Below are 54,686 nucleotides of genomic sequence, written 5' to 3'. Positions count from 1 at the left end.
CAAGTGGTCGAAGATGGAAAGATCCCGCTGATCGACATTGGCGCACTGTCAGAGATCAAGGCTGGTCGCATTTCCGTTCATCCGGGGATCGTGTCATTCGACAAGGAAAACATCCGCTTTGACGACGGGACGTCCGAAACCTTTGACAACGTGATCCTTTCTACCGGCTATGGCGTCGATCTGCGCTCCATGTTGCCGGACTCTGCCGACGTTCTGGATGCCACCGGGCGGCCGCGAATCAGCGGCGGGGCAACCGCGGCGCGGGGGCTCTATTTCTGCTCATATCATCCGTCGCCCAATGGTCAGTTACGGCAGGCCAGCGCCGAGGCAATGTTGATTGCAAAGGATGCCGCACAACTGTCGAGCGTCTGATTTGACGGGGCACGACAAACTGGGCTTCCTCGCGCGAAACAGGCAGGAACAATTGCAAAAAAACCAGTTTGAACGATGTCGGGTCGGCTGTCAGGCAGCACCCGAACGCGCATCACCGTGTTGGTCGCGCTTTGGTGGATCAGAAGTGCCGAGTCCTCGCAGGTTAACGCACGCCGCGCCGGACCAGATCCAAGCGCCTTCTGCCGAAAGTAAACGGCGAGCTCCTTGCAGGACTCGCCGCTCATCATCAGTCGATCTCTACAGCTTGCAGCCTCAGGCCGCCTTTTGGGTCACCGAGTGGACCGTCTGAGCGACGCCTTCGGCAGCGGTGGTCACCTTGTCGCTGATCTCTTCGCCGGACTTGGAAGCAAGCTCCGCGGCCTTAGTGCCGACCCTCTGGGTTTCGTTCGAATAGTTCTGAGCGGCGCGCGTGAACAGTTCTGCCTGCTTCTTCACGAAGTCCTTGTAGGCATTGCCGTATTCGGAAACTGCGTCGCGGACTTTGGTCAAGTCGCGCATGTTCGAGAGCGCTTCTTTCGTGGTCTCGCTTGCGATATCGTTCGCCCGGGTACCGGCGTGGATGGCGATTGACGCCATGCGCTCATTCATGCTCGCCCAGGTTTTGAAGACGCTCTGATAGCCTTGCGGGCCGAACAGGTTCTGAATGTCGTTCGCTGCGGATTTTGCGTTCTGCTTGGCCATGATGAATCTCCTTTCGGGAGTGTTTCGTTTGTCGCTTAGTGTTATCCCCGATGTAATGCCGCACTGCAGCAATTCAACCCCGAAATACTGCAGTGAAGCAGGGATTTTGATCCGGTCTCGAGGGATACCGCTCGGGTGAAAAACTGGGCGCGTTGCGTTACGGGTCGGCGCCTCTACGACTTAGCTGTCACATCGCGGAAGGTTGTATGGCTGCGTCCTGAACAGCTCCGGCTTGATTTTGTGCCAGCCCGTCATCTCAAAAGACCGTCACAACACCCATTTGCGCCGCAAGGCGTATACCTCAATCGCTGCCAAGATGGCCCGCACAGTCGACGCGGCTGTCAAAGGCAGTGAACGATATCGTCCCTTCTTTGAGGGTGCGATCGACAGCAGAAAGATCATTCTCTGACTGTGCCTTGGAGGCAGTCATCTGCCTCCTAAATGCTGGTCATGCCTTCTTCGGTGGTGACGACAACTTGAAATGCCATGTGTGGCGCTCGTTCGTGGTGCCGCCCGGTTCGGTCTTTGCCGAAAATCGGGGCGGGGTTTCTGGCGAGGAAGCGCGAAGCGCGCCCCTCTCCTGAAAGCCTGTCACCCGGCGAGGGCAGGGGGGGAACCGCTGCAACTCTGAAGTGAACGACACACCGGCTGACGCCGGTGGCATCATTTTGCGGAATGTAATTCCAGGTACTGCATAATGATGTCGTCTGTCACATTTCCCGAGGTGGTCGAGAAGTATACGCTGGCCCAGAACCGTCTGCCCCAGTAACGCTTGCGCAAGTCGGGAAACTCCATCTGGATGCGACGCGATGACCGGCCCTTGATCCGCTGCATCACGTCCGACAGCAACAGCTTGGGCGGGATTGACAGGAACATGTGGACATGGTCCCGCGCGAGCACCCCGCGTACGATATGGACGCCCAGTTCCTCGCAGGTCTGGCGGATGATCTCGCGGAGCCGTTCCCGCATCGCGCCCTGAAGAACCTTGTAGCGGTATTTCGTGACCCAGACGACGTGGAACCTGTGGTAAAATCGCGTGTGCGCGGTTGACGAACATCAGAACAAGATACGCTGAAGCGGACCGGCTGAAAGCCGGTGGTTTATCTCCAATAGGTGGAAAATCAAAACCAAAGGGGAGGGGGATCACCCGGCCTGCACGAAGCCGCAGGCGCAGGAAGGTCGGGGAAACCCCTTTGGGTGCAGGTTTACAGGGTTGCGGTGGGGGACCGGCGGTCCCCAGACGCACGGGCTATTGCCCGTGCCACAAAGGATCGGGGCGTTCGGAGCTTGCGACGAAACCCCCGCGCCCCATGCGACCGTCACCCGAATGGGCCGCAAACCAGGGCGCGGCGACATGATCGAGGATCATGGCAAGGGCCAAAGGCGGCACAGCGAACCTTTGCTGACTTTCGCCCCCTTCCGCGAAGGTCTATTTCTTCTCTCCGGCTTTCGGTTCCTCAATCGCATCATGATCGACGAGGTTCCAGGGCAAGCCCGCATGGCGGTAAATACGTTTACCCAAATGCGGGTAGTCGCCCACATCGTGCGCCAGTCTCTCTCCGACCACGATGCAGCGTAGCGTTGTCTTGCCTGTGTTGCGGATCGAATGGGCAAGGCCACCCTTCCGGTAGCCGATGAAGTCGCCCGGTCCGATTGGATATGCTTCATCGCCGATCACAGCCGTTGCCTCGCCCTCCAGCACATAAACGCACTCGTCCTCGTGATGATGGACATGGTGTTCGGTGGTCTCGCAGCTTGGCTCGACCTCAATGATGTGGAAGCCGAACCCTGTCAGCCCCGTCAAATCGCCCAGGCTCTTATTGTTGCGGCGTGCGTTCTGGTTGAGGAAATGCGTCTTGACGAGCCCTTCCATCCCGGCGATTTCCGCCGCCCTGACAATGTAGGGTATTTGCGAACCGCGGTCGTCTGGCGTCTCGTTAGGCATGTTTTTCTCCGCTCTTGTAAAATGCGCGACAACCGAAAAGTTGCATAAGCACTATTGTAGTCCTTGCAAGGCAAAGCCGTAATTCGTTCATTGCGCAGCATCGAACAATAGGGCTCTCCCTCCTCCTTCGCCGCGCGGTTCAGGAATGGCAACTTCGGGAAGCGCAACCGTTCGCTGCGCAGTGCTCGAACTGGTACGGCGCGGACAAAGTTACCACTCAACTTCCGCCGAGTTTTTCGAGCCTAGAGGTGGTCGCGGCAACTCAGGCCAGCGGTTAAGGTGGATCGCATGATGAGAGTGACGATCCTAAATGAAGAAACGAAAGAACCATTCGCCCGAGTTCAAGGCCAAGGTTGCGCTTGAAGCGATCCGCGAGGAGATGACGCTTGCTGAGCTTTTCAAGAAGTATGGCGTCCATCCGACCCAGATCGGAACTTGGAAGCGGGCAGCGATAGATAGCATGGCGACGGCGTTTACGCGCCGTGGCGGGGCTCCGGAACAGGTAAGCGCCGCGGACGTCGACAAGCTGCACTCGAAGATCGGCCAGTTGGTTGTGGAACGGGATTTTTTGGCCGAAGCCTCGCATCAGTTGCTCGGGACGCGAGGCAAAAAAAGGTGAACCGGGATCACAAGTTAAGCCTTCGCAAACAGTGCGATCTGTTGCAGCTGTCGCGATCGCGGCTTTACTATCAGCCCGTCGGCGAAAGCGTTGAGAACCTGCGGTTCATGAAAATAATCGACAAACAGTTTCTTGAAACACCTTGGTATAGTTCACGGCAACCTCTCGGGATATTCACTTCGTGAATACCCTGCCGGTCAGTGAATGGCCCGATATATGAGGCGGAAGGATCACCAATGTGGCCACCATCGTGTGCGCAGGTTAATGCGTCTGATGCGGTTGGTCCCGATCTACCAGCAACCGAATACCAGCAAGAAGCACCCGCAGCACAAGATCTGGCCATAGGTGGCGTCGATCATAACGGTCTTCTCTTCCACCTGTTCTGCGGCCAAACCAACCATCATTTGCACGAAGATGCCCTTGTCGCTCCAGCGCTTCCAACGATTGTAGAGCGTCTTGTGAGGGCCATATTCCTTCGGAGCATCCCGCCAACGCAACCCATTGCGGTTGATGAAGATAATCCCGCTCAGAACACGACAATCATCGACGCGTGGCTTGCCGTGGGACTTCGGGAAGTAAGGCTCCAGGCGCGCCATCTGCGCGTCGCTCAACCAGAAAAGATCAGACATGTCACCGCTCTGTTTTCGGACGGTGAATCATGACGCCTCAATGAAATCAATGGGTCCTGACCATACGAATACATCTGCAAAATCTGGACATCAGAGCCAGATCGATTCACTCTCGATCCGATCCACCAAATGCCGGGACTAAACACCTTATGTGTCTCATCCCTGCTATAGATCCGCCGTCACCGCTCCCGGCCAGGACCGGCGACGGGGTGGGATACAGCGCTAAACACCTTGTGGCGTGACCACGTTTTCTAGCAGGCTGATCCCGCCTCTCTTCACCGTCTCGAACAGTTGACGGCGGCCCATTTTGCGGGACCGCGAAGCATAAGGAAGAGAGAGTGACATGATAGCTGAGACAACCATCATTGGAATAGACGTATCGCGCGACTGGCTGGACGGGTTCTGCCTTCCGGGCCAGATGCGGTTCCGGCATACTAACACAGCGGACGGCCATATTGCGTTGGTCGCGATGATCCAGCATTTATCGGGCCCTTTTAAAGTGGGATTTGAGGCTACGGGTGGCCATGAATGGGTGGTCTGGACGAAACTTGCCGCCGCAGGAATTGTCGCTGTCCAGTTGCCTCCGGCACAGATCAAGGCTTTCGCACTTTCCCGGGGCACGCGGGCAAAAACTGACCGGATCGACGCGGAACTCATCGCACGGTTCATGGCATTCAGACCTGAGGTCGGGCGAGAACTGCCAGATGAGAATCTACGTATTCTCAGAACCTTGACGACGCGAAGGGGGCAAATCGTCGATATGCGCAAGCGGCTCAGAGCCCAAGTGGGAGCTCGCAAGAAGCAGGGTGTTTCTGCCGACGTCGAGACCTTGGACGACGATCTGGAAGACGTGCTCCAAACCCAGATCGAGACTCTCGAACGGCGGATCGAAACCATCATCGCGCAGGTGGAGCCTTTTTCCACAAAGGCGAACCTACTGCGATCAATCCCGGGAATTGGTCCCGTCTCTGCGGCGATGTTGATCGCCGAATTGCCTGAACTCGGCCGGATGACGTTAGGCGAAGCCGCTGCCATGACTGGCCTGGCGCCGGTCCCACATGACAGCGGGGCAATGCGAGGCAGAAGAACGATTGCTGGCGGAAGACGATCGCTGCGACATGTGCTGTTTCAGGCTGCGCTCGCCGCAGCTTGTCATAATCCAGTTCTCAAACCGGTCGCAAAACGTCTCAAAGAGCGCGGAAAACCACATAAACTCGTCATTATCGCAATCGCACGAAGGCTGGTCACAATCGCCAACGCGATCATCAAAACCGGCACACCGTGGCAGCTTCAGCCCAACCGATAGACACAGTTGCTAAGCTGAGGCGGCGAGCAATTGAGGTTGGTCGTTTGCACGCCGAATATCAGCGTTTACTTCCGTTTATTCCCGATATTGAGCGGCGTCTTTTCCTTGGCAAAATCAGCCGTCGCCGGGACCTGCTCCTTTACTTTTTTCGGTTTCTTCACTTCACGATTTCCACGCTTCTTGTTGCCTTTGGACATCTGATTTCCTCCAATGTCATTTTCGTCGTATTTTCAAATGGTCGAACGGATACCGACGTTCCTCGCCAGCAGAAACTCTGTGGTGAGTCGTTGGATAGCAGCATTGAGCCGGTTTTCATCATGTCGCCCATGGCATCGATTTCGGACATTCCAGCAGGCCTGTTCGGCTTCTTCTGCGAGATTGCGGATCGCGACCGCCGCTGAATTGCATCACGGGCGTCGAACAGAGTTCCCGCCAGCGATGATCGCGTTGATCATTTCGGCGACGGCCCGGTGTTTTTCCATTTCGAGTTTGGTGCCAAGGGCGTTCACATGTGTCGCCGCGGCGTCATGTAGTATCCCCACAATCTCGTGCTCGGGCAGCAACCCGCGATCGTTCATGGCAAGCAGGAGCGCCTCACAGATCGATAGGGCGGCCTGGCCTGCATGTTCGCCTGCGGTGGACATCTGAGTTTCCTTCCTTGGCATCGTGAACCTGAGAGACGGTGAGGCTCAAATACACGCGTACTTGTCGCAGAAAGTGCACTATGGTGGACTGATCCAGAGCAGTGTCCGGGTCGATTTCCGCTCTTGGGTCGCGACACCGGGAGGCTTCATGACATCTGCTGAACACAGCGCCCTGACCCGTAAGCTTTCTGCCTTCGTCGCCCTGTCGGAGGTCGAGCTAGCCGTGCTTGAACGGCTTCATCAGCGTCGCCGCTCCTTCGTTTCGGGGCGTGATATGGTGCATCAGGGCCAGTCGGCTCAGGCCGCTTATATTCTGTCCGCAGGTTGGGTCTGTTCCTACAAACTGCAAGCCGACGGGACCCGGCAGATCGTGGATTTCCAGGTGCCGGGGGATTTTCTGGGGTTGCGGAGCGTCCTTTTGCGCACGTCGGACCACAGCTTCGAACCCATCGTCGACATCGAGGCTGCGGAAGTGCTGAAGAGCGACCTTCTTGATGCATTCGCTCAGACGCCGCGCCTTGCAACCGCCATACTCTGGGCGGCGTCACGGGACGAGGCGATGGTCGTGGAACATCTCGTCGGAATCGGTCGGCGTGATGCGGACGCCCGCATGGCGCATTTTCTGCTGGAGTTGGGATCGCGGCTTGCGCTGGTGGGCATGGGGACCAAGGATGGGTACGACTGCCCGCTGACCCAGTACCACCTCGCGGATGCGCTGGGGCTGAGTGCCATCCACGTGAACCGCGTTTTGCGCCAGCTTCGCGAGACTGGACTGGTGACCTTTCGGGACGGCCATGTGAAGTTCCACGACTACGACGGGCTGGTGGACCTGGCGGAATTTGATTCGGCGTATCTGGATCAGAGCGGACCACTCCTGAAGTGAGAGGGTCGCCCTCCCTTTCCCGCAGGCGGCCCCGGTGATCACGTCAGACGCTGGTTGTCACGCAAGCGCATGCTTCGCGGCGTCGAGTTCCTTGTTGGTCTCGGCGTCATTCTTCGCCGTGTGCGCCTTCTCGGCAGCCTGGTAGTGCTTCAGCGCCGTATCCTTCTTCGGACCAGCGGGGCCTTGTCCCAGATGTCCTTCACGGAGGTCATCTTCTCGGCAGTCTTGTTCTGTTCGGGAGTCATTGGAATTGTCCTTTCCTCGCCGTTCCGAGAATAAGAAGCGCGCCGACATGCCGACCCTTTTAGGATCGGCAAGCCCACACGCTTCTCGGGTACTCGGAAATCTTCTCTGCCACCAAATATTCGGCGAACAAGTCTGACCTAGCCTTGTCAGAGGTCTTCCACACTGCCGTAGGTTAATCCCGGTGCCTGCGGCAGATCGATTGCTTCTGCGCTTCTTAAGTTACCGCAGTTTGCTGATGGGAAATCCTCAGCCATTTGTCGTCGTCGTCAAGATAGGTCGAGGCGCAGAGGGCTTTGTAGATTGGCGCGTCGACCTTCTCCGCCGAGACCTGATAGGTGAGAATGACGATGTCACGACACCGCATTACGCGCCGTTCGGCAATGACAACGGAGCGCCAGCCGGTCCTTTCACGAAAATGGGTCCAGATCTGGTCGCCCTGAAGGATGCCGGGCGGATAAGGGAAGACCATGACGGCGTTGGTCGCTGTCGTCGCCCGCGCACTGTCGTTGCCACTGGTCCAGAACTGTTCCTCCATGTCCCACAGAATGCCATGTTCGTGTGGAGAAAGCGTACCGGACTTTTCTGCCGCATGGGCCGGTCTCCTCGCGGTCGCGGTTGATACTGTCATTCGCCTGACCCCGACCCACCAACCATGAACATCTGAAACAGTAAAACAATGATCGCGAGCACCGCCCAGATCGCCCCGCTGGTTCCCGGGCGGCCGTCGGCGGCGCTCAAGGCAGTTCGCTTTTGGCTACCTGACGCCCGGCCTTCGGGAAGCAGTTGGCTCAGGTCTCGTGCGATCCTGCCGTGATCGCTGGCGAGCGCCGGAACGTCTCCAAACCGGGCAAGCAGCGTTCCCAACCGCGCTTGCGCGCCGTCGCGCCCCAGCTTGACCAGTTCAGCGGTTTCTTTCCATGGATCGAGGCCAAGCCGCGCGAGCGTAGAGAGCACAGTCACGGCAAAGCCGTTCCGGTCCTCGCCGACGGATGCATAGAGAAACCGATCGAACCCGGGCGGGTGCGGGTTGAGTACATTGGGGGCGGCCATCGCCACTCCTTTCAAGGGTTGCAGGAATGCAGATCATCCCTGATTCCTAAAGGATACGCGCAGGTCGGTCTCACCGCCCTTACACAGGTCAGTGCGGGTTACTGTCCCCAGGAAGGTCACAGCCGGTTCGGTGTCCGGGACTAACATGCGTCAGCGCCAGTCGGGTGATCCCGGGGTACAAGAGAGTAATTCGTTCGGCTGTTCCGTCCCGCATTCCAAGGGGCGGTAAACAGTGGTGAGCGACGGATCTGCCAACATCGCGGAGACCAGAGATGAACATGCGGTCGACCAGATCGATGGTAACGTTTTCGAACCCGTTCACCTTGCCGGGATACCCGGGCGATCTGCCCGCGGGCGACTATGAGGTTCTCGTCGAAGAGGAGCTTCTCCAAGGGCTGAGCTTTGAGGCCTATCGACGGACGGCGACCTACATGACGGTGCGCGGCAAGGGTGCTCACGCGGGGCGAAGTGAGCTCCGATTGACGACCGAGATCGACCTTACGCAGGCGCTGCGCCGAGACGCGGACACGTCCGAAACGAACAATCAGAGCGAAGCGGCGCTTTCTCCGCAGGAGGATAGAACATGAACACTCCCGAATGGCTCAAACCCAGCGTCTATGGCGCGCTAATCGGCGCCGCCTTTATCGGCATCGTCGGATTTTCCTGGGGTGGCTGGGTGACCGATGGCACCTCGAACGACAGGGCGGTAGCGATGTCTCGCGACAACGTTGTTGCGTCCATGGTTCCGGTCTGCATCGAGATGGCGCGCTCCGACCCGTCACGGGCAGACAAGTTAGAAACGATCCGAGCGGCCTCGACCTACCAGCGGCGCGACGCTCTTATGACAGCCGGCTGGGCGACGATGCCGGGCACCGATGCACCCGACCGGGACATTGCGCAAGGTTGTCTGGCAGCTCTTGATGTCGACCGTTCGCCGGAGCGCCGGGAAAACGCGGTCGATGAAGGATGAACCGCGCCATGACGATAGCTTCCCCCGAGACCACCGACCTCGAACGGCGTGTGCTGGCTCATGAACGGATCCTGCAAGCTCTGATCGCTTTCATGGCGCGCACTGAACCGCGATTTGTCGATCATTTGAGAGAACGGTTCGTCGAGCCGATGAGTATGGCCCGGCACGAACATGACCACCGCGAAACTGACGACTACGCGGAAGAATTCATTCGCGCGGTGATGCTCCTCGGAGTGGTAAGCGCGCCCAAAGTGAAGGAGCGGGAAGTCACTGACAAGCAACCCATTCCGCCGAATAGTAGAGGGGGACAAGGTTCTTCCATAAACCGGCCGACGCAGCGCGTTTGGGTTCAGGTACGCGAAAGAAACGGCATCTGGGAGGTGCATGTCGATGGCAAGTTCCGCGGCGACTACCACCAGAAGGAACATGCTCTTGCCGCTGCGGCCTTGCACAAACTGTCGCCCCGATGACCGGTAACACTCATCCGACAGTCCCGCAGGACTTCTCGATTGAGGTGGCCGAGAACGAAGGCATGCCATCGAGATCGATTTTTAGGGACTCCCCGCTACCGGCCGCGCCCACTCCACGGTTGACCGGAACGCTCACGCTTGGCCTATCGAGGACTCGCGCGGCAACCGGCGGACTCTGGTCCGCCAAGGAGCAAGCGGCGATAAGGCATCCCTTCGCGAGGCTGATCGCGAAAACAGCAGTCTAGCCGGTGTGATAGCGTCTTTCGCCTTCCCGGTCCTGGCGCAGGATGGCACCGGCCCGATGCCTTTGAACGCTCAGGCGCCCAGCTATGGTGGCGTTTGCATCGCCATCGATTTGCCGGAGAACGCCTATCTCGACCGATCCGGAACCCGGTGGGGCCGCAATCGAGGCTTACGGCTCTCCGATGGGATGTGCATCCTTGCACGGTAATGCGAATTTTTCTGGTGGTGGCGGGTCGAGCATGCGCGTCAGCATCGGGTGCCGTCTGCGCTACAGCTTCCCGCCGCCGACGCCGCTGATTGCGATGCTGAACGTCCACTACTCGCGCTTTGGCGATCTGGAGCGTGCCGACTACCTCGTGACGTCGCCGAGCGTTCCACTCGAAAGCTACCGGGACGGTATTGCCAAGTTGTTGTTGGCCGGTTGTGAAGCATTGGCATCGGTTGGATCATGCCGCCATCTCGGCGGTGTAATCGGACCGGAGGCTGAATGCATCAGTGCGGGCGTGGCGGTATGAGGTTGCAGTAAGTCGATAGCGGCGCGGTCGGAAGATCAGGTTGATCTGGTCATGTGCTGACAGAAAGCTTTGAGCCTGCCGGTGGGATTTGAATCGGCCAAATATTTTCTCTCGTTTACGCGTCGGCCTGTGCGACACTTCGATCGCATTGTTCAAATCCTTGTGGGCGCGATGATCCGCGCCCGCTGCCAGTTTACTGATGGGCTGGATGTAGCTGCGCAACTTGTCGGTGATCACGATCCGTGGTTCGCCGAACAGGGTGAACAACCTTTGGAAGAACCGCTTTGCGACCTTTGCGTTTCGGCGTGTTTGCACGAGAATATCGAGCACGTCGCCATTTGCGTCGATCGCGCGCCACAACCAATGTTTCTTGCCACGGATTGTAATAACGACCCGGTCAAGATGCCACTTGTCGTTCGGTTGAGGTCGATCCCGGCGGATGCAGTTTGCGAAATGTTGCCCAAAGCGATTGACCCATAGCCGGATCGCCTCACGGCTGACAACCACGCCCCGCTCTGCCAACAGGTCTGCGACATCCGCCGCGCTCAGAGCAAAGCGATGGTACGCCCAAACCGCGTAAGCAATGATCTCGCGGGGGTAGCGGAAGCCTTTCAAGCGCACATATGGGTCGCAATGTTCATGGGGCTGACATAGCTTGAACAAACCCTGCCAACAACTTGGCAATTCCGTCGAAACCGTTGTCGAAGGGGCGGAGCCGATAGGCGCCGGGCGTCTACATTTGTTGCGCAGGCCACCGAAATATTTCTGCTCAATGCTGCGTCCGTGTGGCCGTCGCAGGCGATGCCAACGAAGTGGGAGCATTTTACGGGTATTTCCCAGCTTCAGATCCGGCCCGAGAGTGTTTATCTTCGTGTATGTGCCGCTCCGCGGGGACGTATTCCGGCGGCGGAATGCAGTAAAATGCGCCGAACACAAAAAATTTGATTGGGTCGCAATGACCAAGAAAGACAGTGCGCTTCGCGCCATCGGTAAGGCCTGCGACGCCATCGAAGCGGAGCTGGCCCTGTCAGCCTGTGACCAGGTTTTTCGGTCGCGCGCACAGGCGGATATGATGCTGGGGCAGCTTAGGGAAATGCGGACGGCGCTGGAGCAACCTATGCCTGTGTCCGGTAGCACAGGGGGTTTGGGCCGCATCATCGCTGACAGTTTTCCTTTTGACAGTGAAACTGCGTTGGCCATTCTTGCGGCGGTGGAAGCGTACAATCGCGCGAGACACCGTCGCCACTATTGATGAGCTATGCCTCATAAAGCCCTACACCAAGAAATGACCTTGAAAGCGCTCGGTAAGGTGCCGCCCCTCAATGTACTTGACCGAGCGTTTCATCCTACATCCTCCTGCTGAATGATCTTGCCCGTCGCTCCGATGAACCGCCCGCCGGATTTGCTGGTCCAGCCCATCAGCAAAATGGTGCTGGGCGTCATCAGGTGGGGAAAGAGCGTTGCTTCGCCTTTGTCGTCGCAAACGAAGATCCAGCCTCCGGTTCCGTGATCGTCGCGGTAGCGGATCGCCTCTTCCTGATTGTCAAAAAAGTGGATGCTGCTGCGGCTGCTATAGGGCGCATCTTCCGTGATGGTCGGTGCTTCTGCTGCCCCAAGCTGGCGGTCCAATTCCGCTGCGCGCCATTTGAGAAAAGCGCGGGCCATATCGCCAAGGGTTTTGCAGGAATCAAAGATTGCCTGCTCTGCGGCGGCATTCCAGTTGTCTGCAAGGCTGACAGGCCAAGCGTCGAAACTGTCGGGCAGGCTGCCCCCGATTGCCAGTTCAAGCGCCACGACGCCTTGAACATTATCGAGGTGAAGCGGTGCGTGCTGTGTGTTCAGTGCAAAGCAATTCATGCCTGAGCCTCCTTCTGTCCATCGGCCTGGGCGTGGGCGGCCAGCTTGTCAGCGCCGGTTTCCGCCCGGTGTGGTGCATCTCTGGCGGCGCATACCCAACGGAATTGAAAGCGGGCGGCGTCTTCGCCGGTTTCCATGTCTTGCGCCTAGGCGCGGGCACAACGCGAGTTTTGAAATGGCTGTATCATGGTGGGTGATCCTTGCGAGAAAATGAGGGGGACACCCCGCCGGGCTAGCGGGGCGATGTGGTCAGGGATCAAGTGGAAAGGTCCGCGTAGTCTTGTGCGTCTTCGTAGCGGATGATCGGATCGCCGGTTTCCGTCTCGCCGCCCCAGCAAGGGCCGATATAGCCGCGCATCGTGGGGTGGCCTTGCAATTCGGCGCGGGTGCGAGGGTTGGAATGGGTGCCGGTGATTTCGGCAAAATGATCTTCGGCAAATGCCTCGATGCCGTCGGGGTAAATGCTGGTCATGCCTTCTTCGGTGGTGACGACAACTTGAAATGCCATGTGTGGCGCTCCTTCGTGGCGATGCCCGCGTTCGGTCTTTGCCGAAAATCGGGGCGGGGTTTCTGGCGAGGACGTGCTGCGCACGCCCCTCTCCTGAAAGCCTGCCACCCGGCGAGGGCAGGGGGGGAACCGCTGCAACTCTGAAATCAAAGCCAAAGGGGAGGGGGATCACCCGGCCTGCACGAAGCCACAGGCGCAGGAAGGTCGGGGAAACCCCTTTGGGTGCAGTATTTCAGGGTTGCGGTGGGGGACCGGCGGTCCCCAGACGCACGGGCTTTTGCCCGTGCCACAAAGGATCGGGGCGTTCGGAGCGTGCGACGAAACCCCCGCGCCCCATGCGACCGTCACCCGAATGGGCCGCTCACAAGGCCGCAGCCGACCATGAGACAAAGTGCGCGCCCTGGCTCGGATGAGACAGGGCGCGGGCTATTGGATCAGGGAGGATGGGGGCGAAGGGTGCGGGTCGAAGGCCAGCCATGCTGGCCGCAGACCAGGGCGCGGTGACATGATCGAGGATCATGGCAGGGGCCAGAGCAAGTCTCCAAGACATTCGTGAATGAGGGCAGCTTCCCATCCCGCAATCATCACTCAAACCACGACCAAATTTGCATCATTGTCACTGACACGAGCACACAGAGGATTGCTGTCTTCCAGTTTCCTATGAGAAAAGCGTAAAACCCGAAGGCGAATATCCCAAAAGCAGTCCACCCGAGAAGCAGTTTAGTCATTTTTGGGTTTTTGAAGGGTCCGCCTGACGAGGATGCCTCTTTGAACGAATCGAACATTACGTAGAGAATAAAAGCAACCAAAGCGATCGTTCCTATGCCAACGGCAAGTAGCAAAATATTAAAACGAACGTCTAATATCCATCCGATAATCTGCGGTGCTTGGTCTTCGATATAATCCATATTTAAATTCGACATATTTTTTCGTGGTGTGTCTAGAAAAATTTAGAGGGCGTCCACTAGCGAGAAGCTCTGCGCGTATGGGTTCGCCGGGCCGTAGGCCATGCCGTTCTGCTCAAAGAATCCGAGAAAGCCGACCAACCAGGCGCGGTGCAGCTCGGAACCGGCGATAGCCTTGCGCAAGCGGCGGGGCATGATGTGCCCGGTGTGGCCTGCCAGATAGGCGCGCAAGTAGATCGAGGTCATGGCGCGACGGTAAAGACGGATCATGGCGGGTCTCCTTCTCGATCACTTGCGGCGCGACACCATTCCGTCTGGTGTGAAGCCGTCGAGACTGTCTTCGGTTTCGCGCGACAGGCGGCTGCCATCGGCGGAGACGTTGATCTTCATGTCGGGCGTGAACCGGTAGATCTCGCCGCTGCCTTCGAGATGAGTCTTTTCCGCGTCCCTCTCGACCACAATGCCGCCATCCGGATCGACGCGGATCAGAACATTGTCGACCACGATGCGAATCTGATCGTCGTCCAGAATGACGCCGGACCAGCCAAGGGCGCGGTCGCGGCGGATCACGATCTTGTCCGAGTGCATCTTGATCTGCACATCGTCATTGTCACCCTCGCCGCGCATGACGACAACGGCCTCCTGGTCTTCGGGCTTCGCCTGTAGGCGCGCAAAGGCATCCTTTGGGCGCCAGAAATAGGGCGTGTCCCGGCGCTTTTTGTTCTTGTTCTTGTGGAAGGCAATCAGCAGCTCGGCCGACTTCCAGACCGCGCGGACAGATGTTGGAACAAGGGACATTTCAGCGGCCTTTCTGGTGGCATAACCTATGGCTGATTCTAACATGGCGGGCGTGTTTTACCCAAGCAATTTAGGGGTTTAAGGCTGTTCTTCGCCTTAAACCGGTGCGCTTGTCGCCGCCTGTTTCGGCTTCCAGTAGAGGCAATAACCGGTGGGAACATTCGTGCCGCTTTCCGCGAAACTTCCAACGGGAAGATCCCGCCATGTTCCGATTGTGGTTTCGTGATCGTAATGGGCGCTGGCGGGCAGGATGCAGGCCAGACGGCCACCGGGCTTCAGAAACTTAACGGCATGACCCAGATGCTTCTTGTAGTGCCGCCCATAGAAAGGCGGGTTCATCACGATCACATCAAACGATGGCTCCGGCGCGACCTGGAGAAAGTTTGCCACCATCACGTGATGCCCTTTGGCGCGGGCCTGTTCGGCGCGGGCGGCGTCATACTCAACGCCCGTCACGACAAGGGGTTTGCGGAACCGGTGATCTTCGGGATCATTATGCCAGTCGGCCAGCACGTCCATGATCCGGCCATCGCCGCAGGACGGTTCAAGAATGCTTTCGCCACCGGACAGGTGCAGGGCGTCGATCACGGTTTGCGCGACCTTGCGCGGGGTGGGGTAGAACTGAAGGTCGCGGGCAACCTCGGTGCTTGGACGTTTTGCCTCGGCCTCTGTCGGGGCGTCGGGCAGAACCTCGCCATAGAACTCGGCCAGCCCCCGGTTGATGTCCAAAAGCCCCGCCTTGTCGAAGATCAGATGCGCGTTGCCGTTCTTGAAGACGCGGATGATCCCGCCGCAAAAATCAGCTTCGCCATACTTCTCGGCCTCGTCCATCACGTCTTCAAACTCGCGGTAGCTGTAGCGGGCTTCGCCGCGATAGACGCGCAAGGCGTTCAACGTGTCTTTGACACGCTCGCGGCCCCAGCTGTTCCAGCCCGTCGCATATTGAATGATGATGCGCTTGGGCAGGCCAGCCACGCCGATTTTCACCCTGGAATGGTTTTTATAGGCCGGGTCCAGATCGCAGAAACATTCGGCCAGACCTTTGAGAACGTGAAACCTGGGGTCGAGCAGATAGTCCCCGAACACTTCCGCGATGTTTTCCAGCGTGAAGGGCAGGGGCGTTGTCAGCTTCAAGTCTAGCTGCCTGCGGTCTTTGGCCGATGCGACCGCCTCGATGTTCAGCCCCTCATAGACGTGTTTCCATGCCGACCGCAGAAGGGCAATCCGCACATCCCGCTCGTAAAGGCTCGGGGCAGTGGAAAACACGGCGCTGCCATAGGTGCCGCCGATGCAGCCGGCGGCATTGATCGCCGTTTCAGCGGCGTTGAAGGTCTGGATCGCGGCCGGGATGGCTTCGGACTTCGCGTCATATTCCGCCACGATCTCGGACAGGCTGCGGCGCAGGGCAGGGGCGCAATGCGCCTCCTTCTCGGGAGTGTTGCCGCTCTGGGCAAAGGTACTGTCGTGTTTCATGCCGCGACCCCGCCGGTTTTGCTGTCGCGTTCGGCGCGATAAAGCTGGTGGGCTGCCTTGTCGTTCAGACCAAAGGAAAGCCCGTTCTGGTCGGCAAAATGGCGCAGATCGCACAGGGCATAAATCAGCAGAGAACGCGCGTCTTCGGTGTCGTCATAGACGGCCTGCAAGGCGTCCTTGATCCGGTCACTCTGGCGTTCGGCCAGCTGGCGGGCTTCGGTCGTGCCGTAGGTCTCGGCCTCGGGCGCGATATGCTGGATCGAGACGCCGCAACAGGCGACGCCGGTGGTGCTGTCTGCATCCAGCAGGCGCGTCAGATCGGCGTGGATCATGTCGCTTTGCTCGGTCAAAGCCGCGTCCATCGGGCAATCGTAGATCAGTTGAGCGGTGACGGTGATTTCTTCTCGCATGGTGTCGGTCCTGCAAAACATGGGGGGTAATCGGCGCGGCGTCAGATCAGGCCAGCCAGAATAAGGGCGGATTTCATGCTGTTTTCGGAGCAGATTTCGCACCAGCCGCGATCTTGGTCAGGCTCAAGATTGCTCGTGTAGCCACAGCCTGGGTTGGTGCAGATGGCAGGGCACAGGCTGTCGAAAACGCTGTCTTCAAGCAGGGCGTCGGTGGTGGTGTAGCCTTCGGTCTCGGCCAGTGTTTCGAGCAAATGCGCGTCGCTCATACGGATCTCCTTCGTGGCGATGCCCGCGTTCGGTCTTTGCCGAAAATCGGGGCGGGGTTTCTGGCGAGGAAGTGCTGCGCACGCCCCTCTCCTGAAAGCCTGCCGCCCGGCGAGGGCAGGGGGGGAACCGCTGCAACGCTGAAATCAAAGCCAAAGGGGAGGGGGATCACCCGGCCTGCACGAAGCCGCAGGCGCAGGAAGGTCGGGGAAACCCCTTTGGATGCAGGTTTCAGGGTTGCGGTGGGGGACCGGCGGTCCCCAGACGCACGGGCTTTTGCCTGTGCCACAAAGGATCGGGGCGTTCGGAGTTTGCGACGAAACCCCCGCGCCCCATGCGACCGTCACCCGGATGGGGGCGAAGGGTGCTGGCCGCAGACCAGGGCGCGGTGACATGATCGAGGATCATGGCAGGCGCCCAAAGGCGGCACAGCGGGACGGACCTGCCGTTCGCTGCGACTGCGGCATCGCTGCCGCAATCGCAAAGGTACTGCAAGTTTCTTCAGGTCAGCCGACCTTCGCTGCGGTCGCGAACCGGTAGGACAGGTGCAGAGAAGCAGACATTCAGTCTCCGTCGAACACTCGCTACGTTTTGCACGGCCGCCAGCCGACGGAGAGCCATTTTTTCGATTTCTGCGGTTGGAGTGATCCGCATTGCGCATTCCGGGGTCATCCGCCCGGTGACTCCGTTTTGATTCGCCCACCCATTCCAATCTGATCCGCCCAGGGATTCCGGGCTATCCGCCCACCCCGCCTGTGCGCCGCTGCGAGGCGATCTGTAGCGCGCTACTCTGCCGGTCTTTTTGACCGGGAGAGAGCCAGTTGCCGCTTTCCGCCTGGCACGATGTCATCGGGGAACCAACCTTCGCCTACGCCATCCTCGACCGGATCGTCCACAACGCCTACCGGCTGGAGCTCAGCGGCCAATCGCTCCGAAAAACCAAGACCAACAACGGTGACGAATGCGGTCAGAACTGATACCAGAAAAACTACGCCTCAACGCGGCACACCACAGGTGGGCGGATGTCGTCGGAATAGGTGGGCGGATACGTCGGAATGCGCAATCCGCATCTCAATTCCTGGTCAGTAGGAGATTTACAGTGCACTTGTGAGGGTCTGGATCGCCAAAAACCAAGTAAGCGCACTTTGGCGGTAACCTACCCTCGATCCGCGGCACCGAATAAATTACCTCCAACTGGAATGACGGTAACAGTGTCATCCAGCCTTATGCAGCCTGGCTTCGGATGAAACATTGTTGTCTCGGCAGGAATCACCATTCCGCACTGCAGCTTTTCATCTGCGTCAGCAGTTTGCCAAAAAAACTTTGTAGCAGGTGACGCTCTGACGGGTGTGGAAGCAGTTTTCGAACCATATTCAGGTGGGTTTTGTCGCCGATCAGTAGTTCGATGAGCAGCTTTTGGTTCCGACGTTTAGCTATGTTTTTCAAACGATTGACCGTCAAATTTGGTTCGACCCAAACCCAACGCGAGACTTTGGAAACGAAGCCCCTAATATAACTGTTTTTCATATCCCCATGAAAATTTCGACCTTCTTAGAATAGCAAAGGCTGTAATATAGGTGTGATGTAATCGGCGATTCGCAGGTTGGGGAGCCCACCGCTGTAACCGGTCTGCTTGCCGACAGGGGTTAGACCGTTAAACTCGGAGGAGACACGCGAAAGGAACAAGACGCAACCTGTCTTAGGTCTCGGTGTAATTCAGCCAGCACCATCGTTGCGGGGTTGAATAACCCCGAGCGCGATTGTTGCCGTGATTTATTACCATCCGGCCACGCAACGATTTCACTCAGTGTCGAGCATTTCGGCCAAACCGGCTCCTTCGGCGATCATGCTTGTCGTTTTGGTTTGGACCGACATGCGTCACGGATTCGGCGAGCGGGTTAACAGTCGGTCGGGGGCCCCGCGGGATAGGCCAAAACGAATTGGTTGCTCCGAAAAATCGGTTGCCTCAACAAAACCGGTTCCTTTGGGAGCCCTGCGGATACATATCAAATTGAAGGACATTAAATGACATCTTTGGGAATCGACGTTGGCACATCCGGCTTGCGCGGCTTGCTCATTGGCGAAGATGGCGGGGTCGTAGGATCCGCCGAACGCAGCTACAGTGCAACCTCCAGGCAACCGGGTTGGTCTGAACAGGACCCCGCCGATTGGATCGCCGCACTGAACGAAACTGTCGATGAACTGCGTCAGAAATTTCCGAGTTTCAGCCAATTGCGCGGGATTGGTGTGGCGGGCCACATGCACGGAGCGACGCTGCTTGATGCAGCCGGGGAAGTCCTGCGGCCTTGTATTTTGTGGAACGACACGCGGTCACATGTCGAGGCCGCCAGATTGGATAGCACAGACGGTGTTCGCGCGACGTCGGGCAATATTGTCTTTCCCGGTTTTACCGCGCCAAAGCTCGAATGGGTGCGCAAACATGAACCGGAAACCTACGCCAAAGTGCACAAGGTCCTGCTGCCTGCGGCCTATCTGAACTATTATCTGACCGGTGATTTTGTGGCGGATATGTCTGACAGCGCCGGAACATCTTGGTTGGATGCCGGGGAACGGGCTTGGTCGGGTCACCTGCTCAATGCGAGCAACATGCGCCTTGATCAGATGCCAAGGCTTGTTGAAGGCAGCGAAGCCGCAGGCACACTGCGTGCAAAACTTCAAAGCGATTGGGGGCTGGACGGAGCTGTCACCGTCGCGGGTGGCGCGGGCGACAATGCCGCCTCTGCCTGTGGTATCGGCGCGCTCAACGCAGGACAGGGGTTTGTGTCGCTTGGCACCTCTGGCGTGTTGCTTGCGGCGCGCGATGGCTATCGGCCCGCACCGGAAACCGCCTTGCACACGTTTTGCCATGCTGTTCCGGATCGTTGGTACCAGATGGGGGTCATGCTTTCTGCAACCGATAGCCTGAACTGGCTGTCCCGCATGGTTGGCAAGAAGCCCTCGGAATTGACCGCAGCCTTGGGTGAGACCATTCAGCCGCCTCAGGACGTTCGGTTCCTGCCATATCTGTCGGGCGAACGAACACCGCACAACGACCCGGAGATCCGGGGAAGCTTTACAGGGTTGTCCATTGCAACGACGCAAGAAGACCTGACGCGCGCGGTTCTGGAAGGCGTGGCCTTTGGGTTAAGAGACAGCTTTGAGGCCCTGAAGGCGACAGATGCCAAGTTGACGGATGTGTTTGCAATCGGCGGCGGAAGCGCGTCACGCTATTGGCTGCAAGTGATCGCGACCTTGATGGATATGCCGTTGAAATTACCTGGGTCCAGCGAATTTGGCGGTGCCATGGGGGCCGCAAAGCTGGGCCAAATCGCGGCGACGGGCGCGCCGGTTGAAGGGGTAATTTCGGTCCCTGAGGTGCAGGCCGAGATCGAACCAGTGCGCGCATTGAGCGATGCTTTTGAGGAGAAATATCAGGCATATCGCCGGGCGTACGGGGGCATTAAAGCCATACAGTAAACACAGGGCAATCCAAGGGTTGCTAAAATTTGGAGACAGCGAATGAACTCTATTCCCAATCTGACGATGGCTGATGGGCATACGCTGCCGCAAATCGGTTTTGGCCTGTGGCAAGTCGAGTCAGGCGGTGCGGCTGATGTCGTTCGCGGGGCGCTGCAGGCTGGGTACCGCCTGTTGGATGGTGCCTATAAATACATGAACGAAGAAGCGATGGGCGAAGGGCTGCGCGCGTCCGGCATTCCGCGCGACGATGTATTTGTGACAACCAAGGTATGGAACAACGAGCACGGCAAAACCGCTGCCCGGGCGTCTGTTGAACGTAGCCTGCGCCAGATCGGGGTTGAGCAACTTAACTTGTGCCTCATTCACTGGCCTGTCCCGACACAGGACCTGTATGTCGAAACCTGGGAAGCTTTGGTTGCGATGCGCGACGAAGGGCTGATCGCATCCATTGGGGTTTCAAACTTCAATGAGGACCATCTGGACCGCTTGATCGCCGAGACCGGCGAAAATCCAGCCGTCAACCAGATCGAAGTGCATCCGCAGCTGCAACAACCTCAGATGCGGGCAGCAAATGCACAACGGGGGATTGTGACCCAAGCCTGGACGCCGCTTGGCAATGGGGCGTCCTTCGAGGCGCCACCGGTGGCGGATGTGGCCAATCGAACCGGCAAAAGCCCGGCGCAGGTGATCCTGCGCTGGCATTTCCAATTGGGCCACGCGTTTTTGCCACGGTCGTCAAACCCTGAACGGCAGATTCAAAATCTGGATATTTTCGACTTCGAACTGACAGACGCTGAAATGCAGAAAATGAAGACGCTCGATCTTGGGATGCGCACCGGGCCGGACCCCTCTGTGTTCAAGATGATGTAGCTTGGTAATCACGCGTTAGGGCTAAGGATTCGACATCAGATCAACAAGGTGACCAATGGGCCCGTTGTTGTATTCTTCCGGCTTATAGACGACGGCCGAGTCTAGGTCCCACATCTCCAACGAGTTTGACGGAATGCGGAACAAGCCGAACTTTTCGGCTGTCGGACCAAAGTCGTCTGGCAGCACGACAACATTGTCGCTCATGCTGGCGAGGCTGAGGATCGTCGCCATCGAGCCGCTTCTCATTGGGATTCTGGGAAGTGCAACGCCCTCTGCCGCACAGGCTTCCGCAACGCTGGCAGCAAACACTTTGTTGTTAAAGAATCCCATCCACGGAAAGTCAACGAGGTCGGCGAGCGAAACGCTTGGCTTTAGCGTCAAAGGGTGATCCGATCTGACATAGGGCCATTGCCGGACCGGGGCAAATCGGCGATCCTTGAACCCGTTCGGAAGCTGCGTATCCGCGATCTCACCTACCGCAAGGTCGATGCGCCCAGCATCCAGTTCGTCGAGAAGTAGTTTCATCGGCGCGGTCATCAAATCGACGGTGACATTCGGGAAATCGGCAAGCATTTGATGCAGCACGCGGGGCATGCGCAGCCAGCTCCACATGGGGCCGGCCCCTATCCGGATATTCCCGCTGAGACCTTGATCGAAACTGGACATGCGCAACAGGGATTGGCGGGTTTGCGCCTCTATCTTGATGGCACACTCATAGAGCTCGCGGGCCGCAAGAGTTGGCTCCAACCCGCGGTTCTTTCGCTCAAACAGGCGGATACCAATGTCGTCTTCGAGCCGCGACAGGCTTTTAGACATTGCGGGCTGCGTCATGCCCACGGCGTCCGCTGCGTGTTTCAGGTTCTTTGTCTCATAGGTCGCAACAAAATTGGAAAGGCATCGGTCGTCGAGATAGCGTATTGGCATTTCAGCACCTGAACTAAATTTCAGTTATTACTGTATGAAATTTTAGACGTTTTAGGAAGGCCTGAACGCATGTAGGTTTGGAGAAACCGCCTCGATCGCGGAAATTTTTTCAGGGGGAAAACATGACCAAAACCAGCCAACCCAATATTCTGCTCGTCATGGTTGATCAGATGTCGCATTTTGTGCTGCCGATCGCGCAGCCGGAATACAGAACGCCCCATCACCAAGCCATTGCACCCAATATTGCCGCATTGGCCAAAGGTGGCATGACGTTCACGGATTGCTACACCGACTCGCCGCTCTGCGCCCCTGCACGGGCGTCGATTGCCACCGGAATGCACGTTCGCGAACATGGCGTTTGCACCAACGGTGACGAATTTCATGCATCAACGCCCACCTTCATGCACAGCTTGCAGGAACTGGGATATCGCACGACGGTCTCGGGCAAAACACATTCCATCGGCCCCGACCAATTGCACGGTTTCGATGATCGCCAGACAACCGACATCTATCCGTCTGATTTCATCTGGCAGCGCGACTGGTCGCAACCGGTTCAGCATGACCCCGGCACATCGGTCAAAAAGCTCTCTCAATCCGGGATCATCCGCACATCCATGCAGATGAACTATGACACCGAAGCCAAGAACCGCGCGGTTGAATTCATGCAGGAGCACGTGCTGAACACCGACAATCAGCCGTTCATGATGATGGTGTCCTTTACCCAACCTCATGAGCCGTTTCAGGCGCTGAAAAAGCACTGGGATCTTTACGACGGTCAGGAGTTCGACGCACCAGGCCCCGAGTCGCGCGGCGAAGGCGCTGATCATCCCTACAACAAGGGGCTGGAGATCTATCACGGCATCAACCTTGATCCCCCAAGCGATGACCGCATCAAGACTTCGGTGCGGGCGCATCTGGCCATGATCAGCCAAATCGATGATTTCCTTGGCGAAATGATGGACGCATTGGATCGGTTGCAACTGACCGAAGACACGATTGTTGTGTTCACCAGCGACCACGGCGAGATGCTGGGCGCCCACCAGATGTGGTTCAAGCGTTCCTTCATGGAAGAAAGCGCACATGTGCCGCTTGTGATGTCATGGCCGGGCAAGATCAAACCGGGTGTGTGCTCAGAGCCTGTCAGCCACGTCGATATTGGCCCGACACTTGTAGATATGGCGGGTGGCACACCGGCGACCGTCAGCGTGAAATGGAGCGGTGACAGCCTGAAGACCATGTTGCTTGACGGTCAAGACCCCGACTGGCGTGGCACGGCCATGGTGGACTATTGGGGCGACGGGACGAACACGCCGATGATGGTTCTGCGCGAAGGCGATTTGAAACTCGCCTATTTCATCGATTATGAGCCGGTTTTGTTCAATCTGCGCGAAGACCCATACGAGATGACAAATGTCGCGTCGGACCCGAAATATGCGGATCAGATGGCATCAATGATCGCCAGGATGACGGACGGTTTCGATCCGGCTGCCTTCAAGGAAGAACAGATCAGATTGCAAAAGAACCGCATGATGATCCAGCGCGCACGCCTGAAATCTGACAGCGACAGGCTCGGCTGGGACTATCAGCCCAAGCGTGACCCAGGCAAGCAATACGTGCGTGCGGCTGTCAATGTCACTCCTGCTAAATGAGGCATCCGAAATGACTCTGACAGGTAAAATCGCGATCGTAACCGGTGCCGGAAAAGGCATCGGTCGGGCAACAGCAGTACTTCTGGCAGAACGCGGCGCCGAGGTTGTCGCGATCAGCCGAACCCAGGCTGATCTGGACGGGCTGAAGGCCGATATTGGCGGGCGCTCGATTGCCGCAGATCTGGGCAGTGCCAATGGTGCCCACGCAGCAATGATCGAGGCAGGACGCGCGGACTTTCTGGTCAATTGTGCCGGTTTGAATGTTCCGGAAAGGCTGCTGGACCTGACGGATGACGGCTATGATCGGGTGATGGATATCAACCTGCGGGCTGCACTTATCTGCATGCATCACTTTGCCAAACAGGCGGTTGCGGCGAAAACCGGTGGTGCGATAGTGAATGTCACCAGCATTTCTGGGCACCGCGGATATCCCAATCATTTGGCATATGCGGCATCCAAGGCCGGGCTTGAGGGCGCAACACGGGTGGCTGCAAGTGAGCTTGGCGAGCATGGGATTCGCGTGAATGCGGTCGCGCCCACGGTGACAACTACCCGCCTGGCCAAGGCATGGCTGATCCCCGAAAACCGTGATCGGATGATGGAGCGCCATGCAAGCGGGCGCTATGCCGAACCAGAAGAAGTCGCCAGCGTGGTGGCCATGCTACTGACCCCGGATACAGCGATGATCACCGGGGCTGTAGTGCCGGTTGATGGCGGGTTCCTGGCGCTTTGACACTCTCAAATTAAAAGGCAGTACGACGAAATGAAATCTCTGGTCCTTGAAAAAGTAAACGAATTGTCTCTGCGTGATTTCCCGATCGAGAAATCCGAAGAGGCGCTTGGCGCGCATGATGTGCGGATCAAGATGCATACGGTCGGAATTTGCGGCTCGGACGTGCATTATTATACCCACGGCAGCATCGGCCCCTTTGTCGTCAAAGACCCGATGATCCTTGGGCATGAGGCATCCGGTACGGTGATTGAAACCGGTTCGGCTGTTTCGACCCTGTCCGTTGGCGACCGCGTATGCATGGAGCCGGGTATTCCGGACCCAAATTCAAAGGCCACGCGCCTTGGCATGTACAATATTGACCCGGCCGTCAGATTCTGGGCGACACCGCCGGTTCATGGCATCCTGCGTCCGACCTGTGTTCACCCCGAGGCGTTCACATTCAAGTTGCCCGATGCTGTCAGTTATGGCGAAGCAGCGATGGTCGAACCTTTGGCTGTCGGTGTGCATGCCGCCACAAAAGCGCAAGTGAAACCCGGCGATATTGCTGTGGTTTTGGGAGCGGGGCCGATTGGCCTTGTAACTGCTCTCGCCGCAATCGCGGCAGGCTGTGCGCGGGTCTATGTGACGGATATCGTTGATCGCAAACTTGAAATCGCCGCCAGCTTGCATCCGGCCATCACCAGCGTGAACGTGGCGTCGGAAAGCATCGCAGATCGGGTGTCTAGGGATACCGGCGGCTGGGGTGCCAACGTCGTGTTCGAGGCCACGGGTTCGCCCCGCGCGGCCCAGGGCATTTTTGAACCGCTCTGCCCCGGTGGGTGTGTGGTTTTGATCGGCGGACAATCCGAGCCCATCGCATATGACGCCGGCGCCGCCATGGTGCGCGAAGCGCGGGTCGAGAACATTTTTCGCTATGCGCATGTGTTCCCGCGCTGCGTTGACATGCTGGCATCCGGCACCATCGACGTGAAGCCACTGATCACTCGGACGTTTGAATTCGATCAATCGGTTGAAGCGTTCGAAATTGCGGCATCCGCTCCGCCATCTGATGTGAAAATGCAAATCCTGTTGCCGCAATAGGGTTTGGGTCAACCGACTCGAGCCAAAGACGATAGCCGGCCCGTTACAAGAGCGGGTTGGTTGAAACTGGAATAGAAAGTCAGGGAGGAAACCAATGACGTTTTTCAAAACACTTATGGCGGCCGCAGTCGGTTCGCTTGTCACTTTTACCACCGCAGCGGTGGCGCAGGATGACTATCCGAACAAACCGATCACACTTGTGGTCTCGTTCCCGGCTGGCGGCAATGCCGACATCATCGCGCGGCTGAATGCCGAAGGTCTGAGCCGGGAACTCGGTGTGCCGGTCAATGTGATCAACGTGCCCGGGGGCGGCATGATCCCGGCTGTGATGAACGTCCTCGAAAAACCGGCAGATGGCTACACGCTCTTTCGCTGGACCACGCCGTCGGTTGTAATCGGTCCGCTTGTCCGCAAAGCGCCCTATGATCCGATGGCCGACATGACCCCGCTTTTTGCGGATGAAACGGTCGCAAACGCGCTTTATGTCAGCGCCGATTCTGAGATCGAAACGTTTGAACAATTCTTCGAGGTTGCCAAAACCAAAAAGATGAAGATGGGCGTCAACAACATCGGTGCGCCGCCCCATTTGTCGGCAGTGCAATTGGGCCAGGAATTCGATCTGGAATTCAACAATCTGGTCATGAAAACTGTACCGGCAAGCCTTCTGGGTCTGGTCGGTGGTCAGGTTGAGGTGGCCGTAGGACAGGTCGGCTCTTTCAAGACAATGGGCGATGAAATCCGTCCGTTGGTGATCCTTGATAACGACCGCAAGGATTTCTACGAACGCGATCTGCCGGGTGTCCCGACAGTGGGCGAAGTGTTTCCGGGCAAGAACGCAGCGACATGGATCAAGGGCGGAATTGCGGTCAAGGCAGGCACCCCACAAGCCGTCATCGACAAGCTGGTTGCAGCCAGTGAAGCGGCCTTTACCACCGATGAATTCATTGCGCAGGTCAACAACCTGACAGCTTACAGCTGGGTTATCGGTGTCGAGGACACGACCGCGACAATTCAGGAAGGCATCGATCTGTACAAGCCGTTTCTGGACCAGCTTGGTCTTCTTGCCAAATGATCGGCAAGCCGGTCTGACACAGCCGCGGGCAGCGATCTGCCTGCGGTTCTCAAAAAATCGGGAGGGGTTATCATGCTATCGCAACGGGTTGCAAATATTGTATTTTCTGTTCTTTTGTTGGCGGCTTGCGGCTACTTTATCGACGCCGCGATTGGGTTTGATGACCTTAGTCTTCCGGGGTCGACCCAGCTTTCATCCAAGTTCTTCCCGATCACCATTCTGCTGTTCATCGCGGGCTGCTCGGGGATCGTTCTGGTGCAGTACATCCTCGACAAGGGCGATGGTTTGCGGTCCGACGAAACAGTTTTCCTAAGCAAGATGAGCGCTTTGCATGGTTTGTTGACCTTCGCCGTGATCGTTGGCTGCTACCTGATCTGGCGCAATTACGGCTTTGTTCCTGCGGCACTGGTCCTTGGACCGGCGGCGGCGCTGGCCATGGGCGTGCGCAAGCCCGCCATTTACGTCGCCTTGGTGGTGATCAGCATGATCTTCTATTTCGCATTCACCCGGCTCCTGGCCGTTCAACTGTAGGAGACAGTCATGTTTGGTGGTTCTGAAGCAATCCTTGCAGCCCTCGCATCGCTAGGCGATCCTACCACGATCATGTTGATGGTCGGCGGCATCACGCTGGGTATCATCATCGGCATCCTGCCCGGACTGGGCCCGCCCATCGCCATCACCATCGCCCTGCCATTTACGTTCTACATGGACGCGGTGCCGTCGATCATTCTGCTGCTTTCGATCTATTCCGCGGCTGTCTACGGCGGCTCGATTTCGGCCATCGCCGTGGGGATACCCGGCACCGGGGCGGCGATCGCAACCGTAATCGACGGTCACGCGATGTTCAAAAAGGGCCGCGGCGGCGAGGCGTTGGGCCTGTCCCTGACGGGGTCGATCATCGGCGGCATCTTCAGCGTCATATGCCTTGCCTTCATCGCTCCGCTTCTCGCACAGATCGCGATCAAGTTCGGGCCGCGCGAGTTTCTGGCGATCAGCATCTTCGGGCTTGTCGTAGTTGTGCGGGTCGCTGGCGAGAACCTTTGGAAGGGGCTGGCAATCGGGGGTGCGGGCATTTTCCTGACGACATGGGGGTTGGACGAGGTCAACGGGACCGAGCGCTATACCTTCGGCTCCTACCACCTTTACGAAGGCATTCCCTTTGTCGCCTTCCTGGTTGGTGTGTTCGCCCTGTCCGAAGTCATGATGAACGCTGAAACCGCGCTCAGGAAAGTTGATTTCGACAAGTCGAGCCTGTCGGTCAAGCTGCCCGGGCTGAAGACGCTGGCAAAGCTCAAGGGCACGATCATGCGGTCTTCTCTTCTTGGCACGGTCATCGGCATCATTCCGGGAGAAGGGGCCGCTGTCGGCGCGTTCTTTGCCTATTCCGAAGCCAAGCGCAGGTCCAAGAACCCGGAGGCATTTGGTACGGGTGAGCCCGAAGGCGTGATCGCACCGGAAACCGCGAACAATGCCACCGTCGGCGGCGCCCTGGTGCCGACACTGACGCTTGGCGTGCCCGGCAGCCCCGCTGCAGCGGTTCTGCTTGGGGCATTCCTGATCCAGGGCCTTGCGCCCGGACCGCGGCTTTTTGCCGAACGCCCGGATCTGATGTACTCGATCTTCATTGGCTTGCTGATCATCAACGTTCTGATGATTTTCATTGGCCTGATTGCCATTCGATTTGCCGCGCAGCTGATCAAGGTGCCCACGTCGGTGATCGTGCCGAGCGTCGTGCTCCTGTGCTTTGTCGGGGTCTTCAGCGTCAGCAACAGCCTGTTCAGCGTCGGCGTCATGATCGCATCGGGCTTTCTTGGCTACACGATTCGAAAGCTGGGGTATTCCATCGCGCCGCTCAGTATCGGCTTTGTCCTTGGCCCCATTCTGGAGCTGTCGTTGCGCCAGTCGGTGCAGATCAGCGATGGCAGTCTGCTCGAGTTCTTCGCAAGCCCGATAGCGCTTGGCATCTACGGTGTCCTTGCCTTGACGATCCTTTGGGGACCGATCCGCGCCCGGGTGAAAAAGCCGATGGAGGGTGTCGACGACGCCTGAGGCGTCCCGAAAACCACCCGTATGCCTTGGATAAATTCAGGAATGCACAATGACCGATACCGCTAAGAAACACCCCAATATTCTGATCATTTACCCGGATCAGATGCGTTATGACACCATGGCCTGCAGTGGGAATCCGGTGATCAAAACGCCAAACATCGACCGTCTGTCGATGGAAGGCGTGCACTTTTCCGAGGCGTACACCTCTTATCCAATCTGTTGCCCGTTCCGTGCATCTATGCAGACAGGCAAATATGCCCAAGGCCATGGCATGGTTCAAAACCATTTCCCGTTGCGCGGTGATCAGACGTTCTTGGCGGATTGCCTGAAAGGTGCAGGCTACCGCACAGGCTACATCGGGAAATGGCATCTGGAAGGCGGACCAAAGCCGGGTTTTGTGCCGCCCGAACGCCGGTTCGGCTTTGAGCACTTTGTCGGCTTTAACCGTGGCCATGATTATCAGGGCTCGATCTATTTTGACGATGCCGGGCAGGCCTATCATTCAAAGCGTTACGAGCCAGACTACCAGACCGATCAGTTGATGGAATTCATCGACACCGCCACCAAAGCGGATGATGGCAAACCTTGGTTTGGCTATGTCAGCTATGGCCCGCCGCATTTTCCGATGCAGATGCCCGACCACCTGCGCAAGATTTACAGCGCTGACGAGGTGCCCCTGCCGCCCGGTGTTCCCAACGCCGCATTGCAAGAAGAGTTCCAACGCATCCGTAGCGAGCAATATTGCAAAGGTGACCCGCGCAGCCCGCATAAAAGCCACGCCGCATATGATAAAAAACCAAAAGGCGAGCCCGAGACAGAGGCCGAAATTCGTCAGTTTATAGCCGAATATTACGGGATGATCCACAATGTGGACTGGAATGTGGGGCGCGTTCTGAACCAGTTGGATGCGCTTGGAATTGCCGATGATACGATGGTCATCTTCCTCAGCGATCATGGCGATATGTTGGGCCAGCACGGGTCATTCTGCGGGATAAAATGCGAAGGCTACAGGGCGGCGATGCATGTGCCGCTGATCATTCGCTATCCTGCGCGATTCAAACCGCACCGGTCCGAGGCAATGATCGATGTTGGCGTCGATATGATGCCAACCCTATTGGATCTTTGCGGGATTCCAGGGCCGGATGACATGCACGGGATCAGCTATCTGCCGGTTCTGGATGGCACGTCGGATCAGCATCGCGACACGATCTGGTTTCAGGTCTTTACCCAGGACGACGGACAGATGGGGGAATTCACGCCCTATGCGCAACGTGGCGTGCGCACCCGCGACTGGCTTTACGTCCGTCACAAGGACCGTCGCGTGATGCTCTACGATCAACGCAATGACTATGACGAGCAGAACAATCTTGTCGACCGTCCCGAGCATAGCGCTTTGATGGATGATTTCGACGCTCGGATCGCTGCACATATGGCGGCGACCGGCGACGATTGGGACATGGCCGCAAATTTTCCGCCACCGAACTTTCTGAGCCACGCAGAGGCGAAGGACTATCTTGAGAACGTCCTGCTTCCAACTGCAATTGAAGTTCCCTGAAATCCAATCCCTGGAAGGGTTGATGTCTGATGACCGAGAGCGAGAAAAATGGTTCAAGTGCGTGCTGCGGTCCCGCTCGGGTACGCGACGACCACGCGCTTGGGCATCAGACCTTTCCCACCAGCGATGACTCCGCCGAACACGATATCGTCGACATTCCGGGCGGGACCGGGTTTCTTGGCACAGACAGGCCGGAACTTGCGATTGATGGCGAGGCCCCTTTCCGCCAAAGCAAGGTCAAGCCGTTTCGGATCGACGCGACGACGGTTACGGTTGCTCGCTTTGCCGCATTTGTTGCCGCGACAGGCTATGAAACCGAGGCTGAACGGCTGGGAGATTCATTTGTTTTCCGGGGGTTCCTTTCCGGCAACGCATTGAATGCGCCATCCGTTCCAGGTGCGCCTTGGTGGCTGATGATTAAAGGAGCCACTTGGCGCGCCATTTATGGCCCCGGTTCCGAAGCGGATACCAAGCCTGACCATCCCGTCGTTCATGTGAGCTGGAATGACGCAAATGCCTTTGCGTCCTGGGCTGGTGGCAGACTGCCGACAGAGGCCGAGTGGGAACATGCTGCACGCGGCGGACTTGGCGATATTCGTTACCCTTGGGGTAACAAAGAGCCCGACGATACCAACTACTTTCCGTGCAACATCTGGCAAGGGCGCTTTCCGGACAAAGACTTGGGCCGCGATGGATATATCGGCACTGCACCCGCGCAGTCATTCGGGCCGAACCCTTATGGTCTTTTCAACATGGTGGGCAACGTCTGGGAGTGGACATCCCAGCCTTTCACCGTTCGGTCGCTCAAGAAGTCAGTGAAACGCGCCCATAGCGGTAAAGCCGGGTTCAAGATCACCAAAGGCGGATCGTTTCTATGCCACCCAAGTTATTGCTATCGCTATAGAATAGCCGCGCGCAGCGGGACTTCTCCTGACAGCGCTATGTCACATCAAGGGTTCAGGTTGGTCTATGATGTCAACGCTTAACACCCAGCGAAGTGCATAAGATGGATACCCGTCAACTCACCGCCAATCTCAGCCTGAGACGCCCTTGGTATGGGGCAGTAAATCGCGTCACGTTGAAAGACGATGCGGTTGCAGGGCTGACCAATGCCGCAATCGTTTTGCCACAAGGCGTGGCCTTTGCCGTTATTGCCGGTCTGCCGCCGGAATACGGTTTGTTCACGGCGATGATCACGCCGGTTATCGCGGCCATTTGGGGCACCTCAATGATCATGGTGTCGGGGCCGACGACGGCGATTTCCGCGGTCATGTTTGCGACCCTGTCTCAGATGGCCCCTGCCGGAACACCGATCTACATTCACATGGCATTGACCCTTACCATCATGGTCGGGCTGTTTCAGTTGCTCGCGGGTGTCTTTCGGCTTGGCGGTCTGATTTCTTTCATTTCCCATTCCGTCATGGTCGGGTTTACTACGGCCGCAGCACTTTTGATCGGTGCCTCACAGATCGGTGGCGCGCTTGGTATCCAAACCGAAGGGGGCGGTGGTGTCGTCGAGCGCATATGGCAAGTGGCCGAGCACTTGGAGGGCTTCAATCCTGTCGCCTTGCTGATCGCGGGGGGGACGCTTGCGACGATTGTCATAGTCCAGAAAATCAACCGCAAACTCCCGGCCTACCTTTTTGCGCTGGCTGTCGGGGCGGGCTTGGGTGAAATCCTGGGCGCGCGCACCTTGGGCATTGCGATGTTTGAGAGCCTGCCTTCGGTGATCCCAAGCCTGAGCATACCCGAAACGTCTGTTTCTCAGGTTGTTTCGCTGCTTCCGAGTGCGGTTTCCATTGCGTTCATCGGTCTTCTGGAAGCCATCAGCATCGGACGTGCATTCGCAATGCGGCGACACGAGCGATATGATTCAAACCAGGAGATTATCGGCCAGGGGCTGTCCAATGCCGTGGCCGGCTTTTTTCAGGCCTATGCCGGGTCCGGATCGTTCACACGGTCTGCCTTGAACGCGGAAAGTGGCGCAAAAACTCCGATGTCTGCCATCTTTGCAGCGGGCTTTTTGTTGATCATGTTGCTAGTGTTGGCGCCTTTTGTGGACCGGATTCCCAAGCCTGCGATGGCCGGGATCATCATCTTTGTCGCGTGGCGTTTGATCAATTTCGCGGAAATCCGGCACCTGATCGCGAACAGTCGAAGCGAAACGCTAATCCTGCTGCTGACCTTTGTAACCGGCGTCGCTACCGAACTTGAAAATGCGATTTTTGTCGGCGTGGTTGCTTCGCTTGCTGTCTTCTTGCACCGCAGCGCCCGCCCGCATGTCGCGGTGCTTGCGCCGGTCATGTACCATGGTCGCCGTTTGATGCGCGGCGTGCCATTTCATAATCTCGAGCAGTGTCCGCAAGTCCTTGTGCAGCGGCTGGAAGGACCTTTGTTCTTTGGCTCGGTCGAGCATATTGAACGTGAATTTCGCAGATATGAAACGGCCTATCCGGGGCGAGATTACAAGGTCCTCGCTTTGAAAGGGCTGGGCAAGATTGACTTGTCGGGTGTGGATTTGCTGATGGCAGAGGCTCTGCGCGCACGCAAGAACGGCGGGGATTTCCACCTTGTCGTCGCGTACATGGAGACAGTGCGCGCTTTGGACGAGATGGGTCTTTTTGACGTGTTGGGCCGTGACCATGTCCACCCAACCAAGGCCGAAGCCGTCGCCGCAGTCGTCGCACAAGTGCGCGACAGTATTTGCCGGGACTGTACAATCCGGGCCTTTTCCGAATGCGGTGACAAGCCAGCACCAGAGGGGGCCGACAAACAGAAACCGCCCCCCGAAATTGAACAGATTTATCGGTTTTAGCGATCGCAAAAGTCGCGTCAGCATTCTGCAATATCACAAGTCCAATGATCACCCCAATCAGGGAAGACCTAATATGAGCGAACCAGAAAAAGCCCAGTTGAGTTCCAGTCAGCTGAGAGTACAAGCAAATGTCATTCGTGGGTTGGCGATTGATGCCGTGGAAGAGGCCGGGCACGGCCATCCCGGTGCTGCCATGGGAATGGCCGACATCGCGGCCGTTCTTTATGCGAAACATCTGCGGTTTGACGGGGCCAACCCGGATTGGCACGATCGCGACCGGGTCATTCTGTCAAACGGACATGCTTCTATTTTTCTCTACTCACTGCTCTACCTGACAGGGGTGCCGGGAGTCGAACTGGATGATATCAAAGCCTTTCGCAAAGCCGGATCCAAGACGCCGGGGCACCCGGAAGTAGGACATACGCCCGGTGTGGAAGTCACAACCGGTCCGTTAGGACAGGGGCTTGGGATGTCGGTCGGAATGGCGCTGGCTGAACGTCGTTTGCGCGACGAGTTTGGCGCCGACGTCTGTTCGCACCGAACCTGGGTTTTTGCCGGGGATGGTTGCCTTATGGAAGGCGTAGGCCAGGAAGCGGCATCTCTGGCCGGGCATCTAAGGCTGGGGCATTTGAACTTGCTCTATGACATGAACAGCATCACCATCGACGGCAGTACTGATTTGTCCTTTTCCGAGGATACAGCGGCAAAATTCAAAGCACTTGGATGGCATGTTGTGACGGCCTGTGGTCACACACATGATGAAATTGATGATGCTCTGGCTGCCGCTATCGCGGAAACGACGCGCCCCTCAATCATCTTGTTTCGGACAACCATTGGCTTTGGCGCGCCGACAAAATCCGGCACATCGGGCGTGCATGGATCAAAGCTTGGGTCAGATGAGGCGGCTGCCGCAAAAGCGGCTTTGAATCTTCCTGCTGCGAAATTTGAAATACCGGATGATCATTTGGCGACGTGGCGCGCCTTTGGCGCCAGAAATGATGCCGAACACAATGCGTGGCGCAACAGGTTGGCGCAATTGCCAAAGGATACAGCGGCGTCTTATGACCGACGGATGTCGGGGCAGTTGCCGGACGATCTGGGTCAGCTGGCCCAAGCCACAAAGGCAGATTGGGCGCAATCAAAACCCAAAGTCGCCACGCGAAAAGCGAGCCAAATGGCGCTGCAAGTCCTGACCACACATTTGCCCGAGATGATTGGCGGGTCAGCCGACCTTTCCGGATCGAACCTGACAAAAACGACCGCGATGTCGACCGTGTTCAGCGCAGAGGGATCAGGGCGTTACGTCAACTATGGCGTCAGAGAGTTTGCCATGGCCGCAGCAATGAATGGCATCGCCATGCACGGCGGATTTGTGCCCTATGGCGGCACGTTTCTGGTCTTTTCCGACTACATGCGCAACGCGATCCGTCTCTCTGCCTTGATGCAGGCGCGGGTCATTTACATCATGACGCATGACTCGATTGGATTGGGTGAAGATGGTCCAACGCACCAACCCGTTGAGCACCTTGCCAGTCTGCGTGCCATCCCCGGACTTCACGTGTTTCGCCCGGCAGACGCCATCGAAACGCTGGAGGCATATGAGACGGCGTTGACGCTGAATGCACCGTCGCTTTTTGCGTTGTCGCGTCAGGGCACGCCAGCATTGCGCACCGAAGCTACCGCAGAAAACATGGTTTCCAGGGGCGGTTATCTCATTCGCAAACCGAGCGGAAAACGCGACCTTACAATTCTGGCGACCGGCACAGAAGTCGCCATCGCGCTGGATGCGGCAGAACAACTCGCCAGGGAATCCTTCGAGGTTGCGGTCGTATCGCTCGCCTGTTGGTCCCTGTTTGATGCGCAACCCAAAGCCTATCGCGATGAAATCCTGGGCGACGCGCCAAGGATGGCTGTCGAGGCCGCGAGTTCATTCGGTTGGACACGTTATGTGGAAAGCGACGATCACGTCATCAGCGTTGATCGCTTCGGTGCCTCGGCAAGCGCAGAAACCCTTTACGAAGAATTTGGCATCACGGCGCAGGCCATTTCGGATAAATGCCTGCGCCTTCTGAACAATCATCGCGCACAGAAATCTGTGCAGTGTCAAACGGGAGAGCTCGCATGAAAAGCGCATTGGAACAACTGCAAGAAATGACGGTCATCGTGGCGGATACGGGTGACGCTTCGCTCGTGAAACATCACAAGCCACAAGATTGTACGACAAACCCGTCATTGGTGCTGGCGGCGTTGAGCGCAGATGACGCACAGGACCTCATTGCATCCGAAGTCGCGACGGCCAGGAGCCGGCGAATGGATGTCGCGACCCTGTGCAGGACGTTGACCGTTGCCATTGGTGCAAAACTCACAACATTGGTTCCGGGCAGGGTTTCAACCGAGGTGGATGCACGGCTATCGTTTGATGTCGAAGGCTCTATTCGTCAAGCAAATGAGATTGTTGAAGACTATGCAAACCGCGGCGTCGGCAGCGACCGCATCCTTATAAAGCTGGCGTCGACGTGGGAAGGCATTCGCGCCGCAGAGCAGTTGCAGAAAGCCGGAATTGACTGCAATCTCACGCTTCTTTTTGCCTTGGAGCAGGCCAAGGCTTGCGCTGATGCTGGTGTTTTCCTGATCTCGCCCTTTGTCGGTCGGATCACCGATTGGTACAAAAAGGCAACCGGGATTGAAGACTATCTGCCTGAGGAAGACCCGGGTGTTAAGTCTGTTCGGGGGATCCATGAGTATTACAAATCACACGGAATCAACACGATTGTCATGGGGGCATCTTTTCGCAACACTGATCAGATCAAGTCCCTAGCAGGCTGTGATCGTCTGACCATTGCACCCAAATTGCTTGCGGAGCTTGGAAAAGACACGAACCCGGTCCCGAGGATGTTGAACGAGCTGTCAGCTTCGACAGAAGAAAACAAGACGGTTTTGCGCGAATCTGACTTCCGCTGGGGCATGAACCAAAGCGCGATGGCGACCGAGAAACTGTCCGAGGGCATTCGCAATTTCAATGCTGATCATCAAAAGCTTCTTGGGTTGCTCGCACAGAAAATATAGGCGACCAAGCGGTTTTCTAACCCAAGCAACCGGCCTGATGGCCGGCAACAAGGCTCACCGTAGTGATCAGATGTGCTGTCGGCAGGGGTTCCCGCCGACACGGGAAAATCCCCTGGCTGACAGCGCGCCAAAACTCCGATGTCGATGTTCTGCGAGACAGCTCTGGCACCGCATGTCCGGTGCCAGAGGCAAACGCCCGGTCCGAAAATGATTGATCAGATGTCAAAATTCGAGGGCAAAACCACGATGTCGCGAATGGTGATGTTGCGTGGCCTCGACAGCATGAAGACTATTGCCTCCGCCACATCGGACGGTTCGATAAGACTACCGTTTTCGCGTGCCTTTTTCAGGTTTTCTTCAGGCCAGTCGGCCAGCAACGCCGACACCACCGGACCGGGGGAAACCTGACCGACCCTGATCCCCTTTTGGGACAATTGACGTCGCATGATCTGTACAAAACTGGTCATCGACCATTTGGACGCCGAATAGACTGGCTCCCACCCGATGGCAGCGTGCCCGGCGATAGAGCAAGTGACAATGATATCGCCCGCACCACGTTCCGTCATATGCGGGATCACGTCATGCACATTCTTGATCACAGCATTGATATTGAGGTTCAACATCCGGTCGATCGCGGCTGATGTTGTTTCAATCAAATCCCCGCCGATATAGCTTCCTGCGTTGCAGTGAAGGATGTCAATCTGGCCGGTCTTTCCCAGAATTTCAGGCACCATGGCAGCGCAGCTGTCGGGATCAAGCAGATCCGTCACTTGCGCCAACGCCCGTCCGCCCAGTCGGTCGGTTTCCTTTTTCAATGCGGCCTGATCACGATCTACCAGCACAACCATCGCGCCTTCCGCAATCAGCGCCTCGGCGGTTGCCAGGCCGATTCCCGAAGCCCCACCAGTGATTACTGCGATCTTTTTAGAAAAATGCCCTGCCATCCGTTTCTCCATAAAATGGTCTCCGCGTCTTACCATTTCGCCAGGCATTCCATGAACTTCGTAATAATCATGAAGGAATGAATCATTTTCATCCCAAGAAATTCTACACGCGGTCGCATGGGGGACGGGAAACAGGAGACAGTGTGACGTGCCAAACGGCAGAAAGGTCGGCGGCTACGATTCCCGTGCAATCATCGCGTTGCCAATTGCGGTTGCCAACGCCCGGACACGCCGCGGCTGGGCACGACCGGGCGGGAACATCATCTGGAGCGGATTGGCCGGCGGTGCATAGCCTTCCAGGAGGGCGACAAGTCTTCCGGCCTCCATATCGGGTGCCACATCGAGTTCCGATTTCAGAATGATGCCACACCCTTCCAAGGCCCATTGCCGTACCAAAGAGCCGTCGTTGACAGTCTTGTTGCCGCGCACGGTCACGGTTTGTGGCTTCTTGTCGGTTCCAAAGCGCCAGACATTGTCCAGGGTCGTCCCGAACCGCATGATCAGGCAGTTGTGCTGGGCCAGATCGGCCGGCTTTTGCGGCGCGCCATGCGCATCGATGTAGCTAGGTGACGCGCAGACAATCCGTCGGAAATGGCCCAGATTTCGCAATCGCAACGTGCTGTCGGTGATCGTGCCAAACCGCAACGCCAGATCAAACCCTTGCCCGACGATATCCACATAGCCGTCCGACAAAAGCAACTCGATTGAAATCGCGGGGTTTTCGGTCGTAAAGCGTGAGATGACCTTCGACACGATACTGCGGCCAATGTCGATAGGTGCACTGACCTTGATTGGCCCCGAAAGGGTATCGGCCCCGTGGCGGATACGCGTTTCGAGATCTTCGATTTCTCCCAGCACCAGCTTCGCCCCGCTCAACAGTGTGCGCCCCTCATCGGTCAGGCTGAGTTTGCGCGTCGTTCGGTTGAACAGCACAACGCCGTAATGCGCCTCGAGGGCGGCCAGTCGCTCCGAGACCGTGGTGGCGGACAGCCCGGCCTCGCGCCCGGCGGCGACAAGGCTGCCTTTCTCGGTGATGGTCAGGAACAGGCGGATGTTGTCGATCAACATTGAACGGAATTTCCGGATTAACATTTCGAGTGATGTCTGTTTATCCGCAAATACCCGCGTTGTATATCTCCCTCATCAGAACAGACATTCAAAGGAACAACCCAATGTCCAAGCTTACAATCGTCGCCAACATTCACGCCAACGCCGACAAGATCGACCTGGTCAAAGCCGAGCTGCTGAAGCTGGTCCCGATCACCGGCGCCGAAGAGGGCTGCATCAACTACGATCTGCATCAGGATAACGAAAACCCTGCGCATTTCATGTTCTACGAAAACTGGGAAAGCCGTGATCTCTGGCAGACGCATATGAACGCGCCGCATCTGGCCGCTTACATGGCCGCCACCGATGGGGCTGTTGCGGAATTCATTCTCAACGAGATGTCCCACATCGACTGAGCGACCCCACGACAACCGGAGACCGCATCATGAAAACGACCCACGCCACCACAGCAGAAATCCAACCAAAGGACGTAAAACGCCCGGACGCGCGGCTGTCGCCACATGACATAGCGGGTATCCGGAACCGTGGGTCGGCGGCATCCGCCGTCGATCTGGCGGGGTGGTTACGACGCGTCTTTCGCAAGTAACCATTTCACCGACTAACACAAAACCCTTTCCCGTGATTACCAAAAATCTGGCACCTGTGTGCCGGATCACGGGGAGGTGTGCCTCACATATCCCCACTCCGAAGTCCCAATCGCTCCTCTGAAAGGCGCCTCCCATGACACCGACAAAACTGCTCACATCCGCAATTGCTTTGTCCTTTGCATTCGCCGCGCAAACATCTGCCGATACCACCGCTGACCTGATAACCTTTGCGGAAATCAGCGACACGCGCCCCGGCAACATCACCGTGACACCGGACAACCGCGTGATCATCACACAGCAGCCGCTGGATGGCCCCACTTTGCGCGTTGTCGAAGTTCTTGAAGACGGCACCAAGGTTCCGTTCCCGACGCAGGACTGGGCAGATGGCCCCGAAGCGGGCGACGTCGGTATTGCTGGCACCATCGGGATCAAATCGGATGCAAACGGCATCGTGTGGATCCTCGACATGGGTAGCGCGGACAGCGCACCGAAACTGGTTGGTTGGGATACACAGGCCGACGCGCTCCATAAGATCATTGAAATCCCGTCCGACGTCGTCACACCGATCTCTTTCCTTCAGGATTTCGCCCTCGATGAAGAGCGCGGCAAAATTTACATCGCCGACATGACTTTCACGGCACCAGCGGCCGACCTGAAGCCTGCGTTTATTGTGATCGACCTTGAAACCGGCACTGCACGCCGCGTTCTAGAAGCATCCGGGACACTGATGCCATCTGACGAGGATGTTGTCATCGACGGCAATCTGGTTGGCTTTAAAGACGCCGACGGCAACGCGACCCCCTGGCACCTGTCGATGAACGCGATCACAATCGACCCGACGTTCGATAACGTTTACTTCGGTACGATGAATGGCCGCGACATCTGGCGCATCCCCGCCGCCGCTTTGGCAGATGCGGCGCTGGACGATGCCGCGCTGGCGGGCCAGATAACCCGCTACGCCGAAAAAGGCCCGAACGACGGCTTTATCATCGACGGACAGGGCCGAGTGTTCTCCGGCGACGTCACCCGCAATGCCGTGACGGTGTCTACACCGGACAGCTTCGAAATCTTTGCGCAGGACGACAAGCTGCTGCGGTGGGCCGATGGCTTTGCTTTTGCAACGGATGGCACGATGTACATCGTCGCCAACCAGCTGCACACGCACCCCGCGTTGAACATGGGCGACGATGGCAGCGACCACAGCTATGTCATCCTGACCGCGAAACCCTGATCCAACACCTTGCGGCACCGGACAAACGTTGCCGCTCCGATTATTCCAGTCTCGGAGAATGAAGATGAAAGCCATCGGCTATACCACCAACGGCGCCATTGATCGCGCCGACGCCCTGATCGACCTTGAGATCGAACAACCGACCGCAAAAGGCCACGACATCCTGGTCAAGGTTGCGGCGGTGTCGGTCAACCCCGTCGACACGAAGGTTCGCCAGAACCGCCGTGCAGAAGACGATACGCCTGTGATCCTCGGCTGGGATGCCGTGGGTGAGGTTGTTGAAATTGGCGACAAGGTCAGCCAGTTCAAAACCGGCGACCAGGTCTGGTACGCGGGCGCGATCAACCGCCCCGGCACCAATGCCGAATATCACCTCGTCGATGCCCGTATCGTCGGGCACGCGCCTAAGACAATCGAAACCTCTGCCGCCGCCGCGCTGCCGCTGACCACGCTCACCGCGCAGGAGATGATTTTTGACCGCCTGAAGGTTACCGATCCGGTGCCGGGTGCTGCGAATGCCATTGTGATCATTGGCGGCGCGGGAGGCGTTGGATCCATCGCTATCCAGCTTTTGCGCCAGCAGACGGACCTGACGATCATCGCGACAGCCTCGCGTGCCGAAACCCAAGAGTGGGTCAAGGAACTGGGTGCGCACCACGTAGTAGACCATTCCAAACCGCTGCCCGAACAGATTGCTGCGCTGAACATAGGCGCACCTGCCTTCGTGTTCTCGACCAACTATTCTGAAACCTACGTACCGCAGATCGCCGAATTCATCGCGCCGCAGGGCCGCTTTGGCCTGATTGACGACCCCAAGGGCTTTGACATCATGCCGTTCAAGGGCAAAGCCGTGTCGATCCACTGGGAGTTGATGTTTACCCGCTCGCTGTTCACTACCGACGACATCGCGCGTCAGGGTGAAATCCTCGATACCGTGGCTGGCCTGATCGACGCAGGCAAAGTGCGCTCTACCGCGACCGAGAGCTTCAGCACAATCAATGCCGAAAACCTGAAGCGCGCCCATGCCCTGATCGAAAGTGGCAAGGCAAAGGGCAAGATCGTACTGGAAGGCTTCTGAGATGCAGGTGCGCAGGCTTGATCACGTCAACATCCAAACCACCCAAGTCGAAGCGTTGGTGGCCTGGTACGGCGACATATTGGGCCTGCGCACCGGCGCGCGCCCGAACTTTCCATTCCCGGGCGCCTGGCTTTATGCTGGCGACGCCGCTGTCATCCATCTGGTCGGGCATGGCGGTGATCCGGCGGTCGGTTCCGAGGTGAAACTCAAACTCGAACATTTCGCCTTGACCGCGACAGGCAAAGCAGATTTTGAGGCAAAATTGAGTCACAGAGCCGTTCCTCATCAGCGCTTCGAACTGGACGAGATCGGAGTTGTGCAGTTCCACCTCCGCGATCCCGATGGCAATCACGTCCACATCGATTTCATTTCGCAAGAATGACGAGCCAATGGCGGTCGGCAGTTTTATTAAGGTATCCTGCGCCGTGAAAGCGAAGCAATTATGGATGTCACAGATTTAGTCCCGACGAAAACAAAAATGGCCCGCCATCCTATTTATACGTTTCAAAGCAACAAGCTGAATGATTCCGGTTAGTATAGTTTAGTGCCTGTGAGTGATCGCGCTTCAGAAACCCGGTGCAGCACAAAACAGCCATCGCTACGGGGCGTAGGGCCTTCTGCATCGGCGATAGCCACTCCGGAGATATGTCGGATTTTTCCGCGCAACCGTTATCGAGCCTGTAAGTATGCTGTGCGATGGATGAATGGCTGGAATGCGAAAGCTGCGTTGCGGCGCTCGACGTGGAGGTGAGTGACCGGTCTGAGCCGTCGTGGCCTAAGTATTTTTCTGTGTTTGCAACATTCTGCAGCTGCGAGCGTGGTAGGTTTGGGCTCTTTGCCGACCAGCTCGGTGACGTGATCGAGGATCATTGCAAGGGCGTCGCCCGCTAGAAAAAAGCGCGCAGGAGGATCAATAACGCACCTTCCTTCGCGCGTGATGTTCTTCTAATGTTCTCCGATGATCCGCGAAACCTTTCTTGCCCCTCTCTACACTCTGCGCGTGGGCAGCATCGGAGCTGCGCACGCGGCCAGAGTGAGCTGCATGTGCGGGGCAAGTCCGTGGTATCTGCACGGTTTTTGGCTGCGCCAGCGGCATTCAGAGCATGAGTTTCTGAGATGGATAATGGGCAGTTTGACCTGCCCGAAATGCGGCCAACGCGACTGCATGGCCTGGGTGGTGGTCGAGGCGTTTCCCGGCAGATCGGAAGCGGAAATGCCGGGGCAGAGCAAGGATGAGTAGGGGCGGCTTGTGCCGCCCCAGGCCCGCAGGGGCTTAGGGGTGATCGTCGCCGCCTTCGTCGCCTTTCGGTTTGGACTGGAAGGCAACCAGTTCGGTCACGGCCACCGGGAAATCCAGCTTGATCGAGAGGAAGGTTTCGCCGGTTGCGGTCTTGGTGTTCTCGAACACGGCGCCGACGCGGCGGTAGGTGGTCTGCTCTTTGCCGTCTTTGGTGAATTTGACGGGAACGGTGAGGATGAAGTTGGTCATGGCTGATCTCCTTTGTTTCGATGGCTTGAAAGGAGCGGATCGTGTCAGGGCAGGGCGCAAGCTGAAATTCGGAGGGTCCGCCGAAGGTGGAAGCCGTCTTTCTGCTTGCCGAAGCGTGAGCTGAGGGCACGGCCTGTCCGCGATCCGCGATAAGGCATCAGTGAGAAACGAAGGGGTCAGCTATGTCCGGATGCAATCTGCATTCCTGCCGCGTTTCAGCTAAAAGGCCAAGAACAGGCCGCATCGGGGATCCGCGAGATCATCCGCCAGACCTGCGAGGAACTGGGCGTCCATATCGTACGCGGGGTGCTCGCGCGGGACCATGTCCACATGTTCCTGTCAATCCCGCCCAAGCTGTCGCTGTCGGACGTGATGCAGCGGATCAAGGGCCGGTCATCGCGTCGCATCCAGATGGAGTTTCCCGACTTGCGCAAGCGTTACTGGGGCAGACGGTTCTGGGCCCGCGGATACTTCTCGACCACCTCGGGAAATGTGACAGACGACATCATCATGCAGTACCTGGAATTACATTCCGCAAAATGATGCCACCGGCGTCAGCCGGTGTGTCGTTCACTACGACCGCAACCAAGCGCCGCAGTCTAAGCGTACCCTCGACGACAGCTTCACAGCTCGTAAGGCAGTGCTGCCTGCACAGGACAAGAAGCCTCTTAGGAAAGCTGGAGAGGAGGCTGTGATCGTCACGTTACGCCGACACCCTTTTATCGAGGCGGTGACCTGAGTATATACGAATAGGTATCCGAAGACTGTCACATGATCGACTCCAAGACCCGGAAAGTGGGAAACTCTGCTGTCATCACGTTAACGACGGAGATGCTGACCATTCATGACGCGAAAGAGGGCGATACGCGGTTCGTGGTGCGCGGAGACGACGGAACGCTCAGTCTCATGGCGCATGATACTTCGGTCGCCGAAGCATTGGCCACAGCCGAGATCGTGATGGACGAAAACCGGGTTCTGCTTCAGGCGCTGGCGTGATGTCGTACATCTGGGTGCTGCTCCCGGCTGTCATCACCATCCAAGACCGACAATTGCCTGGCACGGCGGCTCGCCTGGTCTGCGCGACAAGGCATTGATGGAGATGGGCCTCGCCCGCGCGATGAACTTGGTCGCGTGTTCAGATCCCAGCATTGCAGAGATTGCGGCAGCCGATGCCTTTGGAATTGCAAAGGCCCACCCCTTTGTAGACGGCAACAAACGCACAGCGTCTGTAACAGCCGTCACCTTCTTGCGCCTGAACGGCTATGCCTTTCGCGCCGAGGCGATCGGCGGTGTCAAGCGGATGGAGGACCTTGCGTCGAGTACTGTCGATGAGGCCACATTTGCGAAATGGCTGTCTGAGGGCATGACACCGCTCCGAGGTCCGCAGATTTGAACCCTTGGAGGCGCCGTCTTAGCGGCATCTCCTAATTATCTTCAGATAGATCGTGCGCTTTGTGACAAGTATCGGCGGGCTCCGAAGCGGCCACCCTTGACCCGCGCATCCACAGCCCGGGGCGAGCCCTGTTCGTCAAGGCCTGTGCAGCCCAAACGCTGAGTTTTCCAACACCGCTCACTCTTGTGGAATACCATTGACTTGTAACTGATACATCAGATATGAGATTTAAGAGCCTGCCGGGTTGCCGACGTCAACGAGCCCGCGACAGATCATTTATTGGAGGAGAAGAAATGGTCTCGAAACCTAAGGTCGTCATCACCGACTATGATTTCGGCGATGTGGAAGTCGAACGCACCATCCTTGAGGACGCCGGTGCAGAAGTCGTGGCGCTGCAAGCCAAATCGGAAGCCGAACTTTTTGAAGAAGCAAAAGATTGCGCAGCTATCATGAACCAGTATGCCCGCGTTGGAGCGGAGACGATCGCACGCATGGAGAGGTGCAAGGTGATCGCCCGCTACGGTGTCGGGGTTGACATCGTCGATGTAGAAGCCGCGACGAACAAGGGCATCCTGGTTACCAATGTGCGCAACTACTGCACCGAAGAGGTCGCCGATCACGCCATCGCCTTGTGGATGACACTGGCGCGCAAGCTGCCGGAGTATGACCGGGCCACACACAAGGGCATCTGGCAATGGCAGAGCGGTAAGCCGGTTCATCGGCTGCGCGGTCGTACCATGGGCATCGTGTCGCTGGGCAAGATCGGCCAAGCCATTGCGCATCGGGCGCAGGCCTTCGGCACCAAGGTCATCGCTTTCGATCCATTCCTGCCTGCCGAGGCTGCCAAAAGCTTTAATGTCGAACTGGTGTCCAAGGCAGACCTCCTGGCGCGGTCCGACTACATCCTCATGCAGGCGCCGATGACCAAGGACACCCGGCATTTCCTGTCGGATGCGGAATTTGACGCGATGAAGCCGGGGGCCATTCTGGTTAATACCGGGCGTGGCCCGACGGTCGACAACAAGGCGCTTTATCGCGCGCTCACCGAGGGCCACCTGGCCGCAGCTGGTCTGGATGATCCCGAGGAAGAGCCTGCCAAGCGCAGCTCCTGGAATCCGTCGGACAACCCGATCTTCACCCTGCCGAATGTCCTGATTACGCCGCATGCCGCCTATTACTCGGAGGAATCCATCCGCGCCGCGCGGATCGGTGCCGCGACCCAGGTCGCCAAGGTTCTTACCGGCCAGACGCCGGACTTCCCCGTCAACGCTGCAGCGCTCGTAGCCATATCCTGATCCCCGAAAGGAAGAGAAATGCTGAAAGTCTACAATGAGTTCGAACGTCGCCCGGAACTTCTGGCGAAGTTCGACGAGGTGGTGAAATGCTACTCCGCCGCCGCCGTTTTTGCTGACGTGCAGTATCGGACAGGCGTGATGGACAGCGGCATCAAGCCTGCTTTCCGCGCAAAGGTCGCTGGGCAGGCAATTACCGTTCAATTGTCCAAGGGCGATCTTGTCGATCCGCTGAAAGCGCTCGAAATGGGGCAGCCGGGTGACGTGATCGTGGTCGACGCCGGCGGCGACCCCAATACATCCGTGTGTGGCGGGCTCATGGGAGGTCTGGCCCAGAACCGCGGCATTCGCGGAATGATCGTAGATGGCGCAGGGCGCGATACTGATGAGTTGGAAGACATCGGCTGGCCGATCTGGACTCGCGCGATCACACCGCGCGGGACGCACACAATGTTCTCCGAGCGCAAGGAAGAGCTTTCAATCAACGTGACTATCGCCTGTGGCGGGGTCGTGGTGAATCCTGGCGATTTCATCGTTGCAGATCTGATGGGCGTCGTGGTGATTCCGCAGGATCGGGCGGAAGAGGTTGTAAAGCAGGCGGCCGAACAGGCCGAACGCGAAGAAAAGACCCGCCAATGGGTGGCCAAGGGCAAGACGGTGGAGGACCTGTTGAATGAATTCGGTCGCATCTGATCCCGTGCTGATCGGACTTGACTGGGGCACCTCCTCATTACGCGCTTTCCTTATAGGTGCGGACGGCGAGGTGCTCGACCGGCAGTCGTCGGGAGAGGGCATCCTGCAAGTGCCAGATCGCGATTTCGAGGGTGCCTTCGCGCGACTTCTGGCGCCTTGGAATGCGCATTCGAATTTGCCGGTCATCGCATCGGGTATGATCACCAGCCGCAATGGCTGGGTTGAGACGCCTTATGTATCGACGCCCTCTGGCGCAGATGCGCTTGCCAATGCACTGGCGGAGCATCAGGCAGAAAACGGTCGGACAGTACATTTTGTCACCGGCATGACCGACGAAAGTGGCGGCGCACCAGACGTGATGCGGGGCGAGGAAACCCAGATCGTCGGAGCGCTCGACGGGATCGGTGGCGACGGCACCTTTGTAATGCCCGGCACGCACAGCAAGTGGATTGATGTCCGGGGCGGAAGCATTGCACGTTTCGCAACTTACATGACGGGCGATGTCTTTGCCGCCCTGCGGGACCACACGATCCTCGGCGCGCTGATTCAGGATGGGGATTTCAACGAAGCCGGATTTCGCGAGGGTGTTGTTGCCGGTCGTGATGGAGGGCACAACCTGCTGCGCACACTGTTTCACGTTCGCACCTTGCCGCTGTTCGGCAGGATCGACGCCAACATGGTGACAGATTTCCTGTCCGGAATGCTGATCGGGGCAGAGCTTGAGGCCACGAAATCGGTCAGTTCCGACGGCGGCCCGATCACGATTGTCGGCCGCGACGATCTGGCGGACCGCTATCAGATCGCATGCGAAATTTTTGACCTGAATTGCAAGCGCGCGCCCCACGATATCGCCGCGCGAGGGCATTTCGCAATCGCAACATACGCGGGGTTACTGTGATGGATATCTGGAACGACGCACTCGCCGAAATCCCATTGATCGCGATCCTGCGCGGCCTTGAACCGGACCGCGCGATAGACGTGGCCGACGCGCTGGTCGATGCCGGGTTCCGCATTATTGAGGTGCCGCTGAATTCGCCGGACCCGCTGCGATCGATTGCGAGGATTGCCGAGAAATACGGTGACAGGATCGTCGTCGGCGCGGGAACGGTACTGACGCCCGGAGACGTTTCGGCAGTGGTCGATGCCGGGGGCCGAATTATCGTGGCGCCCAATATGAGCCCGGGCGTCGGAGCCCGCGCAGTCGAGCTTGGGGCGAAATGGTGTCCGGGGGTTCTGACTCCGACTGAGGCTTTCGCCGCTTTAGACCTTGGCGCTGCCATGTTGAAATTCTTCCCCGCCGAACTGGTTCCCCCCGCGGCGATCAAGGCGATGCGAGCCGTGCTCTCAAAAGACGCGCGGCTTGCCGTCGTCGGCGGCGTCACACCGGATACGATGGGTGACTACCTGGCCGCCGGTGCTGATGGGTTCGGGCTGGGATCGGCCTTGTTCAAGCCGTCCTACTCGATTGAAGGCCTGATGAAGCGCGCAACAGGATTCGTCAACTCTTTCAACCAATTGAGGCCAGAATGACAAAGTCAGTCTTGGTCACCGGTGGCACCCGCGGCATTGGAGCCGGGGTCAGTAAGTCGCTTGCTCAGGCGGGCTGGTCTGTAATTGCCGCCACGATCTCTCAGGCCGAAATCGAGGCCTTCGAGAACGTTCCGGGTATCGAATGCCTCCTACTGGATGTGACCGATCCAACCTCGGTCGAAGCCGTCTTCGGCGATATCGAGCAACTGGACGGTCTGGTCAATTGCGCCGGCATCCTTATGCGCGGTGCAGAGTATGATCTGGACGCGTTCCAAAAGGTCATCGACGTCAACCTGACCGGAACCATGCGCTGTTGCGTGGCTGCCTTGCCTTTGCTGACGCGCTCGAAGGGGGCCATTGTTAACACCGCCTCGATGCTCAGCACCTTCGGTGGGCCCTTGGTGCCGGCCTACACCGCCTCCAAAGGCGGTGTCTCGCAACTGACCAAGGCTTTGGCGGGCAAATGGGCGGCGGATGGGGTCCGCGTCAACGCGATTGCGCCCGGCTGGATCGAAACCGAAATGACCCAGGGGCTGCGGGACGATCCGTCTCGCGGCGACGCGATCCTTGCGCGCACCCCGATGGGGCGATGGGGCAAAACCGCAGAGGTGGGAGCTTTGGTCAAATGGCTCCTGTCCGGAGAGGCCAGCTTTGTGACCGGTGCCGTCTATCCTGTGGATGGCGGCTATTTGGCAATTTAAGGAGAAACACCCATGTCTGACAGACAGAACGACCCACGAACGCCCTATCAGCTTCCTTTCCCGAAGGACGCGCTGGACGAGATCGTCGTCCCCGACGCCATACCCGAAGATGACCGCTTGTGGGTTCCGCAGGCCGACAACGTCTGGTTCCGGCCGCTATGCCTGAACCGGTCGCAGGGCTATTGGATGAACTTGCTCAAGGTGCGGAAAGCCGGTGTGCTGTCGCGCCACCGCCATCCGCAGCCGGTGCACGGGTTCGTCCTGAAAGGGCGCTGGCACTACTTGGAACACGATTGGGTGGCCGAAGAGGGCGGCTATGTTTTCGAGCCTCCGGGCGAAACCCACACGCTTGTTGTGCCGGACGATGTTGATGAAATGATAACCTTTTTCCAGGTGAACGGCGTGATGTGCTACGTCGATCCTTGGGGCGAGGTCTTGGGCTATGAAGACGTGTTCACCAAGATCGATCTGTGCAGAAAGCACTTTGCCGAGGTCGGTCTTGGCGAAGACTACGCCGAGCGGTTCATTCGCTGAGCCCAAGGCTCCGACTGTTTGATGCCAAAAGGCCCGCGACTTCCCTTCGAAGCCGCGGGCCTTTCTTGCTGTCGGAACCAATCATTGATGCAATGCTGGATGATGAGCTGGGCCAGTGAAGTACTGGACGAAGGCCCGAGATCCCAAATGTCGAATTGGAAAAGTCACAGGCTTTAATGCAACGGCCTTTTGGCACTGGACAGGAGTAAAGGGCGGACTGAGAAACACCAGTCCGCCCATTCACGTGTCTCAAGGCCCTACCACAAGGCGGGCAGGGTCAACGATATCGCCGGTATGTAGGTGATCAACATCAAGAGTATGAGCATGCCGACAAAGAACGGCAGGATGGCCTTGCTGAGGCGCTCGATCGAGACGCCGGAAATGCTGCTTGCGACGAAAAGGTTGACCCCCAATGGCGGCGTGCAGAACCCGATGGCAAGGTTGACCGTCAGGATCACGCCGAAAGCAATCGGATCGACCCCCAGCGCAAGTGCGACGGGCAACAGGATCGGCGTCATGATGATGATAGACGAAATCGTCTCCATGAACATGCCGATGAAGAGCAGCAGCAGGTTGATCAGCAACAGGACGATTATCGGATTGTCCGACAGGCTGGTCAGGCTTGTCGCCAAGGTGGAAGGGATTTGCGCCAGCGTGAGCACCCGGCCAAAGGCCGTCGCCATGATCACCAGGATTAGGATCGTGCCGCTTGTCCGTGCACTGGTGGCCAGGATCCCCGGAAGGTCCGAAAAACGGATATCGCGGTAGACAAAAATGCCCACGATCACCGCGTAGACCACCGCCACTGCGCCCGCTTCGGTCGGGGTGAAGATGCCGCTGTAGATGCCGCCAAGGATGATTACCGGCACCAATAGCGCCCAGACGGATTTGCGAAACGTAGTCCAGACATCTTCGGCGGAAAACTCGGTCGCCGATTGCACGACCTCGGTGTCGTTGCGCAGCAACAGGCGCGCCACTAGCATGAACATCATGGCGAACATGATGCCGGGCACGACTCCGGCGAGGAACAACTTGCCAATTGAGACTTCCGCAGTGACCCCGTAGATGATGAACGGGATGCTGGGCGGGATCATCACCCCGATCATGCCTGAAGACGCGGTCAAGGCACCGCTGAACCTGCGGCTGTATCCAACCTTTTCCATCTCGGGGATCATATTCGATCCGATGGCCGCCACCGTCGCAGGCGACGATCCGGAAATGGCCGCGAAGAACAGGCACGCCAGCACGTTGACATAGGCCAGACCAGCCCGGATGTGACCGATCAGCGAATTGGCAAACGCCACCAATCTGCGCGACATGCCGCCCTGCTGCATCAGGTCGCCGGCAAGAATGAACAGCGGCACTGCGATCAGCGGAAAGCTGTCGGCGCCAGTGACGACTGAGCGTGACAGAAGCACCATCGGCGGTGCGCCGTCGACAAACAACATGACGATCATCGTTGCCAGACCAAGGCAGATCCCGATCGGTACGCTGACCAGCAACAGCAGGATCAGCGCAAGGAATATCGTCGTGGCAATCATATCAGATCTCCTGTGTCGCCGCTCTTGAGGCCGCGCAGTGTCTTGGTCATGTTCTGGAGGATCCGGATCGACGACAGTGCCGCGCCGACCGGGGCAGAAGCATAGAGGATCGGGATCGGCAAACCCAGAACCACAGAGGACTGGCTGGCAACGAAAGGTAGCCGCATCAACTTGATGCATTCAAAGGTGAGGACGACAAGGAACGCGAGAACCAGCAGATCAACTGCCAGATCAACGTACAATTGCTTCCGCCCGCCCAGTAGATCGCGCAGCACGGTGATGCGTACATGTTCCCTGCGGCTGAACGCATAGCTGACCGAGATCCAGACGAACCATACGAAGAACCAGAGCGTCAGCTCTTCGCCCCAGGACAGCGATGCGTTCATGACATAACGCATGAAAACGTTGCCGAAGATCAGAAGGACAATGGCCGCCAGCAAGATACTCGCCATCGTCTTTTCTGCATTTATGTCCAACCACTTGAGTATTGGCATAAGTCCCTCCCAAATTTGGAAAGGCCCACCTCCGACAAGAAATGGGCCCCGTGTTCAGTCAACGTGCCGGGACTTAGCTACCGCTCGCGCCAGCAACCGCGGCCACCCAGTTGTCATAGGCTTCGGCCCCGACTTCGTCGCGGTATTGCAGGCGCACTGCTTCGGTCTTTTCGGCGAAGGCCTTGCGCTGCTCCGCGGTCAGTTCCAGAACCTCGACACCGGCTGCGCGGATCTCTTCGAGTTGAGAGGCGACCTCGGCTTCGATCAGCTCCTGCTGATAGGTCTCGGCGGCGGCCATGGATTCCATCACCAGCGCCTGGTGCTCCTCCGACAGGCTGTCGAAAAAGAATTTGCTCATCACCGGCAGGTACACGGCAAAGACGTGACCCGTGGTCGAAAGATATTTCTGCACCTCGTAGAACCGTGCCGAGGTGATGATGGCCAGCGGGTTCTCCTGACCGTCGATTACGCCTTGTTGCAGGGCGGAATAGACCTCGCCGAAGTTCATCGGCGTCGGGTTGGCACCCAGGGCCTCAAAAGTGGCGACATGGGCCGGCACCTTCATCGTGCGCAGTTTGACGCCTTCCAGATCCTCTGGCGTGGCAATCGGGCGAGTGTTGTTGGTGATGTTGCGAACGCCGAGTTCCATCCAGCCAAGGCCGACCAGACCCTGGCTTTCGAGCCGGGCCATCATGTCGTCGCCGGCCGCGCCATTGAGAACGTCGAGGGCAATGTCCTTGGAGGCGTACATGTAGGGCAGTTCGATCACGCCAAATGCAGGATCCCAGCCCGCAAAGAACGATGAGGGCGGCACCGCCATTTCGAGAACGCCGGTCTGGACGCCCTCGATCATCTCCCGGTCCGGTCCCATTTGCGACGAGGGAAATATCTGAACGTCGATTTCCTCGTTCGACCCCGTTTCGACCAATTCCTCGAATTTCAACAAGGCGCGGTGCATATGGAATTGTTCGTTGGTGCCGTGGCCGATCTTGATGACGGTTTCAGCATTGGCGGAGAGTGCCAGGCCCGCGGATAGAATCACGCCGAGCACGAGTGTGGATTTATAAAACAAGTGGTCCTCCCAAAGATATATCAGTGATCCGAAAACTCAGCGTTTTAGATCTAGTATCTGATGTATCAGATATGAAATGCTGGTGCAACAGATTTGCGCCTGTGCTAGGTTGTACGTGAAACAACGTGGGTTCAGGCGTATGAGCAGTAAGAAGATCGGACAGATCGAGCGGCCGAAATCATTGTGCGACATCGCGGCTGATGCGATCAGGGATGCTATCATCACCGGGCAATATGCCTTGGGTACGGCTCTGTCCGAAAAGTCTCTGACTGAAACCTTGGGGATCAGCAAGACGCCGGTTCGCGAAGCGCTGGCGCTCTTGAAACATGAAGGTCTGGTAACGGTGGTTCCGCAAAAGGGCACGTTCGTCTTCACGATGAGCGTCAAGGACGTGGCCCAGTTGGCGCAATACCGCTATGCGCTGGAATCCTCCGCGCTCGAACTTTCAATGGCGCGTGATGGCGAGGCTCTGGTTGCGACGTTCTTCGACATTTGCGGCGCAATGACTGCGGCAAGTGAGAAAGGAAACACAGCAAAGTATCTGGGCCTCGACGGACGTTTCCACGCCGCGATATTCGAGTTCTGCGGCAACGACTTCTTTGTCGAAGGCTATCATGCGATCAGCGGCAAGGTGGCCGCGCTGCGCACGCATCTGTCACACCACCCGACCCACACCGACAAATCCATGGGCGAGCACATCGAAATTGCCGAGGCACTCAGGGACGGAGATATCGATAAGGCAAGTCAGGTTCTTAAGCGTCATGTTACGCGCGGAGAACGCACCTATGGGGACGGGATCGAGGACATCGCGCTCGCTTCCGCGGCTCACCGGAAGATCCCCCGCCCCAACAGGAAGTAGGGCTTTGGTTTCACTGGTCAGCTCGCGGTGAGACATGAGTGACGACAAATTTGAATCGGATGACCAGTAGCTAATTCAGTCACCGTGTCATTCGATAAAATTTGAACCCGAAACGCATGCAATCTGCATGGCATACCACACGCTGAGATCGCGAAGCGAAGAGCTAAGTACGCGGTCGCCACATGTGCCTGCATAACTTGATCTGTGCTTCTCTGCGCACCGCAGGAACGGCAACGTTGATAGGCCGCAATGCGGCAGATCATGCAGGGTTTGCATTGCTGCAAATGGCCAGACTACGGATCGGCCAAGCGCCAGAAACCGTGTTTTCGGCCGTGGTCTTGTTTAAGCATCTCGAGAAACTGCCCATGGGAAGCAAAGTCTCCATAGTCCTCGATGGCGGCATCGGATGACTGACAGTCGCCCAGATGGCGGGCGGCGTAGCGATAGCGTTTGGACTTTCCGCCGCTCAACGTGTCCAGAACCATGGCGCGGCGTATCAGCGTGGCGGCAAGCGGATGCTCGGGCGCGAGCGTGTCTGCCGCGGTTGTGAGGGTGTGATAGGCATCCCCGTTCAGTTCTTCAGCCCGCGCGAGCACGACCCGTGCTGCGCGTTCGTGACTTGGCCAGTCGACGAGGAATCTGATCGCCGCCTCCAGGTGCTGATAGGTTTCCGCGAAATCCAATGCCGCCTCTTCCGCCTCGATATCGTCGAAATCCGGAAGCAGTTTCAGATACTTCCGAAGACTGGCTGGATTCAGGGTCTGCTCGAACGTGGTCCACAGATGTGCCTTCAATTCGTCCGTCTTGCCCTGCCGGTCAAGGCAGTCTTCATAAACAGCGTCGAGATCATAGCGGAACATACGGTAGGACTTGCCGTCTTCGGCGACACGGGCCCGGGTAACGATAACAAAGGCCTCGTCAACACGCCCTGCATCCAGCAATCTGCGCGCGACATCGGGGGCGATGGTGCCATATGTCAGCTGTTCTGCGGAATAGCGGGCCATATAGGCATCAACATCGCCCTGGGCGTCCGCGACGTCCGCCAGAATAATCGACCGTGTCAGCTGCTTGTTGCGCCGCACGCTGTCTTCGGCAGACGACATGAGGCCGTAACCTTGGTATTGCTCAAGCTCTTCTTCAGTCGGGGGCGCGTCGGCCCAGGCTTTCGTGATCTGCTTGAGATGTTCGAGGCCGTCTTGTCCAAGCGCCTCTGCCGTTGCGGGGATGATCCCGTCGAACTCGCCGTAACCCGCATCGGCGACAGCGTCGAGAACGCGTTCGGCCAGGGCGATGCGGTCCGTGGAAATCTTGGGCGCGATCTTTGCGATCAGTTCCATCGCTTCCCCCATGATCCCGCCCACCGCGCCGTTGCTGTCATCAGTGCGTTCATGGATCGACAGGGCCAGCTGCAGGAAAGCCCAAAGCAGTTCGAACGCTTCATTTGCGTCATGGGGGATGACAGAGGTCTCAATCATCCCCAAGAGCCCTTCGAGATCCTTGACCAGAGCCCTTTGCTTGCGCCAGTTCACAAAGCTGGTCGAACGCCGCAGAGAGGCGAAGCGTTTGCGCAGATCGGCGGCAACCTCCCCGGGCCCCTGTGCAGCGCTAAGCGCCATCCGCGCGCGACGTTGCAGGACCGCGCTCCCCTTGACCAGTTCCATGACCAGCTCGGCAAGCGTCTCCGCGCCCAGCTTTTCGAGGTTGGCTTGGTTCAGGGTCTTCTTGGACATGTCGAGGTGCCAGACGTCGTTGCAGAGGATCCTGCGAACAATGTCGCACAGGTCTTCCCGCGACAAGCAACAAAGGCCTCTTTCAGGGGCTCAGTCTTCTGACATCTTCGACCGCCTTACCGATCTTTGTTGCCGCAACCGATATGTCGAACGGGTAATATGGGAGGTTACAAGAATATCGGTTTCGACGTCGCGATTGATGGCGGCTTACATAGGGTCGGCCTATTTGGTCGGCGGCCCGACCGCTTCCGGATTGAACCGCCCCGGGTTTACCGGAGAGTTTCTGGTTCAATGATTAGGCTACTTTTTCGACCGCGTTCAAGTTTGCATAGAAGGCCTCCTCTGCTT

60 protein-coding genes and 5 pseudogenes (1 of these 65 running past the window's edge) are annotated in these 54,686 nt (G+C 57.7%); 40 read left to right on the top strand and 25 right to left on the bottom strand.

Translation table 11 applies throughout. The features are described from left to right. Window positions 1-372, top strand: the 3' end of a protein-coding gene (locus EDD52_RS20180; RefSeq protein WP_132248359.1) for a flavin-containing monooxygenase. 762 nt of this gene lie to the left of the window's left edge; the window shows 372 of its 1,134 coding nt (coding positions 763-1,134); its start codon lies off the left edge, out of view; it ends in the stop codon at window positions 370-372. 273 nt (window positions 373-645) lie between these two features. On the opposite strand, the gene EDD52_RS20175 is transcribed toward EDD52_RS20180, so the two are convergent. Beyond that, complete coding sequence (locus EDD52_RS20175) at window positions 646-1,074, bottom strand: phasin family protein (protein ID WP_132248357.1); 429 nt, start codon at window positions 1,072-1,074, stop codon at window positions 646-648. Window positions 1,075-1,327: 253 nt separating this feature from the next. On the opposite strand from EDD52_RS20175, the pseudogene EDD52_RS20170 reads away from it, so the two are divergent. After that, a pseudogene (locus EDD52_RS20170) lies at window positions 1,328-1,483 on the top strand (IS110 family transposase); the annotation flags it as partial. Between the two features lie 254 nt (window positions 1,484-1,737). On the opposite strand, the pseudogene tnpA (EDD52_RS20165) reads toward EDD52_RS20170, so the two are convergent. Next, window positions 1,738-2,127 (bottom strand): annotated as a pseudogene (gene tnpA / locus EDD52_RS20165) (IS200/IS605 family transposase); the annotation flags it as partial. 376 nt (window positions 2,128-2,503) lie between these two features. Further along, window positions 2,504-3,019: a cupin domain-containing protein gene (locus EDD52_RS20160; protein WP_132248355.1), complete on the bottom strand. Its 516-nt coding sequence runs from the start codon at window positions 3,017-3,019 to the stop codon at window positions 2,504-2,506. A 310-nt stretch (window positions 3,020-3,329) separates the two neighbouring features. Between EDD52_RS20160 and EDD52_RS24120 the strand changes: the two genes are divergently transcribed. Next, a complete protein-coding gene (locus tag EDD52_RS24120; RefSeq protein ID WP_132248353.1) occupies window positions 3,330-3,638 on the top strand; it encodes a transposase in 309 nt (102 codons plus the stop codon). Window positions 3,639-3,979: 341 nt separating this feature from the next. Here EDD52_RS24120 and EDD52_RS20150 read toward each other — a convergent pair. Next, a pseudogene (locus EDD52_RS20150) lies at window positions 3,980-4,267 on the bottom strand (transposase); the annotation flags it as partial. 343 nt (window positions 4,268-4,610) lie between these two features. Here EDD52_RS20150 and EDD52_RS20145 point away from each other — a divergent pair. Next, window positions 4,611-5,573: an IS110 family RNA-guided transposase gene (locus EDD52_RS20145; RefSeq protein ID WP_132248351.1), complete on the top strand. Its 963-nt coding sequence runs from the start codon at window positions 4,611-4,613 to the stop codon at window positions 5,571-5,573. After that, window positions 5,549-5,974 (top strand): hypothetical protein, encoded by a 426-nt coding sequence (locus EDD52_RS23750; RefSeq protein WP_165907597.1) that lies wholly within the window; start codon window positions 5,549-5,551, stop codon window positions 5,972-5,974. Before EDD52_RS20145 ends, EDD52_RS23750 begins: the two co-directional genes overlap by 25 nt. Before the next feature lie 6 nt (window positions 5,975-5,980). On the opposite strand, the gene EDD52_RS20140 is transcribed toward EDD52_RS23750, so the two are convergent. Next, window positions 5,981-6,217, bottom strand: a complete 237-nt coding sequence (locus EDD52_RS20140) for a hypothetical protein (protein WP_132248349.1) — start codon at window positions 6,215-6,217, stop codon at window positions 5,981-5,983. A gap of 148 nt (window positions 6,218-6,365) precedes the next feature. On the opposite strand from EDD52_RS20140, the gene EDD52_RS20135 reads away from it, so the two are divergent. Next, window positions 6,366-7,100 carry a Crp/Fnr family transcriptional regulator gene (locus EDD52_RS20135; RefSeq protein ID WP_132248347.1) on the top strand — a complete coding sequence of 245 codons (735 nt, stop codon included), beginning with the start codon at window positions 6,366-6,368 and terminating at the stop codon, window positions 7,098-7,100. A 57-nt stretch (window positions 7,101-7,157) separates the two neighbouring features. On the opposite strand, the gene EDD52_RS20130 is transcribed toward EDD52_RS20135, so the two are convergent. From EDD52_RS20130 to EDD52_RS20120, 3 genes are all read right to left on the bottom strand, one after another. Beyond that, entirely contained in the window at window positions 7,158-7,394 is a 237-nt protein-coding gene (locus EDD52_RS20130; RefSeq protein WP_243652036.1) for a hypothetical protein, read from the bottom strand. Between the two features lie 166 nt (window positions 7,395-7,560). Further along, window positions 7,561-7,974 carry a hypothetical protein gene (locus EDD52_RS20125; RefSeq protein ID WP_243652035.1) on the bottom strand — a complete coding sequence of 138 codons (414 nt, stop codon included), beginning with the start codon at window positions 7,972-7,974 and terminating at the stop codon, window positions 7,561-7,563. After that, complete coding sequence (locus EDD52_RS20120) at window positions 7,971-8,396, bottom strand: hypothetical protein (protein WP_132248345.1); 426 nt, start codon at window positions 8,394-8,396, stop codon at window positions 7,971-7,973. Before EDD52_RS20120 ends, EDD52_RS20125 begins: the two co-directional genes overlap by 4 nt. Before the next feature lie 272 nt (window positions 8,397-8,668). Here EDD52_RS20120 and EDD52_RS20115 point away from each other — a divergent pair, with 272 nt between their 5' ends. From EDD52_RS20115 to EDD52_RS24115, 4 genes are all read left to right on the top strand, one after another. Further along, window positions 8,669-8,983, top strand: a complete 315-nt coding sequence (locus tag EDD52_RS20115) for a hypothetical protein (protein WP_165907601.1) — start codon at window positions 8,669-8,671, stop codon at window positions 8,981-8,983. Beyond that, entirely contained in the window at window positions 8,980-9,366 is a 387-nt protein-coding gene (locus EDD52_RS20110) for a hypothetical protein (protein WP_132248343.1), read from the top strand. Before EDD52_RS20115 ends, EDD52_RS20110 begins: the two co-directional genes overlap by 4 nt. 8 nt (window positions 9,367-9,374) lie before the next feature. After that, complete coding sequence (locus tag EDD52_RS20105) at window positions 9,375-9,836, top strand: hypothetical protein (RefSeq protein WP_165907600.1); 462 nt, start codon at window positions 9,375-9,377, stop codon at window positions 9,834-9,836. 329 nt (window positions 9,837-10,165) lie between these two features. Beyond that, window positions 10,166-10,594 carry a hypothetical protein gene (locus EDD52_RS24115; RefSeq protein WP_243652034.1) on the top strand — a complete coding sequence of 143 codons (429 nt, stop codon included), beginning with the start codon at window positions 10,166-10,168 and terminating at the stop codon, window positions 10,592-10,594. Here the strand turns inward: EDD52_RS24115 and EDD52_RS20095 are convergent. Further along, complete coding sequence (locus EDD52_RS20095; RefSeq protein ID WP_132248369.1) at window positions 10,526-11,215, bottom strand: IS6 family transposase; 690 nt, start codon at window positions 11,213-11,215, stop codon at window positions 10,526-10,528. The two genes, EDD52_RS24115 and EDD52_RS20095, sit on opposite strands and share 69 nt — an antisense overlap. Before the next feature lie 334 nt (window positions 11,216-11,549). On the opposite strand from EDD52_RS20095, the gene EDD52_RS20090 reads away from it, so the two are divergent. Beyond that, window positions 11,550-11,846, top strand: coding sequence for a hypothetical protein (locus EDD52_RS20090; protein ID WP_132248341.1), 297 nt, complete (start codon window positions 11,550-11,552; stop codon window positions 11,844-11,846). A gap of 89 nt (window positions 11,847-11,935) precedes the next feature. On the opposite strand, the gene EDD52_RS20085 is transcribed toward EDD52_RS20090, so the two are convergent. The 8 genes from EDD52_RS20085 to EDD52_RS20050 all read right to left on the bottom strand — a co-directional run bounded on the left by EDD52_RS20085 (window position 11,936) and on the right by EDD52_RS20050 (window position 16,811). Continuing rightward, the gene (locus EDD52_RS20085; RefSeq protein ID WP_132248339.1) at window positions 11,936-12,451 is read right to left on the bottom strand and encodes a hypothetical protein; all 516 of its coding nucleotides are present in this window, start codon (window positions 12,449-12,451) and stop codon (window positions 11,936-11,938) included. Between the two features lie 256 nt (window positions 12,452-12,707). Continuing rightward, a complete protein-coding gene (locus EDD52_RS20080) occupies window positions 12,708-12,959 on the bottom strand; it encodes a hypothetical protein (RefSeq protein WP_132248337.1) in 252 nt (83 codons plus the stop codon). Window positions 12,960-13,543: 584 nt separating this feature from the next. Then, the gene (locus EDD52_RS20075; protein WP_132248335.1) at window positions 13,544-13,867 is read right to left on the bottom strand and encodes a hypothetical protein; all 324 of its coding nucleotides are present in this window, start codon (window positions 13,865-13,867) and stop codon (window positions 13,544-13,546) included. Between the two features lie 42 nt (window positions 13,868-13,909). Then, window positions 13,910-14,134 (bottom strand): hypothetical protein, encoded by a 225-nt coding sequence (locus tag EDD52_RS20070; RefSeq protein ID WP_132248333.1) that lies wholly within the window; start codon window positions 14,132-14,134, stop codon window positions 13,910-13,912. A gap of 18 nt (window positions 14,135-14,152) precedes the next feature. After that, complete coding sequence (locus EDD52_RS24110) at window positions 14,153-14,662, bottom strand: hypothetical protein (protein WP_243652033.1); 510 nt, start codon at window positions 14,660-14,662, stop codon at window positions 14,153-14,155. Between the two features lie 96 nt (window positions 14,663-14,758). Next, the gene (locus tag EDD52_RS20060) at window positions 14,759-16,135 is read right to left on the bottom strand and encodes a DUF4942 domain-containing protein (protein WP_132248331.1); all 1,377 of its coding nucleotides are present in this window, start codon (window positions 16,133-16,135) and stop codon (window positions 14,759-14,761) included. After that, window positions 16,132-16,545 carry a hypothetical protein gene (locus EDD52_RS20055; protein WP_132248329.1) on the bottom strand — a complete coding sequence of 138 codons (414 nt, stop codon included), beginning with the start codon at window positions 16,543-16,545 and terminating at the stop codon, window positions 16,132-16,134. Before EDD52_RS20055 ends, EDD52_RS20060 begins: the two co-directional genes overlap by 4 nt. A 41-nt stretch (window positions 16,546-16,586) precedes the next feature. Beyond that, window positions 16,587-16,811 carry a hypothetical protein gene (locus EDD52_RS20050; protein ID WP_084354114.1) on the bottom strand — a complete coding sequence of 75 codons (225 nt, stop codon included), beginning with the start codon at window positions 16,809-16,811 and terminating at the stop codon, window positions 16,587-16,589. 813 nt (window positions 16,812-17,624) lie between these two features. Here EDD52_RS20050 and EDD52_RS20045 point away from each other — a divergent pair. From EDD52_RS20045 to EDD52_RS20035, 3 genes and pseudogenes are all read left to right on the top strand, one after another. After that, window positions 17,625-17,786: pseudogene (locus EDD52_RS20045) on the top strand (ATP-binding protein); the annotation flags it as partial. A gap of 1,048 nt (window positions 17,787-18,834) precedes the next feature. After that, window positions 18,835-20,286 (top strand): xylulokinase, encoded by a 1,452-nt coding sequence (xylB, locus tag EDD52_RS20040; RefSeq protein WP_132248325.1) that lies wholly within the window; start codon window positions 18,835-18,837, stop codon window positions 20,284-20,286. 42 nt (window positions 20,287-20,328) lie between these two features. Beyond that, window positions 20,329-21,159 carry an aldo/keto reductase gene (locus EDD52_RS20035; protein WP_132248323.1) on the top strand — a complete coding sequence of 277 codons (831 nt, stop codon included), beginning with the start codon at window positions 20,329-20,331 and terminating at the stop codon, window positions 21,157-21,159. 21 nt (window positions 21,160-21,180) lie between these two features. On the opposite strand, the gene EDD52_RS20030 is transcribed toward EDD52_RS20035, so the two are convergent. Next, window positions 21,181-22,083 (bottom strand): LysR family transcriptional regulator, encoded by a 903-nt coding sequence (locus tag EDD52_RS20030; protein ID WP_132248321.1) that lies wholly within the window; start codon window positions 22,081-22,083, stop codon window positions 21,181-21,183. A gap of 122 nt (window positions 22,084-22,205) precedes the next feature. On the opposite strand from EDD52_RS20030, the gene betC reads away from it, so the two are divergent. From betC to tal, 11 genes are all read left to right on the top strand, one after another. Next, window positions 22,206-23,732, top strand: coding sequence for a choline-sulfatase (betC, locus tag EDD52_RS20025; RefSeq protein WP_132248319.1), 1,527 nt, complete (start codon window positions 22,206-22,208; stop codon window positions 23,730-23,732). A 10-nt stretch (window positions 23,733-23,742) separates the two neighbouring features. Continuing rightward, window positions 23,743-24,465 carry an SDR family oxidoreductase gene (locus tag EDD52_RS20020; RefSeq protein ID WP_132248317.1) on the top strand — a complete coding sequence of 241 codons (723 nt, stop codon included), beginning with the start codon at window positions 23,743-23,745 and terminating at the stop codon, window positions 24,463-24,465. A gap of 30 nt (window positions 24,466-24,495) precedes the next feature. Further along, window positions 24,496-25,545, top strand: coding sequence for an NAD(P)-dependent alcohol dehydrogenase (locus EDD52_RS20015; RefSeq protein ID WP_132248315.1), 1,050 nt, complete (start codon window positions 24,496-24,498; stop codon window positions 25,543-25,545). A gap of 94 nt (window positions 25,546-25,639) precedes the next feature. After that, window positions 25,640-26,617 carry a Bug family tripartite tricarboxylate transporter substrate binding protein gene (locus EDD52_RS20010; RefSeq protein WP_132248313.1) on the top strand — a complete coding sequence of 326 codons (978 nt, stop codon included), beginning with the start codon at window positions 25,640-25,642 and terminating at the stop codon, window positions 26,615-26,617. 72 nt (window positions 26,618-26,689) lie between these two features. Beyond that, window positions 26,690-27,148, top strand: a complete 459-nt coding sequence (locus EDD52_RS20005; RefSeq protein ID WP_132248311.1) for a tripartite tricarboxylate transporter TctB family protein — start codon at window positions 26,690-26,692, stop codon at window positions 27,146-27,148. A 9-nt stretch (window positions 27,149-27,157) separates the two neighbouring features. Further along, window positions 27,158-28,666, top strand: a complete 1,509-nt coding sequence (locus tag EDD52_RS20000) for a tripartite tricarboxylate transporter permease (protein ID WP_132248309.1) — start codon at window positions 27,158-27,160, stop codon at window positions 28,664-28,666. Window positions 28,667-28,715: 49 nt separating this feature from the next. Beyond that, window positions 28,716-30,221, top strand: a complete 1,506-nt coding sequence (locus EDD52_RS19995; protein ID WP_132248307.1) for a sulfatase family protein — start codon at window positions 28,716-28,718, stop codon at window positions 30,219-30,221. A gap of 29 nt (window positions 30,222-30,250) precedes the next feature. Continuing rightward, the gene (locus tag EDD52_RS19990; RefSeq protein WP_132248305.1) at window positions 30,251-31,207 is read left to right on the top strand and encodes a formylglycine-generating enzyme family protein; all 957 of its coding nucleotides are present in this window, start codon (window positions 30,251-30,253) and stop codon (window positions 31,205-31,207) included. 20 nt (window positions 31,208-31,227) lie between these two features. Then, window positions 31,228-33,036 carry a SulP family inorganic anion transporter gene (locus EDD52_RS19985; RefSeq protein WP_132248303.1) on the top strand — a complete coding sequence of 603 codons (1,809 nt, stop codon included), beginning with the start codon at window positions 31,228-31,230 and terminating at the stop codon, window positions 33,034-33,036. Between the two features lie 73 nt (window positions 33,037-33,109). Then, complete coding sequence (tkt, locus tag EDD52_RS19980; protein ID WP_132248365.1) at window positions 33,110-35,161, top strand: transketolase; 2,052 nt, start codon at window positions 33,110-33,112, stop codon at window positions 35,159-35,161. Beyond that, entirely contained in the window at window positions 35,158-36,102 is a 945-nt protein-coding gene (gene tal / locus EDD52_RS19975) for a transaldolase (protein ID WP_132248301.1), read from the top strand. Before tkt ends, tal begins: the two co-directional genes overlap by 4 nt. A 215-nt stretch (window positions 36,103-36,317) precedes the next feature. On the opposite strand, the gene EDD52_RS19970 is transcribed toward tal, so the two are convergent. Continuing rightward, window positions 36,318-37,046, bottom strand: a complete 729-nt coding sequence (locus EDD52_RS19970; protein WP_132248363.1) for an SDR family oxidoreductase — start codon at window positions 37,044-37,046, stop codon at window positions 36,318-36,320. A gap of 174 nt (window positions 37,047-37,220) precedes the next feature. Next, a complete protein-coding gene (locus tag EDD52_RS19965) occupies window positions 37,221-38,114 on the bottom strand; it encodes a LysR family transcriptional regulator (protein WP_132248299.1) in 894 nt (297 codons plus the stop codon). 104 nt (window positions 38,115-38,218) lie between these two features. Between EDD52_RS19965 and EDD52_RS19960 the strand changes: the two genes are divergently transcribed. The 5 genes from EDD52_RS19960 (at window position 38,219) to EDD52_RS19945 (ending at window position 41,392) form a co-directional block, all read left to right on the top strand. Next, complete coding sequence (locus EDD52_RS19960) at window positions 38,219-38,509, top strand: putative quinol monooxygenase (RefSeq protein WP_132248297.1); 291 nt, start codon at window positions 38,219-38,221, stop codon at window positions 38,507-38,509. A gap of 29 nt (window positions 38,510-38,538) precedes the next feature. After that, a complete protein-coding gene (locus tag EDD52_RS23745) occupies window positions 38,539-38,700 on the top strand; it encodes a hypothetical protein (protein ID WP_165907599.1) in 162 nt (53 codons plus the stop codon). Between the two features lie 284 nt (window positions 38,701-38,984). After that, complete coding sequence (locus EDD52_RS19955; RefSeq protein WP_165907598.1) at window positions 38,985-39,932, top strand: L-dopachrome tautomerase-related protein; 948 nt, start codon at window positions 38,985-38,987, stop codon at window positions 39,930-39,932. 64 nt (window positions 39,933-39,996) lie between these two features. Continuing rightward, window positions 39,997-41,010, top strand: coding sequence for a zinc-binding alcohol dehydrogenase family protein (locus tag EDD52_RS19950; protein ID WP_132248293.1), 1,014 nt, complete (start codon window positions 39,997-39,999; stop codon window positions 41,008-41,010). 1 nt (window position 41,011) lies between these two features. Beyond that, window positions 41,012-41,392: a VOC family protein gene (locus EDD52_RS19945; protein ID WP_132248291.1), complete on the top strand. Its 381-nt coding sequence runs from the start codon at window positions 41,012-41,014 to the stop codon at window positions 41,390-41,392. Window positions 41,393-42,283: 891 nt separating this feature from the next. Here the strand turns inward: EDD52_RS19945 and EDD52_RS19940 are convergent. Then, window positions 42,284-42,499: a hypothetical protein gene (locus tag EDD52_RS19940; protein WP_132248289.1), complete on the bottom strand. Its 216-nt coding sequence runs from the start codon at window positions 42,497-42,499 to the stop codon at window positions 42,284-42,286. Between the two features lie 249 nt (window positions 42,500-42,748). Here EDD52_RS19940 and tnpA (EDD52_RS19935) point away from each other — a divergent pair. The 9 genes and pseudogenes from tnpA (EDD52_RS19935) to EDD52_RS19895 all read left to right on the top strand — a co-directional run. After that, window positions 42,749-43,042: pseudogene (tnpA, locus tag EDD52_RS19935) on the top strand (IS200/IS605 family transposase); the annotation flags it as partial. A gap of 228 nt (window positions 43,043-43,270) precedes the next feature. Next, a complete protein-coding gene (locus tag EDD52_RS19930) occupies window positions 43,271-43,495 on the top strand; it encodes an AbrB/MazE/SpoVT family DNA-binding domain-containing protein (protein WP_132248287.1) in 225 nt (74 codons plus the stop codon). 97 nt (window positions 43,496-43,592) lie between these two features. Beyond that, complete coding sequence (locus EDD52_RS19925) at window positions 43,593-43,892, top strand: type II toxin-antitoxin system death-on-curing family toxin (protein ID WP_341539847.1); 300 nt, start codon at window positions 43,593-43,595, stop codon at window positions 43,890-43,892. 293 nt (window positions 43,893-44,185) lie between these two features. Continuing rightward, a complete protein-coding gene (locus EDD52_RS19920; protein WP_132248285.1) occupies window positions 44,186-45,187 on the top strand; it encodes a C-terminal binding protein in 1,002 nt (333 codons plus the stop codon). 18 nt (window positions 45,188-45,205) lie between these two features. Next, window positions 45,206-45,877, top strand: a complete 672-nt coding sequence (locus EDD52_RS19915) for an RraA family protein (RefSeq protein WP_132248283.1) — start codon at window positions 45,206-45,208, stop codon at window positions 45,875-45,877. Continuing rightward, window positions 45,858-46,775 (top strand): 2-dehydro-3-deoxygalactonokinase, encoded by a 918-nt coding sequence (locus tag EDD52_RS19910; RefSeq protein WP_132248281.1) that lies wholly within the window; start codon window positions 45,858-45,860, stop codon window positions 46,773-46,775. Before EDD52_RS19915 ends, EDD52_RS19910 begins: the two co-directional genes overlap by 20 nt. After that, the gene (locus EDD52_RS19905; RefSeq protein WP_132248279.1) at window positions 46,775-47,407 is read left to right on the top strand and encodes a 2-dehydro-3-deoxy-6-phosphogalactonate aldolase; all 633 of its coding nucleotides are present in this window, start codon (window positions 46,775-46,777) and stop codon (window positions 47,405-47,407) included. The genes EDD52_RS19910 and EDD52_RS19905 overlap by 1 nt, the downstream gene beginning before the upstream one ends. After that, window positions 47,404-48,108: an SDR family NAD(P)-dependent oxidoreductase gene (locus EDD52_RS19900; RefSeq protein ID WP_132248277.1), complete on the top strand. Its 705-nt coding sequence runs from the start codon at window positions 47,404-47,406 to the stop codon at window positions 48,106-48,108. The genes EDD52_RS19905 and EDD52_RS19900 overlap by 4 nt, the downstream gene beginning before the upstream one ends. A gap of 12 nt (window positions 48,109-48,120) precedes the next feature. Further along, complete coding sequence (locus EDD52_RS19895; RefSeq protein ID WP_132248275.1) at window positions 48,121-48,642, top strand: 2,4'-dihydroxyacetophenone dioxygenase family protein; 522 nt, start codon at window positions 48,121-48,123, stop codon at window positions 48,640-48,642. Between the two features lie 257 nt (window positions 48,643-48,899). Here EDD52_RS19895 and EDD52_RS19890 read toward each other — a convergent pair whose 3' ends face one another. The 3 genes from EDD52_RS19890 to EDD52_RS19880 all read right to left on the bottom strand — a co-directional run bounded on the left by EDD52_RS19890 (window position 48,900) and on the right by EDD52_RS19880 (window position 51,749). After that, window positions 48,900-50,183, bottom strand: a complete 1,284-nt coding sequence (locus EDD52_RS19890; protein WP_132248273.1) for a TRAP transporter large permease — start codon at window positions 50,181-50,183, stop codon at window positions 48,900-48,902. After that, window positions 50,180-50,635 carry a TRAP transporter small permease gene (locus EDD52_RS19885; RefSeq protein ID WP_243652030.1) on the bottom strand — a complete coding sequence of 152 codons (456 nt, stop codon included), beginning with the start codon at window positions 50,633-50,635 and terminating at the stop codon, window positions 50,180-50,182. The genes EDD52_RS19890 and EDD52_RS19885 overlap by 4 nt, the downstream gene beginning before the upstream one ends. A 115-nt stretch (window positions 50,636-50,750) precedes the next feature. Then, window positions 50,751-51,749, bottom strand: coding sequence for a TRAP transporter substrate-binding protein (locus EDD52_RS19880; RefSeq protein WP_132248269.1), 999 nt, complete (start codon window positions 51,747-51,749; stop codon window positions 50,751-50,753). Between the two features lie 76 nt (window positions 51,750-51,825). Between EDD52_RS19880 and EDD52_RS19875 the strand changes: the two genes are divergently transcribed. Beyond that, a complete protein-coding gene (locus EDD52_RS19875) occupies window positions 51,826-52,608 on the top strand; it encodes a GntR family transcriptional regulator (protein ID WP_132248267.1) in 783 nt (260 codons plus the stop codon). 293 nt (window positions 52,609-52,901) lie between these two features. Here the strand turns inward: EDD52_RS19875 and EDD52_RS19870 are convergent, their stop codons facing one another. Then, window positions 52,902-54,338, bottom strand: a complete 1,437-nt coding sequence (locus EDD52_RS19870) for a DUF6880 family protein (protein ID WP_132248265.1) — start codon at window positions 54,336-54,338, stop codon at window positions 52,902-52,904. Window positions 54,339-54,686: the final 348 nt, after the last annotated feature.

Origin of the sequence: Primorskyibacter sedentarius (assembly GCF_004342065.1) — a bacterium.
Classification (GTDB): Bacteria; Pseudomonadota; Alphaproteobacteria; order Rhodobacterales; family Rhodobacteraceae; genus Primorskyibacter; species Primorskyibacter sedentarius.
This window is presented reverse-complemented; position numbering and strand designations above follow the sequence as displayed.

Coding starts and splice junctions, on each gene's coding strand:
- EDD52_RS20175 (WP_132248357.1), bottom strand. CDS start 1,074: ATGGCCAAGCAGAACGCAAAATCCGCAGCGAACGACATTCAGAACCTG.
- EDD52_RS20160 (WP_132248355.1), bottom strand. CDS start 3,019: ATGCCTAACGAGACGCCAGACGACCGCGGTTCGCAAATACCCTACATT.
- EDD52_RS24120 (WP_132248353.1), top strand. CDS start 3,330: ATGAAGAAACGAAAGAACCATTCGCCCGAGTTCAAGGCCAAGGTTGCG.
- EDD52_RS20145 (WP_132248351.1), top strand. CDS start 4,611: ATGATAGCTGAGACAACCATCATTGGAATAGACGTATCGCGCGACTGG.
- EDD52_RS20140 (WP_132248349.1), bottom strand. CDS start 6,217: ATGTCCACCGCAGGCGAACATGCAGGCCAGGCCGCCCTATCGATCTGT.
- EDD52_RS20135 (WP_132248347.1), top strand. CDS start 6,366: ATGACATCTGCTGAACACAGCGCCCTGACCCGTAAGCTTTCTGCCTTC.
- EDD52_RS20130 (WP_243652036.1), bottom strand. CDS start 7,394: ATGTCGGCGCGCTTCTTATTCTCGGAACGGCGAGGAAAGGACAATTCC.
- EDD52_RS20125 (WP_243652035.1), bottom strand. CDS start 7,974: ATGACAGTATCAACCGCGACCGCGAGGAGACCGGCCCATGCGGCAGAA.
- EDD52_RS20120 (WP_132248345.1), bottom strand. CDS start 8,396: ATGGCCGCCCCCAATGTACTCAACCCGCACCCGCCCGGGTTCGATCGG.
- EDD52_RS20115 (WP_165907601.1), top strand. CDS start 8,669: ATGAACATGCGGTCGACCAGATCGATGGTAACGTTTTCGAACCCGTTC.
- EDD52_RS20110 (WP_132248343.1), top strand. CDS start 8,980: ATGAACACTCCCGAATGGCTCAAACCCAGCGTCTATGGCGCGCTAATC.
- EDD52_RS20105 (WP_165907600.1), top strand. CDS start 9,375: ATGACGATAGCTTCCCCCGAGACCACCGACCTCGAACGGCGTGTGCTG.
- EDD52_RS24115 (WP_243652034.1), top strand. CDS start 10,166: ATGGTGGCGTTTGCATCGCCATCGATTTGCCGGAGAACGCCTATCTCG.
- EDD52_RS20090 (WP_132248341.1), top strand. CDS start 11,550: ATGACCAAGAAAGACAGTGCGCTTCGCGCCATCGGTAAGGCCTGCGAC.
- EDD52_RS20085 (WP_132248339.1), bottom strand. CDS start 12,451: ATGAATTGCTTTGCACTGAACACACAGCACGCACCGCTTCACCTCGAT.
- EDD52_RS20080 (WP_132248337.1), bottom strand. CDS start 12,959: ATGGCATTTCAAGTTGTCGTCACCACCGAAGAAGGCATGACCAGCATT.
- EDD52_RS20075 (WP_132248335.1), bottom strand. CDS start 13,867: ATGGATTATATCGAAGACCAAGCACCGCAGATTATCGGATGGATATTA.
- EDD52_RS20070 (WP_132248333.1), bottom strand. CDS start 14,134: ATGATCCGTCTTTACCGTCGCGCCATGACCTCGATCTACTTGCGCGCC.
- EDD52_RS24110 (WP_243652033.1), bottom strand. CDS start 14,662: ATGTCCCTTGTTCCAACATCTGTCCGCGCGGTCTGGAAGTCGGCCGAG.
- EDD52_RS20060 (WP_132248331.1), bottom strand. CDS start 16,135: ATGAAACACGACAGTACCTTTGCCCAGAGCGGCAACACTCCCGAGAAG.
- EDD52_RS20055 (WP_132248329.1), bottom strand. CDS start 16,545: ATGCGAGAAGAAATCACCGTCACCGCTCAACTGATCTACGATTGCCCG.
- EDD52_RS20050 (WP_084354114.1), bottom strand. CDS start 16,811: ATGAGCGACGCGCATTTGCTCGAAACACTGGCCGAGACCGAAGGCTAC.
- xylB (WP_132248325.1), top strand. CDS start 18,835: ATGACATCTTTGGGAATCGACGTTGGCACATCCGGCTTGCGCGGCTTG.
- EDD52_RS20035 (WP_132248323.1), top strand. CDS start 20,329: ATGAACTCTATTCCCAATCTGACGATGGCTGATGGGCATACGCTGCCG.
- EDD52_RS20030 (WP_132248321.1), bottom strand. CDS start 22,083: ATGCCAATACGCTATCTCGACGACCGATGCCTTTCCAATTTTGTTGCG.
- betC (WP_132248319.1), top strand. CDS start 22,206: ATGACCAAAACCAGCCAACCCAATATTCTGCTCGTCATGGTTGATCAG.
- EDD52_RS20020 (WP_132248317.1), top strand. CDS start 23,743: ATGACTCTGACAGGTAAAATCGCGATCGTAACCGGTGCCGGAAAAGGC.
- EDD52_RS20015 (WP_132248315.1), top strand. CDS start 24,496: ATGAAATCTCTGGTCCTTGAAAAAGTAAACGAATTGTCTCTGCGTGAT.
- EDD52_RS20010 (WP_132248313.1), top strand. CDS start 25,640: ATGACGTTTTTCAAAACACTTATGGCGGCCGCAGTCGGTTCGCTTGTC.
- EDD52_RS20005 (WP_132248311.1), top strand. CDS start 26,690: ATGCTATCGCAACGGGTTGCAAATATTGTATTTTCTGTTCTTTTGTTG.
- EDD52_RS20000 (WP_132248309.1), top strand. CDS start 27,158: ATGTTTGGTGGTTCTGAAGCAATCCTTGCAGCCCTCGCATCGCTAGGC.
- EDD52_RS19995 (WP_132248307.1), top strand. CDS start 28,716: ATGACCGATACCGCTAAGAAACACCCCAATATTCTGATCATTTACCCG.
- EDD52_RS19990 (WP_132248305.1), top strand. CDS start 30,251: ATGACCGAGAGCGAGAAAAATGGTTCAAGTGCGTGCTGCGGTCCCGCT.
- EDD52_RS19985 (WP_132248303.1), top strand. CDS start 31,228: ATGGATACCCGTCAACTCACCGCCAATCTCAGCCTGAGACGCCCTTGG.
- tkt (WP_132248365.1), top strand. CDS start 33,110: ATGAGCGAACCAGAAAAAGCCCAGTTGAGTTCCAGTCAGCTGAGAGTA.
- tal (WP_132248301.1), top strand. CDS start 35,158: ATGAAAAGCGCATTGGAACAACTGCAAGAAATGACGGTCATCGTGGCG.
- EDD52_RS19970 (WP_132248363.1), bottom strand. CDS start 37,046: ATGGCAGGGCATTTTTCTAAAAAGATCGCAGTAATCACTGGTGGGGCT.
- EDD52_RS19965 (WP_132248299.1), bottom strand. CDS start 38,114: ATGTTGATCGACAACATCCGCCTGTTCCTGACCATCACCGAGAAAGGC.
- EDD52_RS19960 (WP_132248297.1), top strand. CDS start 38,219: ATGTCCAAGCTTACAATCGTCGCCAACATTCACGCCAACGCCGACAAG.
- EDD52_RS23745 (WP_165907599.1), top strand. CDS start 38,539: ATGAAAACGACCCACGCCACCACAGCAGAAATCCAACCAAAGGACGTA.
- EDD52_RS19950 (WP_132248293.1), top strand. CDS start 39,997: ATGAAAGCCATCGGCTATACCACCAACGGCGCCATTGATCGCGCCGAC.
- EDD52_RS19945 (WP_132248291.1), top strand. CDS start 41,012: ATGCAGGTGCGCAGGCTTGATCACGTCAACATCCAAACCACCCAAGTC.
- EDD52_RS19940 (WP_132248289.1), bottom strand. CDS start 42,499: ATGACCAACTTCATCCTCACCGTTCCCGTCAAATTCACCAAAGACGGC.
- EDD52_RS19930 (WP_132248287.1), top strand. CDS start 43,271: ATGATCGACTCCAAGACCCGGAAAGTGGGAAACTCTGCTGTCATCACG.
- EDD52_RS19925 (WP_341539847.1), top strand. CDS start 43,593: ATGGAGATGGGCCTCGCCCGCGCGATGAACTTGGTCGCGTGTTCAGAT.
- EDD52_RS19920 (WP_132248285.1), top strand. CDS start 44,186: ATGGTCTCGAAACCTAAGGTCGTCATCACCGACTATGATTTCGGCGAT.
- EDD52_RS19915 (WP_132248283.1), top strand. CDS start 45,206: ATGCTGAAAGTCTACAATGAGTTCGAACGTCGCCCGGAACTTCTGGCG.
- EDD52_RS19910 (WP_132248281.1), top strand. CDS start 45,858: ATGAATTCGGTCGCATCTGATCCCGTGCTGATCGGACTTGACTGGGGC.
- EDD52_RS19905 (WP_132248279.1), top strand. CDS start 46,775: ATGGATATCTGGAACGACGCACTCGCCGAAATCCCATTGATCGCGATC.
- EDD52_RS19900 (WP_132248277.1), top strand. CDS start 47,404: ATGACAAAGTCAGTCTTGGTCACCGGTGGCACCCGCGGCATTGGAGCC.
- EDD52_RS19895 (WP_132248275.1), top strand. CDS start 48,121: ATGTCTGACAGACAGAACGACCCACGAACGCCCTATCAGCTTCCTTTC.
- EDD52_RS19890 (WP_132248273.1), bottom strand. CDS start 50,183: ATGATTGCCACGACGATATTCCTTGCGCTGATCCTGCTGTTGCTGGTC.
- EDD52_RS19885 (WP_243652030.1), bottom strand. CDS start 50,635: ATGGCGAGTATCTTGCTGGCGGCCATTGTCCTTCTGATCTTCGGCAAC.
- EDD52_RS19875 (WP_132248267.1), top strand. CDS start 51,826: ATGCTGGTGCAACAGATTTGCGCCTGTGCTAGGTTGTACGTGAAACAA.
- EDD52_RS19870 (WP_132248265.1), bottom strand. CDS start 54,338: ATGTCCAAGAAGACCCTGAACCAAGCCAACCTCGAAAAGCTGGGCGCG.